This window comes from Nitrospirota bacterium, from assembly GCA_030684575.1.
GTDB lineage: Bacteria > Nitrospirota > Nitrospiria > Nitrospirales > Nitrospiraceae > Palsa-1315.
This window is the reverse complement of sequence record JAUXVD010000016.1, coordinates 1-57,671: the sequence shown is the minus strand read 5'-3', so window position 1 is coordinate 57,671 and position 57,671 is coordinate 1. Positions and strand designations below refer to the sequence as shown.

The window sequence follows — 57,671 nt, the reverse complement described above, 5'->3', positions numbered from 1 at the left end:
ATCGTGATCCCGCAGCAAGTCTCATGTCCTGCTCGCTCAACCGTCGCACAGGCCGAAGGGCCTCAGGCAATGCGGCGACTCTCTTCCGCAGCTTGTCTGCCTGCGCAGCATAGAAGCCGTACCATATGCGTCTTTGGCCTTTCGTGCCGGACCATTCACAATACCAAACCTCTACTCTTGGCTCTCCCAGCCCCAACGATCCCAGTTCGACACGCCATCCGTTGGTGTGAGACTCTTTGAGCGGAAGCACGGTACGCAGACGGATCATTCTGCCGAGCCGTCTGGAGAGTTCCTTGTGCAGTGCTTCAGCAACCCCCTTGAGCTGTTTCTGGTCTTCCACATCGCGCATGACAATTCTCCCTTACATGCCCTGTCACCCAAGGACGACATGAACATTTCTGAAATAGGTCTTGCGATCAGACAGATATCCGACGATCGCAGACGTCCTTGCTCGTTAAGTCCGAGACAAACCCTGGCAGGCCAGACTTCATTGAATAACCGTTATCGAAGAATAGTCCTTTCCCAGAGGGAATGCACCGTGGGAGTGGCCAAAGAGGAGAACCGACAGCAGGAAAAGCAACGAGCCACTAACAGCTCTTCTGACGAATGTGGATTCGATAGAACGTAAAGTCCCCGGGCGTGACGAGCGCGACGCCGACGAGACAGATGAGATGACCATTGCGAATGTCTTCCGGGGTCATCGTGGATTGGTCGCAGATGACGGAAAATGCCTCGCTGGCCTTCTCCCCTCGTAGCGCCTCCGACACCCATAAACACCCCAGGTATCCTCGCAGATGTCCGACGACTTGCGCCCAAACGGATGGGGTATTGCGTTCATACACGACCCACAAAAGTTCATGGGCGCACCATGTTTCAAGCAGGATGCTCGTGACATCCACCCCGATAGCCTGACCAGAGGGGGTCTCCGTTTCGACATTCTCGAGCGACACATAGGGAGAGCAATAGGCCAGCATCTAGTCCTCAACCTTGGATAGGAGATATTCGTCGCAGAGCCGGTGCAGCCGAAGCTCGTTCTTAAGCGACATCGAGAGGAAGATCAGGCCTGCCCGCCCCTCTTTCACCCACTGCACCTGTACCAGGTCGCAAATCACTGCAGACGAACCATCGCCGGGGTACAGTTTGAGGGTAAGGCACTGCCCGCATACGAGAGGCAGGTTAAGCCGAATCCCGCACCCCCTCGTCGTCAGATCGATCACCTGCCCTCTCGTAAGTTCGCCCTCACCCGCGAGGAGGATGCCGAGATTCACCGCCTTGCGCAGATACCGCCGGAGATCAATCCGTGGCACGAAACAATCCTCTTCGTGTAAAACTGGCAACATGAGCTCCATGGCGGATTCCTCCTTCACACTGTGCAACCGATGATGCAGAGGCAGATCGCAACTCTCGTGCCGAGCGACCGCCGCTCAAATTGATTAGTGTTTTCACGTTTTTTGACAGGGAGGAGGCTTCGTCAGCTGTAGGTCTGTATCGTGCCCGATACGAATGTGAAAGAATCGATACAGCCGGAACGCGTAACGCGCGTTGGAGGTGGAGCGGGAGGATAGGAACGTCTAACTGATAACAGATGGCTGAGGAGAAGCGAACAAGAAACTTAGGGTCTATACCTTATGGCAGGGGCGAGAAGCTGATGGCGAGAGCACCAAGGACAGGCCAAGAATCTCCAGCCCTCTATCCCTGTTTTTTTTGCCCTATTTTAGATTCCGTCCCATTCCACAGACGCGCGATATTGTCTTTGTGTTTGACCCAGATCAGCCCACTGACGATCAAGGAAAACACAAAAAACTCCTGTCGCTGCTCATTCACAATCGCCACGACCGGAAGGCATCCGAAAGCCGCCAGCGCGCCGCCAGAGGAGTAGCGCCAGATCGCGACCGCTCCAAGCCAGATCAGCAGTAAGAGGAATCCGATTGAGGGAGACAGACCCAACACCGCACCTAAGGCCGTCGCCACCCCCTTCCCCCCTTTGAATTTCAGGAATGGTGAAAAGAGATGGCCCAAGATTGTCGAGAGGGCAACGAGCATGATGAACCGTTCATCAGTGAGCCACTGCATGGCAGCCCACCCCATCACCCACCCCTTGCCCATGTCGCCAAGGAGCGTGAGGACTCCCGCCTTCTTGCCCGACACACGCAGCACATTAGTGAAGCCGACGTTCTTGCTCCCGACCGTACGCGGATCGGGCAACCCCATCGCTTTAGACACGACGACGCCAAAGGGAATAGCCCCCAGCAAGTAGCCGACCATTGCCATGAGAACCCAAAGAAAGTCTTCGTTCATGGATTAGGAAATGAGAAAGGGAGGTGCACAGGCCACAAGAACTCGTAAACCCCACGCAGGATGCTCAAAACGGCCAGACTTCTCACCCGCCCAACCCAGGCGCGCCGAGACGCGCTTTGTCCCAAGCAAGGCCGCAGAAACCGGATGCGTCCCCTCGTGGGGACGTTGAGGATTTCGATGAGCCGAGAGCGAGGCTGGCGAACGTTTTCAGCATCCTGCTACAGTCCCTTAGCGACGACCTGCTTCCAGAAGCTCCATACATATTGCGCTCCGGAAACATAGCCGAACACGAGCGACAGATACAGGGTCACGGTACCGGCCAGGTGCAGGTTACCCAGGCCAGACAAGAACGTGCCCTCGAGAATCAACATCGCGATCGCCACGACTTGCAGCGCCATCTTGTACTTGCCCGTCGTCTCAGCGGCGATGACCATGCCTTCTCCTGCGGCGATGGCTCGAATACCGGTGACCGCGACCTCGCGTGCGATGATGAGTATCGCAACCAGCGCGCTGACACGATCGATGTTGAGCAGGAGAATCAATGCGGACAGGACCAACAGCTTGTCGGCAATGGGATCGAGCAGCTTTCCGACGGTGGTCACCTGGCCATTCCGGCGGGCCAGATAGCCATCCAACATATCGGTGACCGCTGCGACGATAAAGACAATGGCCGCGATCAGTGATCGATCCGGGGTCGGCGTGGCAAAGAGCACCACGAAGACTGGAATCAAGAGGATGCGAGTGAGCGTAATGAAGTTCGGCAGGTTGAGCGATTCCTGCCCGACCGATTTCCATACTTCCAATACGCGATTCATCGGGCACCCACTCCATTGGCCTGCTGCAAAAATACTAGGCTGGCACCACAGAAAAACAACCCCACAGGATGCTCAAACAGGCCGTCCAGCAAGGCCATAGGCAAGTCGAAACCGGAGGTGTACCCTCGGCGCACGTTGAGGGTTTCGAGGAGCCGAGAAGGAAGCTGGAAAACATTTTCAGCAGCCTGCCTAAACGATGCCGTGCTTGAGCAGATCGTGCAAATGTACGACCCCGACAATGCGCTTGGCCGATTCCGCGACGACGAGCGTGGTGATGGAATACCGCTCCATCATTTGGACTGCCTTGGCTGCTAACTCATCCGGTCCGATCAACTTGGGATGGCGCGAGGCCAGGGCCCCGGCCGTGATCTTGGAGAAGTCCCCGCCCTGTTGGAGAAACCGCCGCAAATCTCCGTCAGTAATAATTCCCGCCAAAGCACCGGCTCGATCGACGACCGTGGTCATACCGAGTTTTTTCGCAGACATTTCCAGCATGGCTGCCGAGGCTGAGACGCTGTCCTTCACTTGCGGGAGCTCCGCGCCGACATGCATAACGTCCCGCACTTTCACCAAGAGACGGCGCCCGAGCGTTCCACCCGGATGAAACTGCGCAAAATCCTGCTCCTTGAATCCGCGCTTCTCCAGCAAGGCCACGGCCAAGGCGTCGCCCATCGCAAGCGTCGCGGTCGTGCTTGCTGTCGGCGCCAATCCCATGGGACAGGCCTCTTCTGTCACGGACACATCTAGCGCCACGTCGCTGTTCTTCGCCAGAGTCGAAGCCATGCGGCCGACGATCGCCACGACCGGAATGCTCATTCGCTTCATAAATGGCAGGAGCTGCAGGATCTCCTGCGTCTCGCCGCTATTTGAAATCGCGATGAGCACATCGCCACGCGCCAACATACCCAGATCGCCGTGAAGCCCTTCAGCCGGGTGGAGAAAGAACGAGGGCGTCCCGGTGCTGGCCATCGTCGCGGCGATCTTCTGACCGATCAAACCGGACTTCCCCATGCCAGAGACGACTACCTTACCCTTACAGGCATAGAGCAGGTCCACCGCATCCGAGAAACCACGATCGAGACGCTGCACCATCGCCTGGACGGCACGGGCTTCGATGCCCAACACACGCCGGCCTACTTCAAGGCTGGTTGCAGCATTCGGCGTCGTGGCTCTGGCGCCTTTCGGCTTGGTTACGTTCGAAGTTGTGACGCGTCGCATATCCGTAGAACCCGTTCTAGCAAAGCTTTGAGCTGATGAAGCGGCACCATGTTGGGCCCGTCTGACAGGGCCTCGTCAGGATTGGGATGGACTTCCATGAAGAAGCCGTCGACTCCGGCTCCGGCAGCCGCGCAGGCCAACGGTTCAACAAATTCGCGCTGGCCGCTGGACTTCGTTCCCCCACCGCCCGGCAACTGCACACTATGGGTGGCGTCGAATACCACCGGATAGCCGAAGCTTCGAAGGACCGGAAAGGACCGCATATCGACGACGAGATTATTATAGCCGAACGACGAGCCCCGTTCGGTCAGGACGATCCGCTTGTTTCCTGACTCCTCGACTTTTTTGACCGCATTGCCCATTTCTTGCGGCGAGAGGAACTGCCCCTTTTTGACGTTCACCACTTTTCCAGTTTTCGCGGCCGCGATGAGCAAGTCCGTCTGCCGACAGAGAAAGGCAGGAATCTGGAGCACGTCAACAATCTTCCCTGCCTCGGTCGCCTGTTCCTCTGTATGCACGTCCGTCAAGATGGGCAGGCCCAGCTGATCCTTCACCTTCTTCAGAATCGCCAGGCCCTGTTCGAGACCAGGCCCACGATAGGACGTGATCGAGGTCCGGTTGGCCTTGTCGAAGGACGACTTGAAAACATAGGGGATGCCCAGAGACTGAGTGATCTCGGCAATACGCGCTGCCGTCTCCAGCACGAGCTGTTCGCTCTCGATGACACAGGGCCCGGCAATCAAAAACGGCCGATGCCCAGCCCCGACTGTGAATGAACCGATGTGAACTTCGTGTGCCATAAATTTCCTGATCTTGTCTCCCGTGAGATGCTCAAACCTGATGTTCAGCGAGGCCGCATGCGAAACAAAATCTGAAGCGTACCCTCAGGGGTACGTTGAGGATTTTGTCGACCCGAGAACGAAGCTGAAAGCCGGTTTCAGCATATCACCTCAGTGGCCGCACTTTCGACGTAACGCGGCGCCGACAAAACCGCTAAAGAGCGGATGGGGCCGGTGGGGCCTCGAATTGTATTCCGGATGGAATTGCGTTGCCAGGAACCAGGGATGATTAAGGAGTTCGACGATCTCGACGAGCCGACCGTCCGGCGACAACCCGCTCAGCACGAGTCCTTTGGCGAGCAATTGTTCACGGTAGGCGTTGTTGAATTCGTACCGGTGCCGATGGCGCTCACGCACTTCGCTCACTCCGTACATCTTTTGGGCGAGGGTTCCCTCCCCAAGCTTACAGATATAGGACCCGAGCCGCATCGTCCCGCCCTTGTCGCTGACGGACTGCTGGTCCGACATCAAGTGAATGACGGGATAGGGGGAGGCCGCATCGAATTCCGCGCTGTTGGCGCCGGCCAAGCCGGCGACGTTCCGTGCGAACTCGATCGTCGCGCATTGCATACCAAGACACAAGCCGAAAAACGGAATCTGATGCTCCCTGGCGTAGCGAATAGCAGCGATTTTCCCTTCGATCCCACGCGCGCCGAACCCGCCTGGCACCAGGATGCCATCGACCTCACGCAGAATCCGCTCGGTCCCCTGCCGTTCAATCTCCTCCGACTCGATCCACTCGATGTTCACCTTCGTTTCATGGTCGACGCCGCCATGGACCAGCGATTCCGAGAGACTCTTATAACAATCCTTCAACCCCGCATACTTGCCGACCAGTGCGACGGAGACTTCATGCTTGGGATGCTTGATCTTCTGGACCATAGCATCCCATTCGCGCAGGTTCGGAGGACCGGTCTCAAGATGGAGTAAGCGCACGATCAGCTCGTCCAATCCTTCCTTCCGGAACACGATCGGCACTTCGTAGATCGTATCGACGTCCTTGGCCGTGATGACCGCGTCTTTTTCGACGTTGCAGAACATGGCGATCTTGCCCTTGAGTTCCGGCGGCAGATACCGGTCGGTCCGGCAGAGGAGAATATGCGGCTGGATACCGATTTCCCTCAGCTTGTTGACGGAATGTTGCGTCGGCTTGGTCTTCAACTCACCGGCCGCTCCGATGTAGGGCACCAGTGTGAGATGGACATAGAGCACATTCTCACGCCCGACGTCGTAGGGCATCTGCCGAATCGCTTCGAGAAATGGCAAACTCTCGATGTCGCCGACCGTGCCGCCGATCTCCACAATCGTGACGTCGACCCCCTGCGAGATACGCATGATGCATTGCTTGATCTCATCGGTCACGTGGGGCACCACCTGCACGGTCCCGCCGAGGTAATCGCCGCGCCGCTCTTTGCTGATGACCGAATGGTAGATCCGGCCGGTCGTGTAGTTGTTTTCTTTAGTCAGAGTCAGGGACGTGTACCGTTCATAATGGCCGAGATCCAGGTCTGTCTCTGCGCCGTCGTCCGTGACATAGACTTCCCCATGTTGATAGGGATTCATCGTGCCGGGATCGACGTTGATGTAGGGGTCGAGCTTGAGGAACGTGATCTTCAACCCCCGGCTTTCGAGCAGGTTACCGATCGAGGCTGAGGCGAGCCCCTTCCCCAGGGAGGAGACGACTCCGCCTGTGACAAAAATGAACTTGCTCATCGTGGCCCCCATCTTGTCGGATCGTAAAATTCTGACATGTTTGCCACCATTAAGACTGGGCTGGAGCCGACTTCAATAAACCCAATTCCTTCTTGATAGCCTCAAACTGTTGAAGCTTTTCCGTCACCAGGTCGACATCCTCCGGCGTATCCACCCGCAGGGAGGCATGTTTGGTCTCCCACACTCTGATCGGAATACCGTGCTCCAAAGCGCGCAACTGCTCGAGCTTTTCCGCATCTTCCAACCGTCCCGTAGGAAGGGCCGCCAACTTCAGCAACGTATCGCGCCGGTAGATGTACAGACCGAGATGGATGTAATGCAACCCTCCGACGACCCGGCGGCTGGGATCGTCCCGCACCAAGGGAATCGGTGCGCGCGAAAAATACAGGGCATGGCCGGCCTGATCGGTCACCACCTTCACCACTGAGGAATTGTGCAGGTCGTCCGTGGAATCGATGGTCCGCTTCAGCGTACCCATCCCCGCGCCGCTTGAGATAAAGGGTTCGATGAGATCAGAGAGCAAGTCCGGCTGAAGCGGAATCTCATCTCCCTGCAGATTCAAAAAGTAGTCGCCGCCAAATTTGCGAGCTGCGCCTGCGACTCGATCGGTACCGGTCCGAAAGTCTCCGCCGATCAACGCGGCTCGCCCGCCGAATCCGATCACCGCCTGCCTGATCCGTTCATCGTCGGTGGCGACCAGCACATCCTTCACCCCGGAACAGGCTGCGGCCTGCTCGTACACATGCTGGATCATCGGCTTCTGTCCCAGCATGACGAGGGGTTTTCCCGGGAAGCGCGACGATCCGAACCGAGCCGGAATCACCACCATGACGGACGCAGCCGTATCAGTCATTGCCGAGGGCCTCCGACAGTTGCTGTGCGGACAGGGTTGCGGTGCCCACCATACCGACGACGACACCCGCCGCATAGTTGGCCAGCGCCGCCGCGTCCCTCATCGAGGCACCGGTCGACAGCGCGAGCGCCAACGTCCCGATCACCGTATCGCCCGCTCCGGTGACATCGTAGACCTGGCGGGCCTGTGTCGGGATATGCCAGGAGACTCCGTCTCCCTCGTACAGACTCATGCCTTTTTCGCCGCGCGTAATGAGGACCGCTTGGCATCCTAACCGCTGCCGGATGATCGCACCGGCCTCGTCGCTCGCCTGATCGTCATCGCCATGCACCCCGGCGGCTTGGGTCGCCTCAAGGTGGTTCGGCGTGATGACCGTCGCGCCCTTGTAGTAGCTGAAGTGCTCGACTTTCGGGTCGACGATCACGGGGATCCCACGCAGCGCCGCAAGCCGCGTGAGATCCGTCATCAAGGGCGCGCTGACCACACCCTTGGCATAGTCCGACACCACGAGGCAGGATAACTCCCGTACCCGAGATTCGACATAGCGGAGAATCCGCCGCTGCGTCGCCGGTTTCAGTTCAGCCCGGCGCTCGACGTCGTACCGCACGATCTGCTGGTTGTGGGCGATGACGCGGGACTTCCTGGTAGTTGGGCGATCCTGGTCGATCACGACCCCGCCGCGCCCTGAACGGGTCCCCCCCAACTCTTTGAGAAGCATCCGTCCGGTTTCGTCGGAGCCGATGACACCGCACAAATCGGCTTTGCCCCCCAAGGCCAGAATGTTATTGAAGACATTCGCCGCGCCGCCGAGCCTCAAGGACTCGGAGTCGACCTGGACGACCGGGACCGGGGCTTCCGGTGAGATACGGCTCACACGGCCCCAAATATAATGATCGAGGATGAGGTCGCCGATGACGAGCACGCTGGCTTGCGGGAATCGCTGAATATACTGCCGAAGCGCTTTGGGAGAGGCCTCGCCTCTACGGCCCTGCCCCCCGGAGCCAGCAGGCGCTTGGCGCGTGGACTTGCCTACTGAATGGCTTTTCCGAATCGATCCCATCTGACCCACTCCGTCCATTGCCCCTGTCCGCTCCACGACCAGTAGATGCGGAATGCCTTACCGCGGATTTTCTCCTCGCGCACGAACCCCCAAAACCGGCTATCCAAGCTTTGGTCTCGATTGTCGCCCATCACAAAATAGGCGCCTTCCGGCACGGTCACCGGTCCGAAATTATCGCGCGGATTGATGGTGCCATCGATGATTCCCGGGTCGATCCGTTGCGTGAACGCTGTGTCGTCCAGCACCGCTCCATTCACCAGGATGGCTTTATTCAGAACCTGCACGGTATCGCCAGGCCCCCCGACAATGCGCTTGATAAAATCTTTTTCCTCATCTTCGGGAAACCGGAACACGATCACGTCGCCCCGCTGCGGCTTGCCGAACTCGATGAGCGCCTGTGACGCGTAACAATTGACGGGGGGAAAGGCCTCCTGGAATTTGCACTGGCTAGGCCATTGAATGCCATAGGACAACTTGCTGACCAGGATATGATCCCCGATCAACAATGTCGGAATCATCGAGCCTGAGGGAATCTTGAAGGCCTGGACGACAAACACCCGGATCGCAAAAGCCAGGAGCATCGCAACCACGATGGCTTCCGCATATTCGCGAAAGAGCGACTTTCGGCCAAGCTGCGACACAGACGGCTCGTCGAACACCGCCGGCGCTCCCGCGTCATCCGCCTGCACATCGGTGGACACAGAAGTGAGGTCGTCCGATGAGGGACGATTCGTCTCTCCGCTCATTCGTCACCGACTTTCAAAATGGCGAGGAAGGCCTCTTGCGGCACTTCCACGTTCCCCACGGATTTCATGCGCTTCTTCCCTTCCTTCTGCTTCTCGAGGAGCTTGCGTTTCCGCGTGATATCGCCACCGTAGCATTTCGCCAGCACGTTCTTCTTCATGGCGCCGATCGTCTCGCGCGCAATCACCTTGCTCCCGATCGCCGCCTGAATGGCGATCTCGTACATCTGCCGGGGAATGAGCTCCTTCATCTTCTCCGCGAGCTGACGGCCGCGGTGAATAGACCGCTCTTTATGGGTAATGAAGGACAAGGCATCGACCGCTTCGCCGTTCAAGAGAATATCGAGCCGCACCAGATCGGACTGGCGATAGCCGAGCAGCTCATAATCAAGCGAGGCATAGCCCTGCGTACGCGACTTGAGCTTGTCGTAAAAATCGAGAATGACTTCATTGAGCGGCATTTCGTAACTGATCGTCACCCGTGTCGGATCCAGGAATTGGATGCCCCGCTGAATGCCGCGGCGCTCCTGACAGAGCTGGATGATCGCTCCCATGTACCGTTCCGGCGTAATCACCGATGCCAGAATAAACGGCTCCTCGAACGATTCGATGCTGCTCGGGGGCGGGAGCTGCGAGGGATTATTGACCTCCAGGACATCGCCATTGGTCAGCAACACGCGATAGACGACGGTTGGCGCGGTGGTGAGCAAGGTCAGATTATATTCACGCTCAAGCCGTTCCTGGATGATTTCCATGTGGAGAAGACCCAGGAAGCCGCAACGAAACCCGAAACCCAAAGCGAGCGAGGTCTCAGGCTCATAGACGAATGAGGAGTCGTTCAACCGCAGCTTGACCAGCGCATCCCGCAAATCTTCATACCGGGCCGTGTCGGTGGGATAGAGCCCGCAGAACACCAGCGGCTTCACTTCTTTATAACCGGGGAAGGGCGTACTCGTGGGGGTCACCGCATCCGTGAGGGTATCACCGATCTTCACGTCCGCGACTTCCCTCATGTTGGCGCAGAGGTAACCCGCTTCGCCGGTCAACAGCTCGGTCTTCTTCGTTCGTTTCGGGCTGAATTGACCGACTTCCATCACTTCAAAGACCCGATCGTTCGACATGACTTTGATCTTCATGCCGGGACGCACGGAGCCATCGACGATCCGGGCCAACACGATCACACCCTGATAGTTATCGAACCAGGAATCGAAGATGAGTGCCTTGAGCGGCGCAGCGGGATCTCCCGAAGGCGGTGGAATCCGCTCAATGACGGCCTCCAGCACCTCCGGCACACCCTTGCCCTCTTTCGCGCTGATCAAGAGGGCATCGGTCGCATCCAGCATCAGCACATCGGAAATCGACTGCTTGGTGCCGTCGACATCGGCACTGGCCAGATCGATCTTGTTGATCACTGGAATAATGGTGAGGTTGTTCGCCATGGCCAAATTCACATTGGCAATCGTCTGCGCCTGCACCCCCTGCGTCGCATCGACCAGCAAGAGCGCGCCTTCACAAGCCGCCAAGCTGCGTGAGACCTCATAGGTGAAGTCGACGTGTCCAGGCGTATCGATCAAATGCAAGGCGTAGGTCTTCCCATCCTTGGCCTTGTACCGAATGGCGACCGCATGGGCCTTGATCGTGATACCACGCTCACGTTCCAGGTCCATCGCATCAAGGATCTGCTCCTTGGCCTCCCGGGCAGTCACCGCGCCAGTTGCATCAAGGATCCGGTCAGCGAGGGTGGATTTGCCGTGATCGATATGGGCGATAATCGAAAAATTGCGTATAAGGCTTTGCAAATGCTAACTCTTTTCCCAATAAAATCGGTTCATTATAGTTACCGCCCCCCAGGTTGTCAAAGCAACGGCCCCCTCGTATAATCCGCGCCTCACACTGATTTCCCATTGGTTTCTGCAATCTGTCTCCTCACCGGTTCCTTGCGCACGCCTATGGCCACAACCAAGAAAAATCGCACGGCCACACTCGCCGATTGGGACCGGACCTATCTCTGGCATCCCTTCACCCAAATGCAGGAATGGGAACAGGAGGAGCCGCTCATCATCGAGCGTGGGAAAGGCTCCTACCTGATCGATACGGAAGGGAAGAAGTATCTCGACGGGACCTCCTCCATCTGGGTCAATCTGCATGGGCACCGCCATCCGGCGCTCGACCGTGCCATCAAGACACAACTCGACAAAATCGCGCACTCGACCTTCCTCGGCCTCTCCAATCCCCCGGCGATTCAGCTCGCGAGAGAACTGATTCGAATCGCACCGAAGAGTCTGAAGCGCGTGTTTTATTCCGACAACGGATCAACAGCGGTTGAAGTGGCGCTCAAAATGGCAGTCCAGTATTGGCAGCAACGGCGTCCCCAGGCAGGCCCCAAGAATACGTTTCTGCATTTGAAGCTCGCCTACCATGGTGACACGCTCGGAGCGGTCAGCGTGGGCAACATCGAGCTGTTTCATGGGCGATTCAAATCGCTCCTCTTCCCCACCCTCGAAGCCGACCCGCCCTATTGCTATCGCTGCCCGCTCAAGCTGACCTACCCGTCATGCCACATGGCCTGCCTTGATCCGATTGAGCAGATCCTCAAGAAGCGCCACCGTGAACTGGCCGGCTTCATCATTGAGCCATTAGTCCAAGCTGCTGCCGGCATGATCACAGCCCCACCGGGCTATCTCGCACGAGTGCGCGAACTCTGTACGAAATATCAGGTGCTCTTGATTGCCGATGAAGTGGCCACCGGCTTCGGCCGCACCGGGAAAATGTTCGCCTGCCAACATGAGGGGGTGACGCCGGACTTGATGGCGATCAGCAAAGGCCTCACCGGCGGCTACATGCCGTTGGCCGCCACGCTGACCACCGAAGAAATCTACAAGGGGTTTCTCGGCAAGTACGAAGACTTCAAAACCTTCTTCCATGGCCATAGCTACACAGGAAACCCGCTCGGCTGTTCCGTGGCGTTGGCGAATCTTGATGTGTTCAAAAAAGAAAAGACGCTCGCGAAGTTACAACCCAAGATCAAAACAATGGCGCGGCTCCTGGAGACGTTGCAGCAACTGCCCCATGTCGGAGATATCAGACAGCGTGGATTGATGGCCGCCATCGAGTTGGTGGAGGATAAGAGCACAAAGAAACCCTATCCGCTCACAGTCAGAATGGGCCATCGAGTCACGATGGACGCGCGCCGTCGAGGGCTCTTACTGCGCCCAATCGGCAACGTCCTCATCCTCCTGCCTCCGCTCAGCACGTCGCTTCCAGAACTCACCCGCATGATCACAATTCTGCAAGCGTCTATCGAAACCTCAACGCTAACCCCGGCATCCGGCTTACGCCCATAAGAGGGAGCGGTCAGCAGCCCTCCTTGCTCGCTGGACGCGCACGATAATGCGGTGCTCGTCCAAGGCGCGCAGTCGAGGGCAGCCTGGCCGCTCCCTCTAAGACCAAGGAAGAAAAACAGAAAAAACAAAGAAGGCCTGGCGATTCCCTGTGCTCGCGCAACGCGCGGTCGCGGACTCCCCTCGTTGGACGCGCGCACGCTGGGAATCCGCAAGCCACCTTCCCCTTATGCCTAAGCGAGCAAGCCCCGAAGAAACAAGTAGGCGTCCAGCCCCCTCATCTCCTTCAATATGCGTGATTTATCGTAACAATCAGCGCAGTATTCGAGACCATTATTTGCTGCACCCCCAATCTGTCCTGGGTTGTCCTAGCCGAAAGAAACAGGAAAGACTCTGCACCCTCATCTCACACAGCGATAGACCAGACAAGCCCAACAAAGTAGAATGTCTAAGATTCCTGATCGGCTGGTTAAATCATGTCTGTGAATTCTCATTTCATACCGCAGTTCTTGCTCAAGGGGTTCGCTTTTCGTCAAAAAGGAGGGCAGGCTTATGTCCACGTATTTAGAAAGGGCTGCGCCCCATTTTCACCGAACACAAAGGGAGTTGCTGCTCCAAGAAATTTCTACGGAGATGAGACCGTAGAGCAAACTCTTGCAGTGATAGAGACTCAGTTCAGCATGTTGGTCCAGCGTCTCCGCGAAGGAGATTGTGCATCAAACACCAAGCCGCTAATTGATAGATTTGTTGCGCATTCCCTTATCAGAACTCAAGCATTCAGGGATGGCGTCCACGATATTGGGACAACCGTTCTGAAGGAGGGCTTTCAAGAGTTTCTTAACCCAGAATATACCCCGCAACTACTAGCCAAACTCGTCGAAGATGCCATGAGCGAACCAGCCGTCAGAGATATGCTGGCAGCAGCTCCTCCTGAGGTTCGCCCGGTGATCGAAACCAAAATGCGCGAAATACTTCTTCACCCTGACATGCACGAGAAGCTTCGCCAAATGATACTCCCGAACCTTAATGCTATAGATACGGCAGCATCCGCACGATCGGCCCAGCGACAAGCCCTAGAAGACGATCGCAATCTCGATAAACGCGTACGCGATTTAGGAGAGATAACTTGGAGCATCGAGACCTATAAGGCCCATGCTCTAATTCTCGGTGATATTGGACCGCTTGTACGGGATGATGAGTCAGGGGAATGGGGGCGAATATTTCATGGCATGCCGCAAATGATCTGGTTCCCATTATCGAATCATTCTCTTTTGATTGGCAAAGCATCCGGGAGCGCAACAAGACCTGATTTTGAAGAGGTTAATTTAGCCTCTGCAGAAAACAGCATTGAGTTTTTTGTCGCGAGCCAACGAACCCAGAGGGAAGACGAGTATCAAAGACGAATTGGTTCGCGGATAGATCGTACTACCTCAGAGCAGCTCTCAGAATTGAAACGAACTGTCCGGGAATATCTGACAACTCCTGGAGGAGCACTGACAACCGAATCCTAGAAAAAATGGTGCCAGAAGAAGAGAATAGCTCCAGGAACCATTCCGCGGCACGGGGCTGGGGCTCAGAGCGGACGTCGCCGGAAGAGCGGGGACCCGACGAGGGTCCGCTGAGAAGGAAAGCGGAAACTGACCGAGTCTGCGAGGGAATTTCCGAAGGCTTCCACTCAGCGGAGCCCGAACGGGTCGACCCAGGAGGCGCGGGAGTGGCTAAGCCACAGCCCCGCACAATTATGCCGTTCCTCAAATAAACACATGTGAAAACACGCGTCCCGGTACCGCCTTACGAAACTTCCACAAGATTGATGATCAAAATTGAGGTCAGGTCTTGCGTTCAAACATTTTGTAGCGCATGGCGGGCGCACCCTTGTCCATGGCATCTACCACAATGAACGTTACAGGGCAGGCATGACTATTGCCTTCGTCGGGTGGCAAGAGATCCTATATAGGCTCGCGCAGGCACAAAGGCGGGCGCGATCAGGAAGAACGTCTACTCGCAGGAGCGGAGAAGACGAGGTTGCTGCGAAGAACAAATACCCAGTGACGGAATATTTGAATAAACCTTCATGGGCCTAGGTTGGGGAGGTAACGGAGTGATCTGGACGACGAAGAAGCCGACAAAGACAGGGTGGTATTGGTATCGCGGTCAATCCGATGGAACTACCGAGAAAGTTCTCCACTTCATCGATGATGATGGCGATGGGCCCTACCTCGCAACGTCAGACGATCTAGCACTGAAGGACTTAGCCGGCGAATGGGCCGGACCGGTTGAACCGCCACTGTCGGGTCAGAGTCGTTAGTGGAACAGAAACGGTGTTGGGAGTATTTTTCTGACAGAGTCGTGGCGATTTCAGATTGAGGGTACGGGGCTAGCCCTCTGACATCCCACGGTGCGTGGAGGGGATCTGGCGCATCTAGTCTCTCTGGTTCATCTCGTCTATCTGCTCAATTTGGTTTGGTTGGTTCGACGTACGAGAGAGACAAGACAGACCCTCGCACCAGATAGACTGCCTTTGAGGGGAAAGACGACTCGCATTCGGCATCGTCCATTCTATAGCTGTACAGGCTCACGAGAATTCAATTCGCGCCCCTCTCCCCGCTTTGAGAAGATCTGCGGCGGAGGCTTCCTTCACGAAAATTTCCAGATTCCCATCGCTATTCATGAGCGCGAACGGCTGCTCCGCTGTCCCTTCGCTATAGCTAGCCATCAGACCTTCGATGGCCTGCGTCCCGATCCGAATGGACAGCTGTCGGCCCTTCGTGACTGCTCGCACTTCTTCGAGATGCTGCCGGGTCAGGTTAGAAATAAGATTGCCGAATCGATCCACGTGGATGATCTCCCCCACCAAGGCCTTGCCTTCCCAGGTCGGTGTCGGGATCGTAAAAATCTTGCAGTCGGTGACGAGTCGCCCGAATGATTCGAACGGCTGTTGCTTGGTCAGCCAGGCTGCAGCAGGGGCGAAGAGGTCGCGGCCATCGAAGGTGTGGCCTGCCGATGGCAGCCGATAGTCCTTGTTCTCGATCTCACGCACTTCCATCTCGCTGTTGTCGGCAAGAATATGCGTCAAGAGTCCGTTGTCGGGAGCCAAAAAGAAGTACTGCTCACTCTTGGCGATGAGGGCACGCCGCGCGCTGCCGACGCCTGGATCGACGACGGCCACATGCACTGTGCCCTTGGGGAAATAGCGATAGCAGGAATTCAGGAGGTAGGCGGCGTCTTCGACAGAATGGCGTGGCACATGATGCGAGAGATCGACGCAGGAGACGTGGGGATTGATGGTGAGGATTACCCCCTTCATGCTCGCCACGAACGAGTCCCGATCGCCGAAATCGGTCAACAGCGTGATGAGCCCAGGAGGATGCGGCACTAGAGCTCCTCGAAACGGATCTCCACCACCTCGTATTCAACCATCTTCACCGGTGTCTTGACCTCGACGAAATCGCCGACACGCTTGCCGATCAACGCCTTGCCGACCGGAGACTGAATGGAGATCCGGTTCACTTTCATATCGGCTTCATCCTGTCCTACCAGCGTGTACTGCCGCTTCGACTGCGACTCCTGCTCGATGAGGAGCACGGTCGCGCCGAACACGATCGTCTCGGAAACCCGCCCGGCCGTTTCGATGATGCGAGCGTCGGCTAACTTCGACCCAAGCTCAATGATACGCGATTCGATAAATCCCTGGCGTTCTTTAGCAGCATCGTATTCTGCATTCTCGCTCAGGTCGCCATGGGCGCGCGCTTCAGCGATGGCTTCGATATTTTTGGCACGCTCGACTTTGCGAAGACGATCAAGTTCTGCCTGAAGTGCCTCATGTCCCTTTCTCGTGATCGGTGTCGGCATAGTCTGTATCGTCCCCTATGAGTGGTGGTGATATTCCTGCAACGACCGAATGGTCAGCTCTGTCTTGAGAATCGCTTCAATGCCCATGACTGCCGCTCGTGCGCCCCGTATGGTCGTATAGTATGCCAGCCCTTTATTCAAGGCTTCCCGACGGATCGATAAGGAATCGGCATGGGCCGACGCGGTGCGTACCGTGTTCACAACTAACGCCACCTGCCCGTTTTTGATATGGTCCACGATATGTGGGCGGCCTTCCTTGACCTTATTCACAGTTTCCGCCTGGACTCCATGCTCGCGTAAATAGGCTGCCGTTCCACGCGTGGCTTCAATGGCAAACCCCAACCGCTGCAGTTGCTGCACGACGTCCAACGCCGCAGGACGATCGCTCTCCTTCACGCTGATGAAGGCCGTACCTCCCTTCGGCAGAGGCGCACCGGCGCCTGCCTGAGACTTCGCAAAGGCCCATCCAAAATCCTGATCGATGCCCATCACTTCTCCGGTCGACTTCATCTCCGGCCCCAAGAGGACATCCACCCCCGGAAACTTATTGAAGGGGAAGACGGATTCTTTCACCGACAGATGTGCGGGCGCAGGTGCCTCGACCAGCCCCAGCTCAGGAAGGGTCTTCCCCACCATAGTCTTCATCGCCAGCTTGGCCAACGGCACCCCGATGGCTTTGCTGACGAACGGCACGGTGCGCGAGCCGCGAGGATTCACCTCCAACACATAGATCGTCTTGTCTTTAATCGCAAATTGCGCATTCATCAGGCCGATCACGCCAAGCTCCAGCGCCAACGCCTTCATTTGTCGACGAATTTCTTCGACCACGCTCTGGTCGAGCGAGTAAGGCGGCAATGAACAGGCCGAATCTCCCGAATGGACGCCGGCTTCTTCGATATGCTCCATGATTCCAGCCACCACGACATTCGTGCCGTCAGAAATGGCATCGGCATCGACTTCAATCGCATCCGACAGATACTTGTCGATCAGCACGGGATGTTTCGGAGAGGCTTTCACGGCCGACTTCATGTATTCCAACAAGCCGGATTCGTCGTAGACGATCTGCATGGATCGCCCGCCCAGCACATATGATGGCCGCACCATGACCGGATAGCTGATCTGTGCGGCGATCCGAATGGACTCGTCAACGGATCGGGCCATGCCGCTCTCCGCTTGACGGAGCCCGAGCTTATTCAAGAGGTCGCGGAATCGTTCTCGGTCTTCTGCTCGATCGATCGCATCAGGACTCGTGCCCAGAATTCGCACTCCGGCCTTGGACAGGGGCAGCGCGAGCTTGAGTGGCGTCTGCCCGCCGAACTGTAAAACGACGCCTAGCGGCTGCTCACGCTCCACGATATTGAGAACGTCCTCCTCAGTCAACGGCTCAAAATAGAGACGATCCGAGGTGTCGTAGTCGGTACTCACCGTTTCGGGATTACAATTCACCATGATCGATTCGATGCCTTCTTCGCGAAGCGCCATCACCGCATGGACACAGCAGTAGTCGAATTCGATCCCCTGCCCGATACGATTCGGCCCTCCCCCGAGGATGATGACTTTCTTCCGGTCTGTCGGACGCGCTTCACATTCGCTTCCGTACGTCGAATAGAGATAGGGGGTATGGGCTTCAAACTCTGCCGCGCACGTATCGACGCGTTTATAGGTCACCCCTCTTTTGCCCTGGCCTGCACGGGTCCGCTGCTTCCTAATCGAGGCTGACGTGGAACCGATGAGCTGTGCGATACGATCGTCAGAAAATCCTTGTTCTTTGGCTTCCCACAGAAGCGACTCCTCCAGCGCAGCCGGTTTCTTTCCCGCCTGAGCGACCAGCACCGCTTCAAATTGGATCAGCTCACGAACCTGCTCCAGAAACCAAGGGTCAATCATCGTGAGGGCAAAGAGGTCGTCGTTGGACAGACCGAGTCGCATGCCGTCGGCAACATGCCACAGCCGCTCCGCAATCGGAGTCCGCAGATGTTGGCGTACCCGCTCTAGCGCTTGAGGCCGATCGAACCCTTCAGGAATGCCTCGGTCCAACCCCTCCCGCGAGGAGAACCCGTTCATGTTCAATTCCAGCGAACGAATCGCTTTCTGTAAGGCTTCTTTAAAGGTTCGCCCGATCGCCATCACTTCGCCCACGGACTTCATCTGCGTCGTGAGGGTCGGATCGGCTCCACGGAACTTCTGGAACGCAAAGCGAGGGATCTTTACCACCACATAGTCGATCGTCGGTTCGAAGGAGGCTTTGGTCACACCGGTGATGTCATTGGTGATTTCATCCAACGTGTAGCCCACGGCGAGCTTCGCGGCGATCTTGGCGATGGGAAAGCCCGTGGCTTTCGACGCGAGCGCGGAACTCCTCGATACACGAGGATTCATTTCAATGACCACCATGTCGCCATTTTTAGGATCCAGACCGAATTGGACGTTCGATCCGCCGGTATCGACGCCGATTTCACGCATAATCCGAATCGCAGCATCCCGCATGCGTTGATACTCTTTGTCCGAGAGTGTCATCGCCGGAGCGACGGTGATGCTGTCGCCTGTATGCACGCCCATCGGGTCCAGATTTTCGATCGGACAGATAATGACGACATTGTCCTTCAGGTCCCGCATCACCTCAAGTTCATATTCTTTCCACCCGATGAGCGACTGCTCAATCAGCACTTGGCTGACCGGGCTCATGGCCAAGGCCCAGTCGATCAGCTTTTCAAACTCTTCCCGATTATAGGCGATGTTTCCACCGGTTCCGCCCATGGTAAACGACGGCCGAATGATCGCCGGGAATCCAACCTGCTCGAGGATCTTGATGGCTTCTTCACGGGTATGCGCCGTTCCGCTGGTTGGCACGCGCAACCCGATTCGCTGCATCGCATGTTTGAACGCTTCGCGATCCTCGGCCTTATGAATCGCTTCGGCGGACGCACCGATCAACTTGACCCCATACTTTTCGAGCGTCCCTCGCTTGACCAAGGCCATCGTCGCATTCAACGCGGTCTGTCCTCCCATGGTCGGGAGCAAGGCGTCAGGACGCTCACGCTCGATCACTTTCTCGACCACCTCAGCAGTAATCGGCTCCACATAGGTCCGATCGGCCAACTCGGGATCGGTCATGATCGTCGCCGGGTTGCTGTTGATGAGAATGACCCGGTAGCCTTCTTCCCTCAGTGCTTTGCAGGCCTGCGTACCGGAATAGTCGAACTCACAGGCCTGACCGATCACGATCGGCCCAGACCCGATCAACAAAATGGATTTAATATCTGTTCGCCTTGGCACGGAAACCTCGTGTTATGGTCAGCTAGCTAGTTTGTGGCATAGGCCCGATCGTCGGCCTGTATGGCGCTGGTGGCGGTGGAGCCGTCCCACCTCCAGGCCCATGATAATACTGGAGCGCCTCAGGTAACCAGGCTTCAATCTGGTTGATACGTGTCAAATCGGACGGATGGGTGGACAGAAACTCAGGGACCGCCTGCTGCGAGCGAAAACAGACCTTCCCGATCATCTGCCTCGGACAACCGCTCATGCGCTCCCAAAATGGGACCGCCTCGCGCGGATCGTACCCGGCCTGTGCCATCAATCGAAGTCCGATGTAGTCGGCCTCTGATTCTTGTTTTCGATTAAACGGCAACGACACATTGACCCCGTACGCCCCCAACAGACCCTGGATCGCACCGGGATTCGCATGGCCTGAGGCCGCCGCACCCAATGCGCCCAATTGCGCAATTTGATCCAGGATACTCCGGCTCATTCGCTCGACCCCGTGACGCTGTAGTGCATGTGCGACCTCATGCCCTATCACGGTCGCTAAGCCAGCATCGTCTTTCGTCGTCTTGAGAATTCCGGTGAAGATGGCGACCTTCCCGCCTGGAAGAGCGAATGCATTGACCATCTTATCGTCTTGAATGACCGCGAACTCCCACTGATACTCCGGCTTGTTGGCAGCGTCAGCGATTTTTCGTCCCACCCGGTGCACCAACTCATTCACTTCCGCATTGTCACTCAGAGGCGCCGAGCGCAATACCTCGCGGAACGCGCTCAATCCGAATTCCAGCTCCTTCTCTTCGGAGAAAAAAATCACCTGATCGCGAGCCGTACCAGGTGCTCGATAACAACCGGCCAGACTGCCGAACAGACTCATGGCTGCGCCAACCCCCAAGACCGTACAGAGGTTCATGGCTCCATGGGCGCCCAACGCCAGCATCGCTCGCCGCCCGATCGGCGTCGCGAAGTGTCTGTTGATCTGTTGATCTGTTAACTGTGTCATTGCAAGCAACTTCAGAGATCCCCATCGATCGCCAGATCAATAGATGGTCAGATCGACGAATTCTACGTTACGGCATCCAGAGATACATGAACTGTGGCGTACCACCCCGTACCATCGACAGCAAATCCAAATTGGCGAACCCGGCCATACTCACAGAACTCGTCCCGAACAAACGCGAGTAAATATTATTCTGATATTCCCCCCGACGCCCATAGGTCACAACCCGCGCCTCTGTCAGACCCGCCTTCTTCTTGGCCAGCTCGAGTGCGTCATCAAGATAGCCGATCTCGTCGATCAAACCTGCCGCCTTCGCCTGGTCTCCTGAATAGATCCGTCCATCGGCCAATTTCTTGATTTGATCGGGCGTCAGATGGGGGCGCCCCTCCTGTACCACGGCCAGAAACCGATGATAGAAGGAGTCGATCACACTCTGAAAAATCCCCCGCTCTTCCGGTGTCATAACTCGAAAGGGTGAGCCCATGTCCTTACGGGGACCTGAGGTGATGGCGTTCGCCTCGACGCCCACTTTTTCGAGTAAGCCTCGGGCATTGACGGTCAGCATGATGACACCGATGCTGCCAGTCACCGTCGAGGGATGGACCAAAATGCTGTCCGCCGCCATGGCCAGGTAGTAGCCCCCTGACGCCGCGACATCCATCATCGAAGCAATCACGGGAACCTTCTTCTTGAGCTTGAACTCCCGCAACTCGTGATAGAGGATGTCCGAAGCCGTCACGGTTCCACCAGGACTGTTGATCCGAACGACCACGGCTTTGACCTTCTCATCCTTGGCGGCTCTCGTCAGCTCTTCCCTGAACGTGGCCAACATATTGGGCTGCGACACGAGGCCCTCTTTATCTTGCGAGCTGATCACACCCGACAGATCGAGCAACAACACTTTTCCATCTCCCGTGCCGCTCAGCTGTACTTCCTGCACCGGCCCCGATGGCTCGATGAGGTTGACCGTGATGCAACCGGATTGCAGACTGATGACCGCAAGGAGGCACAGCCGACCAAGGGCGACACACATTCTACGCATGCTGTTTCTCCATCAGCTGAATAAACTCGGTGAATAAATAGGCCGAATCATGGGGCCCGGGAGAGGCCTCCGGGTGATACTGCACCGAAAACACCGGACGATCCACACAGGCCAATCCTTCGATGGAGTGATCGTTCAGACTCAGATGTGTCACTGCGACTTTCCCAAACGATGTCTCGATGACGGGCGGCCGATCTGGAATAGCACTGATCGGCTGCGTGACTTGCACGGCGAAGTTGTGGTTCTGGGACGTGATCTCAACTTGTCTCGTGCGGAGATCCATGACGGGATGATTTGCCCCATGATGGCCGAACTTTAATTTATAGGTCTTGAGCCCCAGCGCGAGGCCAAGAATCTGATGTCCTAAGCAAATACCAAAGAGCGGATACTGACCGATCAACTCCCGCACCGCCTCGATGGCATACGGTACCCCCTCAGGATCCCCTGGCCCGTTTGACAGAAAAACCCCATCCGGCTTGAGCGCGTGAACCTGCTTTGCGGTGGTCGAAGCCGGCACAACGGTGACGTCGCAGCCCACATCCACCAGTTGGCGAAGAATATTCTGTTTCACCCCAAAATCATAGGCCACGACATGCCAACGTCTGGTCGCAGCGACGCGAGGTTTGTCGCCGAGTGCAGGAATCCATTCCCCCGATCCCTCCGTCCATCGATAGAATTGCTCGCAGGTGACAGTGGTCGCCAGATCGCGGCCAATGATGCTGGGGGCCGCTTTCGCCTTCTCCACCGCTCGGCGGGCATCCATCTCAATATGGGTAATGAGGCCCTGCTGCGAGCCATGTTCGCGCAAGTGGCGCGTGAGGGCCCTCGTATCCAGCCCTTCGATGCCGACGACCTTCGCATCGTGCAAATAGCTTTGGAGCTGCTGCTTGCTGCGCCAGTTACTGGCGAGCGTACTGGCCTCTTTGACGATGAACCCTTCGGCCCAGATCCGCCTCGACTCGACATCCTCCGGCGTGACCCCGTAGTTTCCAATGTGGGGGCAGGTCATCGTAATAATCTGACCTTTATAGGAGGGGTCGGTCAAAACTTCCTGGTAGCCAGTCATGGCCGTGTTAAACACGACTTCACCGACCGTCTCCCCTTCATACCCCAATGCGCGCCCCTCGAAGAGCGTGCCATCCGCCAATGCTAATAACGCTTTTTTCACGTGCACGCTCCGTCCCGATGCAGCAACCGTTTTGCCTTGATTCCGGTCAGTAGGATACCCAGCACAAGATTCACCATATAGAGCGATCGAACCGGCATATGAATACGGAAAAATGCTTCGAACGCCGCCTTTCTTGCGGCCTCATCTTTTACGGCGAAGGCCTGAGCTTGAAGCGAGGCGGCCTCTGGATGTAGCCAGAGAATAATGATCCCGGCAACCACCGACATCCCCAGCAGCAACGCCATCTCGCTCCGACTAACCGCCACCGCCTGATTGCCACTCCACCAGCGATACCATGTTCCGGCACACAAGACTGCCAGCGCCCCGATCACGAAGTGATTATACCCCTCAAAGGCTCGCGTCAGAAAGAACCCGCCTGAGTCTTGCCCACCGAACGTATTAAAGACCGCGGGAATGACCGCTCCGATCAGCACCAGCAACCCGCCGACCCATATGCCCAAGGCCAGCCATTCACATGTCAGGCAACAGACCATGCCCCAGCGGAAGTGGCGTGGCACTAGCCCTCCGCCTGACTGGCCTCGAACACGACCCGACCGCCGACGATGGTCGTTCGTACTCGCCCCTTCACCTTCCATCCGGCAAAGGGGGTATTTCGACTTTTCGAGAAAAACTTGGCTGGATCGACTTCCCAGGATTCCTGTTGGTCGACAATCGTGACATCGGCATCGGCCCCGATCGCCAACGTGCCTTTGGCCAATCCAAACACCTTCGCCGGAGCGGTACTCAGTTTATCGACCGCCGCCTCCAACGACAAGACCCCTTCATCGACCAAGGCGAAGGTCAACGGCAGCGCGGTCTCCAGCCCGACAATGCCGAACGGCGCTTCGGCAAAACCCAGCTGCTTTTCCTGCGTGGCATGCGGCGCATGATCCGTGGCAATGACATCAATGGTTCCGTCGCGAAGACCCTCCTTAATAGCTTGTACATCTTTCCAGGTCCGAAGCGGGGGATTCATTTTGGCATAGGTGTTGTACCCTCGGACTGTTTCCTCCGTGATGGTAAAGTGATGGGGACAGGCCTCGGCCGTCACTCTCAGCCCACGGGACTTAGCCTCTCGCACCATCCGGGCCGAGCCTTCAGTGCTGATATGAGCTAGATGCAGCCGAGCCCCGGTCAATTCAGCCAAGGCCACATTACGCGCTACCATCACATCTTCTGCCGCAGAGGGAATCCCCGGGAGCCCCAACTCGGTTGAGATCGCCCCTTCGTTCATACAGCCCCCCTCGGCGAGGTGCAGATCTTCGCAATGATCGACCACCGCCACATCGAAGGCCAAGGCGTACTCCATGGCTCGCCGCATCACCAAACTGTTCATCACCGGTTTCCCGTCATCCGAAATGGCGACACAACCGGCACGCCGCAAGTCGCCGATCTCCGCCAGTTCTTTCCCTTCGGAGCCTTTCGTGATCGCGCCGATCGGAAACACATTTGCCAGCCCGGCCGCCCTCGCCCGCTCGAGCATGAACTCTGTAATCGCTTGATTGTCGTTGACGGGATTCGTGTTCGGCATACAACAGACTGACGTGAACCCGCCGGCTACCGCCGCCGCCGCGCCACTCTGAATCGACTCTTTGTATTCGAACCCAGGCTCCCTGAAATGGACATGAAGGTCGACAAAGCCTGGAAGCACCAATCGTCCCCTGGCATCAATCTTCGTGGCCCCCGCGGGAGCCGTCAGATTCGGCCCCACCGCGACGATTCGCCCTTCATCGATCAGCACATCGGCCACGCCATTGAACCGTCCCGGATCGATCACGTGCCCGCCCGCAATGTGAATAGCCACGATTCAGTTCGCTCCTGACATAAGATAGAGAATACCCATGCGAACGGCCACGCCGTTCGCCACCTGATCCAGAATGACCGAGGACAGACTATCGGCCACCTCCGGAGCAATTTCGACCCCTCGATTGATCGGGCCTGGATGCATCACGATGGCCCCTGGGTCGGCTAACTTGACCCGCTCAGCCGTCAACCCGTAGAGCCGCGCATATTCACGGATGGTTGGAAACATCGCCTTGCCCTGCCGTTCGAGCTGCAATCGCAACATCATGATGACCTGCACGCCGCGTAACGCCTCGTCGAGATGATAATAGACTCGTGCGCCCAGCTTATCGACACCACTCGGTATCATCGTCGGCGGCCCGACGACCCGAACTTCCGCACCTAACTTGACCAGCGCATGAATGTTCGAACGAGCCACCCGGCTATGCGCGACATCCCCGACGATCGCCACCTTGAGCCCCTCGAACGACAGGCCCCGCTCCCGAATGGTATAGAGATCCAAGAGACCTTGGGTCGGATGCTCATGCCACCCGTCTCCGGCATTGATCACGGAAGATTTCACGCCGCGGGCCAGGGCCTCGGCTGCACCGGCCGAGGGGTGGCGCAAAACGATAATATCCGCCTGCATCGCCTCGATATTGCGCGCGGTATCGAGCAATGTTTCCCCTTTGACCACACTGCTCGACGACGGCGAAAAATTGATCACATCGGCGCTCAGCCGTTTCGCCGCTAACTCGAATGAGGTGCGAGTCCTCGTACTGGGCTCAAAAAACAGATTGACCACGGTACGCCCACGGAGGGCCGGGACTTTTTTAATTTCACGACCGCTCACTTCCTTGAACGAGTCGGCCGTCTCCAAGATTAACCGGATCTCGTCGACCGACAAAGGCGCCAGGCTCAAGAGGTCTTTACGTTTGAGGCTCATCGTTTCCTCCACCTCAGGCCTTGAGAATCACCACCCGATCATCTTCGCCTTGTTCTTCCAGCAACACTTGAATCTTCTCTTCACGAGACGTCGGAATATTTTTCCCGATATACGTAGCCTTGATCGGCAACTGACGATGGCCTCGGTCGACCAGCACTGCCAGCTGAATCTCCGCCGGTCGGCCAAAATCGATCAACCCATCCATCGCCGCGCGGATGGTTCGCCCCGTGAACAGGACGTCATCGACTAACACAATAATCTTGTCAGAAATATCAAACGGAACCGATGTCTTGCGGAGAATCGGCTGCTCTTTCCGCATCGAGAGGTCGTCCCGATAGAGCGTAATGTCCAACTCACCGATCGGCACCGACGCCGCTTCAATTTCCTGAATACGTTTCACCAGCCGATGGGCCAGATGCACTCCCCCGGTTCGAATCCCGACCAGCGCCAAATCCTGCACGCCCTTATTCCGCTCGAGAATTTCATGGGCAATGCGGGTGACCGCCCGCGCAATATCTCCCGTATCCATCACGAGCCGCTCTTGAGGTCGATCCTGAGGTGTAGGGCTCATCGTATTGATTCCACACATAAAAAAACCCTCTCATCGAAATCCGACGAGAAGGCTGGCGTATATCGACGGACACGAACGTGCTTGAAGCCCACGGACACTCCTTGCTCACCTCGCAGGATGAGCATTAAAGGTTGGGGTATCTTACTGAGGCCGAAGGAACGCTGTCAAGCTGTGAGACGATACTCGCGCTACGGGCCCGCACAGAGAGATTCCACCTCTCCAGGTGATGGGACCAAGACTCCTCTCGAAATGGCCGTACCTGCTATCGAAAAATCTGAGCTATTCCCACTTCAGTGACAAGACCTACCGTCAAATACATCCACAATAAGCCCCCCATGGGCCACCGCCACGATGCACCAACCCACAACATATAGTGGTCCGCTGCACCCACGGCAAGGAGCCGTCCTGTCTCTCCAGGGGAAAAACTGGACAGTGAGATGCATAGTTGGGCCACATCGGCATCGAACGCTCAATATTTCTCGTTCACCAACCGATACAGGTCATAACAGAAACTGAGACCAACGTTACCTGATCCAACACACAGAGGAGGACCGATTATGTGGCAGCCGGAAAAGCAGGACAGCAGACGTTCGACGCAATCCCTCTCAGACCTGGAGGGCAATATCCCTTCATCGCCAAACTCTCGACCGGAATCGACTGAAGCCATCGTGGCCTTCGTCGGCAAAGGCGTCGAATTCAAAGGCACGATCTCATACAGCGGCACGGTGCGAATCGATGGCTTCCTTGATGGAGAGATCCACACCGACGGGACCCTGTTGGTCGGAGAAGAAGCCGTCCTCACAGCCAAAGTGAGCGCAGGGACCATCGTGTGTATGGGGAAAATCACCGGCGATGTCGTGGCAAAAGAAAAAATCAAGCTGCTTGCGCCTGCCGTGCTCAATGGCGGCCTGAAGACCCCGATGCTCTCGATCGAGGACGGCGTGCTCTTCAATGGCACATTGGAGATGACACAAGCAGTTCGAGAAGTGAGCCGGGAAACGACGCTCCGCTCCGTCGACGACGCCAGCGTCTCACCCCTCAAGCGAGCTGCGGTCTAGGGCCCATGAAACGTAACCTGACTGCCTCTCGTATGAACGCACAGCAATGTGGAAGCCCAACTCGCATGCACAGGGCCCCCGAGCGCCCAATCTGGACAGCCGTGCGGGCTCGTCATAGGGAGCGTAGGTATTAGGAGGATGTCATGTGGGCGTTCGGAAACACTCAAGCGGGGACAGTAACGGGGCAGGAAGATTTTACATTTCTGGGAAAAGACGTCGTCTTTAAAGGCACCCTGACCTTGGAGGGAAACGTTCGGGTCGATGGTCAGCTGGAAGGTGAACTCCACTCAACCGGGACGCTGACGGTTGGGGAACATGCGATCATCAAAGGCAACATCACAGCCGGGGTCTTAATCACGAGCGGAAAAATCAAGGGAGATGTCACAGCCTCTAAACAGGTCACGATCCTGAACCCGGGGATTGTGATCGGCGATATCCGCACTCCGACAATTTCTATTGAGGCGGGAGCGCACTTTCACGGCCTATCCGATATGGGGACTGAGAAATGGGTTGAGGACCGCAGTGCATCGAACGAGAAGGTTCATGACCTCGCCGTCCACCGTGGCAGGCTGCGGGCACCGGGCTACTAGGTTTCGCTAAGGATGTTTGAGCTCTTCGAGAGAAAACTGCTTGGGCAGCATCACCGGAACCACGATGCCGATGGGATCGCCCCGCTTAATCGTCGTTGGCTTCGTGAGTTGCAAGAGAAAATTCGCCGTGAACGCATCATAGTCCTGAAGCCAGTCGTACATATTCGGCGTACGTTTATACTCTTGCGTCTTAATCCCCTCCCATACAAAAAACGTCCGGTCTGGATAATGATAGAAATGGTTCGGCACGTCCTTCATCATCAAGCCCACCTGCTTGGGATAGTAGAACCGGATACCGCAACAAAGCTTGGGATACCCGCTATTTAAGATGAGATCGACATAGGTCCCTGAAAACGACTTATAGCCAAGGACTCGCTCTTCCGGCAAAATCGGTGGGGCCTGCCACTTGACCCCATCGGTCGTTCGGCGAATTTTACAGTCAGCGGGGGAACGAATGAGCCACCCGTACTGCCCCACCGTTCGCACCGGTCCACAATCGTCAGGAATCACCTTGTAGCCCTCAACCGCCACCGTCCGCTGTTCGTTCAACGACATCCCGGACAATAACGGGCGATGCGGCATGAAATCGAGCTTCAATCGCTCCGGCGCGAAGGCCGTCGAATACTCCCGCTCCCAATAGATGACGACTTTGTCGCTCGGTTCTTCGCCGTCGATCTGCTCTGGCGTCGGTTCGCTCATAGGGATAACCGTAATCGATCCATGACATGCAGTGCAAGCACCTTACACCTTCTTCAGGTGAAACAACGTGAGCCCTGTCTTGAGTGTGGCTCGCGGCAAAATCGTGCGATGCATCCGAAATGTGGGGAGCTGTTCGACCAGCTCCTCCCAGCAGACCTGGAGCCCAACGGTCGAGCCCTGTCGGCCCAACTGTGCCGGACCAATGACGAAGGCATGCCCTCCTCCCCGAAGAGCCAGGCTGATCCCCTTCAGACAGCCTGTCAACCTGGCTGGTTGGTCGCCTCCCTCATAGGGTACCCAGTGATACAGCACATCATAAGAGTGAGGAGCCTCTGGCTCTTGCGGTCCTTCGGTGGAAACGAATCGGATGTGTGTGAGCCAATCCCACCGCTGCGACTCCGCACAGACGTTCCAGAGTTGTTGCGCCTGCTTTTGCGCAAGCGCGGCATCGTAGATCCGCACGGTATAGTCTCTGGGCCGATCAAACATCATGCAGGTCGCGATCACGGCGTCGCCGTTGTCGATGAGGACGCGCCCGGCATGTGAAAGCGCCGCGCCAATTTCCCGGTCCTGCTCACCAAGATCTTGTAGATAGTCCGCCACAAATGGCTGTGCCGCACGTTCACCGATTTGGGATTCGTCTTCCGGATAGAGCAACACGGCGCCGTAGGCTGTGGATGGGGGGATGAACGGAATTCCCTGGACAAAGACCGACCGCCAATCGACCGGGCTCGTGGCCACAGGCGCGCCAGTCTGCTCATGGATCCCCGTCGGCAGGGTCATGGCCAACGCGGTCTCACGATCGCGATCCTTCAGGATGATATGCGTTCCGACAATTGCGGCACTCCGGTCACAGTGGGCAAACCGACGGCCTTTCGAACTCAGATAGGATAGCCCGGAGGAATCTGACGCCACGGTCACCTTACGCAACACGCTACCCTGGACTGTCAGACAGGCATCCGCTCGTTGATCAAAATATCGCGTCGGCGGTGTCCCCGATGGCAGCCAACTGACTTGATTGGACCGCTCAGGATTCATAAAGAGCGTGAACGGATGCCCCCCCCCTGGCGCCTGGGGAGTAAAGAAACTACTAAACAACCCAAAGGCCGCTTCCGACGGATAGGTTGGAATCCCCCGATATCGCAAAGGGCGTGGAGTCGCATGCTTCTCGTTCTGATCGTCATACAGTCCACGTATCAATTCAAACACGGCAGACCCTGTTCCCGGTAGCAGTGACTTGAAGAGTTCGACGACCGGCAAAAAATCAATAGAGGCCCAATTCATCGCTCCCATGCAGGACATAAAACGAGCTCGTTCGAAGTCCCCATCCTGCAGGACATAGAAGGCATCTTTTCGTTGGCGAATCGTCGCTCGACCGGTCGACCCGATCGCGAGATCCCCATCCCGGTAAAAAAATCGAATTTCTTCGATCGGGACCCGGAGAGCCTGCGCGGCCATCGCTCGCAGATCGTCAGCCGTCAACCGCTGCCAACCGGGCTTACTGGCAAGATTGAGGCTGGTTTCATTCACCAACCCAGCCGGCTTCAACCCCACCCATTGTCCCCAATCTAACCGGATTCGAGCACGGAGTAGAACCACAGCGCCTGAGGAGTCGGTCCCCCACTCGCATTCATGTAACGGATGTCCATGCGGATCGGTTGCCAGAAACCGGCGACCGTCCTGGCGAGAAAACACAAGATGCCCGGTGGGCTGGCGGACGACTCGTCCACCCGCCTCCTCGAGATCCCGTGCGAAAGGAAGATTGACTGGGAAGTGAAGGTGACCTGACGTTCTCAGTGCGACAGAGAGTGGATCGGAGGACATCTACTCGCGGACTTGCCCGCTCCCCAAGACGATAAACTTGAAGCAGGTCAATTCTTCAAGCCCCATCGGGCCTCGGGCATGGATACGGGACGTGCTGATCCCGATTTCCGCTCCCAGCCCGAACTGAAAGCCATCGTTTAACCTGGTCGAGGCATTCACCAACACCGCGCTGGCATCGACCTCGCGCAAAAATCGCATCGCCTTGGGGTAATCGGAGGTCACGATCGCCTCCGTATGGCGTGAGCCGTATTTGGCGATATGTTCCATCGCTTCATCGACGTTCTTGACCACTTTGACCGCCACGGTGAGATCGAGGAATTCTTTTCCGAAATCCTCGTCGCTTGCGGGTTTGGCCGACGATGACAACTGACAGGTCTTCTGACAGCCGCGAACCTCGACCTTGGCCTCTACCAACTTTTCAATAAATGGGGCGAGCCAGTTTCGCGCAATGCCCTGATGGACTAAGAGGGTCTCCACGGCATTGCAGGTCGACGGTCGTTGCACCTTCGCATTGAAACAGACCCGTTCCGCCATGGCCGGATCAGCGTCGGCATCGACATAGATGTGACAGACCCCGGCATCGTGCTTGATGACAGGGATCGTGGCATGCTCGGTCACGACGCGCATGAGTGATTCGCCGCCGCGCGGGATGATCAGGTCGACATAGCGATCTTGCTTCAGTAACAGAGGGACCAACTCACGTTCGGACCGCGCCACAAAGGTAATCGCTCCGGCCGGAACACCGGCTTTCTCTGCCGCTTCTGATAAGACGGTTGCAATCGCCGTATTCGAGTGGATGGCCTCGCTCCCGCCCCGCAACACGCAGGCGTTCCCGGATTTCAAACAGAGCGCGGCGGAATCGGCCGTGACGTTTGGGCGGGACTCATAAATAATGCCGATGACGCCGATGGGAACCCGTACGCGCCCCACTTGCATCCCGTTCGGCCTGGTCCACATCTTCGGCATGTCCCCGAGAGGATCGGGAAGCGCAGCCACTTCACGCAGACCCGCAGCCATCTCGGTGATCCTCTCGGCGGTCAAACGGAGCCGATCCGCCATCGCCTGCTTCTCCGGCTCAGCTCCGAACGCCTCCAGATCCAGTTCGTTGGCGGCAAGCAACGCATCCTGCTGTGTTTCAAGCGCCTCTGCCATCGCGAGAAGCGCACGGTTCTTCACGACCGTCGACAACGTCGCCAGCCGGCCAGCGGCCTGTTTGGCGCGCGTGACCAATTCATTGACATACTCAGGAATCGGTACGGGAGGCGCAACGACCTCCACGGCCGTTGATTCTTCGATGGGTTCGAGCGACGTGTCCGCCTGATTCGTTTGGTCAGATAACATAAAAAGACTGATCCCTTGTGACGTGTAAGCTATGACAGGATACAGCGGGAGTTTCGACGCGGTCAAGGCGGCCATTGTAGCCTGTTTTCCCTTCGGAACAGACCAAGGAAGGCGACCTATCGCGCCAGAATCAACACCTAGATCACTTTCTTGAAATATTCGATCGTCCGGAGGAGGGCCTCGTCGAGCTCTACGTGAGGCTCCCATTTCAGGAGACTGCGCGCCCGTGAAATATCAGGCCGTCTGACTTTTGGATCATCGGCTGGCAATGGATTGTATGTGATTTGGCTTGATGAATGCGTCAGCTTCAAGACCAATTTCGCGATCTCCAACACGGTCAATTCACGCGGATTTCCAATATTTACCGGGTCGTGCATGCTGGAATCATCCACGCCTGCTTTCTGCCTGAGCAGAAACTTTCGGTCTGTCCGTTGCTCGACCGTCTTGTCTGAATTCAGCATGAGCAATGAGGTAATGCCGCGGACCAGGTCCTCGACATAGCAGAAGCTCCTGGTCTGGGACCCATCGCCGAATACACTGAGCGGCTTTCCCTGGAGTGCCTGAACGATAAAATTAGACACAACCCGGCCATCGTGCGGACGCATGCGTGGACCGAACGTATTAAAAATACGCACAATCCTCGTATCGACGCCATGATAGCGATGAAACGCCATGGTCATCGCCTCGGCAAACCGTTTCGCTTCATCGTAGACCCCACGGGGGCTAATCGGGTTCACATTCCCCCAGTACGTTTCCGGTTGAGGGTTCACGAGAGGATCACCATAGACCTCCGATGTGCTGGCAAGGATAAATCGCGCGCCTTTTGCTCGTGCCAACCCCAGTACTTTATGCGTCCCCATCGCCCCGACCTTCATCGTGGCAATCGGAAACTCCATGTAGTCTTGCGGACTGGCAGGCGAGGCAAAATGCATGACGGCATCCAACGCCCCCTCAACATGAAGATAGTCGCAGACGTCGTATTTAATGAAGGAGAACCGGTCGTGCCCGAGCAAATGGGCAATGTTCTCCATCCGTCCCGTCAGGAGGTTGTCCATGCAGATGATGGAATGTCCACCTTGCAGTAGCAAATCGGAGAGATGACTCCCGAGGAACCCAGCTCCACCTGTAATAAGGATACGCATACGATGACGCCTCTTTTACGCTTCTCTCGTTGTGAATACCATAATATTTTCAGGAATCGATATAGGGGCGCTAGGGGGGGATTAAGGATTCATGCTCGGCGGCCTCTGAGTTGACGGAGAAACTGACGTGCCGCCGCCAGTTGTGCTCGAGGATCCCGTCGCTAATGGCGCCATCGCACCCGGCGCAGCCCCTTGTGGCACGCTCTGCGCTGATGAGGGATTCGGATGTTGGAAGACCCAATCATGATAGGTGGCGCGCCCCTCAAAATGCCGGACAGCAAGGGGAAAATCGCGCTGCCGGAATGGCTTCGCGCGACTCCTACTCCGCACACCCATGATACCGCCTGTCGGAGCCCTGAGATATTCCCACTCTCCATGACCCATGGGGTCAAGATAGACCTTGCGTAAAAATGGTTTGGGCAATCTCGTGAGGTCCGCCAGGGTCTGGGGATAGATCTCTCCTGGCATCACACGGCCCGCCTTGACCGTCGCGGAATAGAATGCGAGCGCATTCTGAATCTCAATTCCTTTGGCCAACAGATCCGCCTCAAGTTCCCGCTGGACGATGACCTTCCATTGTTTTGCTGCAGCAGTCGTAGCGATACCGATCAAGACGATCGCAAACATGAGCATGAGGTAGGTTACACCTTGCTCGCTGAAAACTCGTCGCTGTCGGCAGATGCGCATAGAACCGTTAGGGCTGTGTCGGAGCTTCCTCGGAGAGCATGACCGTATGCTCCACTCGTGACGGACGATCTAGCAACGTCACACTCTCTTGCGTGATGGCCTTTACCAGAACTTGATCTTCTACGGTTTCACCGGTCCTGACGACATGAAGGTCGTCATTCTTCCTGAGCACAGCCATCTGACCGGTTTTTCGCCACGTTTCCTCCATTCTCACAAACCCGAGATAGTGAAACTGTCCCAATTCGTCGAGAACGGCCTGTTGGCGCAACGCCTGCTCCGACCTAGGAGCAGGCTCAGACTCCTGTGCACTAGCAGCCGCTGAATCATTGCGACGAGGCGGGGCAAAGATATTTCGTGGCGTCGTGAATGTCATCTCTCGTTGCGTCCTTGTCGCGGCGAGAAGGTCAAGCTGCACATGCAACCTATCGACTCCTCCACGAGGTGCCATGGGCCTGGACGTAGGGCCCGTCACATTTGCCAGTGGCACACGTACGGGTTCTTCGACAGCCAGCCATTGCCAGACAACAATGCCACCCCACAAGAGGCCGAGCACGGCCAACACCATCACTTTTTTTCGATTCGTCATCATCATGTCTCGACGCTACTGAACCGTGGCCTTACCAGGCTCACCACGAAGGTACGTGGCAATTTTAATGTTGAACGTCAACGTCTGGTCCTGCTGGGCGCCTGAGCGTACAAGCTCCAAATCCTCAATGTATACGAGCTCCTCAGCCGTCTCTACGTCATAGAGAAACCGGCGAAGATCCTCGTAGCGACCGGTCATCGTGCCTTGAAGCACACCCTTACTCGTATGGGCCACCGTCGTGGATTCCGTCTTATAGGAGAGAGCGGGCAGGATCACTCGATCACGCTTGGCCTCCTCAGTAATGCCGAGCGCCAAGGGAGCAAAGTCTCGTTCACCCGGCAAGACAGACCACACTTGCGCAAGATCCTTCCGCGCTTTCTGTGCGTCCTTATGGAGAATATACTCTTGATGGGCTGTGCTCCATTCACGTTCCAATTTGGCCCGGCTCTGTTCCGCTCCATCAATCCCCACCGTGCACGTCGCCCACAATACTCCGATCAGCAGGAACACCAGCACGAGCCATGGAATCAAAATCCCATAGGGTTTTCGTAGCTGTTGGAGGATAAAATCCATCATGTAGCTCTATGCGCCAGGTTGCCGATAATGCAGCGTCAAGTCAAACTCAACCAAACCATCCTGTCCTACCCGATGTTGGCCCAGCACAGGGTCGCGAAACACGGCGTGATCCTGCAAGGTAACTGTCAGCGCGGTGACATCTTCGACTGTCACCGCCAACCCAGTCATGTGGACGACCGCGCTCCCGGGATCTAGGCGTATACTCTGAATCGACACATGCAGGGGGATGGCGGTTTCAAGAGCGGACAGAAACTGCGTCCAGGAAAAATGCCGTTTGGTGAGTAGCTGGTTCGCCAAACTGACCTCCCCCGGCAGCTGTTGTAATGAAGACACGGAGAGATCAAGACCTTCCCGCTGGGCCTCGGCAAGGAGCTGATGATCTTGCACACGAACATGATCCAGTCGTGCTTGCAAATCCTGCCGATCATGCATCGCCATCACGGTCAGGCTCACACTCCAAAGAATTGCCCCCCCCAGGATCCAGCTGAGCGCAACCAGCACGACTCGTGTCGGCGCAAGATACCAGCGGTATCGGCTGCTCAGTTCGATGTGAAGATATCGTGTGCCTCCTGGCTTCACCAGGACATGGTTCACCCTACCGGCGAACATCCGAAAGAATTTTCGTCCTGAAGCCATCGCCTATACCACCCCCGCCACGGCAGAGAGCGTCGCCCATGGTCTGCTCCCCCCATCGTGAGTCCAACCCAACCGTTCGACCGCTTTCCAATCCAGACTCTCAGTCGACAAACCAAGCTCGCGAGTCAACGCCTCTTCAAGCGTCGGGAATGGACTATCGCTGGCAAGCACAACCTCCGCCACGTTCAGGCCTGGGTGGTGTTCGCCACAGGCACGAAGTGACGCGGCACATTCCTCAACGATGTTGTTAGCCACGTCGGAACCAGGATCTTCTTCACCTGCGAGGCATTCAACGCTCAACCGCTTGGTTCGAACAAATATCAGTCGGCCCTCCTGCATCACAAAGCAGGTCACCCCGCCATCCGATACACTGACCCAGAGCAAATCACGGCCCGCCCGTTTCCGCCCTCCTGCGGCTTTCAGCCAGAGATTGAACAGACGAAAGCTGGCCACGCCGACCTCCTGAGGAAGCAAGCCAACCGACTCACAGAGAGACTCATATTGTCTCAAGATGGTTTCTTGTATCGCCACGACAAGCACCACATGGGAACGTCTGTCTCCTGCGCCGTATGAAGGGAAGCCCTGCCAAACAATCTTGGCTCCGGCCAAAGGCACCAACTGCTCCTGCCCTACACGCCAACGAATCAGCGACTCTTGCTCTTCCGCCTGAGCCGGGAATTGGTCCAATTGCAACACCGTCGTGCGCACCGCCAGATCTGGCAATAGCAACACAATCGGACGCGGAACGTCTGGCAACCACACCCGCCCTGCAAACCGAACGTCGTGACTTGGTCCTGCCAATGACCGAAGGCGGGTTTCCACCGCAGACAGGTCTGCCAGATTCAGATCCATGGGGGAAAGCTTGATGGCCCCTATTGGTATCGACGAGAGAACACTGCGGTAGCGATATCGCCCTCGCCAGGTGCGGACCGCCTCTCCCCAGGCGAGCGTCTGCGCGCCGATTTTCAAACAATGCCGGGGACGATTAGCCGTAAGCCCCCACATCACTTACCCTTCCTCACTGAACGTCACTCGATTAATCTCACGCAAGGTCGTAGAACCTTCCAATACCTTTCTGAGAGCGGACTGCCGCAACGTGATCATCCCGCCGGTCACCGCACGATAGCGAATCTCGGAGAGGGGACGTTCAGCAAGAATCATTTCTTTGATTTCGTCATTCAGATCCAGAAACTCCGTGATGCATTTTCGTCCGCGATACCCAGTACCATGGCACTCCTGGCACCCCTTGCCTTCATAAAACGGCACGTCTTTGTATTCTTCGAAATCGAGACCGGATTCTTCCGCCAGCGTTTGATCGAGTTTGACCTCCACGCGGCAGGCGAGACACACCATGCGAACCAGCCGCTGCGCCAGCACACAGTTCAGCGCAGCCAAAAAGTTGTAGGCGTCGATTCCCATTGACGCAAATCGCCCAATGACATCGAACACGTTGTTGGCGTGCACCGTCGTCAAAACCAAATGGCCGGTGAGCGACGATTGAATGGCGATTTGCGCGGTCTCCCCATCGCGTATCTCGCCGACCATGATTTTGTCAGGATCATGACGCAAGATGGACCGAAGCCCACGTGCGAAGGTCAGGCCTTTCTTCTCATTCACGGGAATTTGCACGACCCCCGACAGTTGGTACTCGACCGGATCTTCGATCGTGATCAACTTGTCGTCCTTAATATTCATCTCCGTAATCGCGGCGTACAGCGTCGTCGTCTTCCCGCTTCCAGTCGGACCGGTGACTAACACCATGCCGTAGGGCCGCGTGATCGCGCGCCGAAAACGCTTCAGATCTTCCGCGTTAAATCCCAGTCGTTCCAATCGCAACGTCGACACGCCCGTCGTAATGGCTTCGCGATCGAGAATACGAATGACGACCGATTCACCGAACACACTCGGGAGGATTGAGACACGGAAATCGACGGTCTTTCGTTCCAGCCGCATCCGGAAGCTTCCATCTTGCGGTACCCGCCGCTCGGCGATGTCCAGATCAGACATCACTTTGAGTCGCGAGACCAACGGCGCATGGAGCCGGACATCGAGCGGTTCCATTGCCGGAACGAGAATTCCATCAACCCGTAGCTTCACCTTAGTGGCATGATCGGCCGCTTCAATGTGAATATCGCTGGCCCGACGCTGTAACGCGCTCAGAAGAATCGAGTCCAGTAATTTGACGGCAGGACTTTGATCCTCTCCTGCGTGGTCCATCGTGAGGACTTCCTCTCCACGCTCGTCCTCCTTCACCAGCACAGATCGATACTCGGCTTCGAGTTCCCGAAGGGCTTGGCTAGAGCCTTCACTACGTTCCAGAGACGCCAGGATCGAACTTCTCGGACTCACGACCAAGTCCAACGGACGGCCCAAGAGCAACTCCAACTCATCCAGGGCCAGGAGGTCCTGAGGGTCGGGAATGGCGACAGCCAAGCGGCCTTGATGTTCTGCAATCGGAATGAACGGATGCCGTTGCATGAGTTTTACCGACATGGAGTCGTAAAACGACTGGTCAACCCGAAACTCTGTGAGCAGATTACACGGCAAGTCAAACTGGGCCGCCAATGCGCGCGCCAACTGTTCCTCAGAGAGAAGCCCCTCACTGACCAAGGTCTGCCCGAGAGCTGCCGTCACGCCACCCAAGCGGCTGAGCACCTGGTCAATCGTCTGCTTCGGCAGAATCCCCTGCCGGACAAGCACATCCATCAGCGTGGGGCGAGTCACAGTCCGCAACATAGGCTCCTACTCACTCCTCAATAAGAACAACAAGCCGATCCCTGTACTGCCAGTCTGCAGCACTACACCGCCCCAGCCATTTGAAAGACCGGCAGATACATGACGATGACGATCGTGCCCACTAAAACCCCCATAATCAAGAGTAGCACCGGTTCAATCCAGGTCGTCAGTTGCGTGAGCTGGAGGTCCAGATCACCTTCATAAAATTCAGCCACATCGTGCAACATCGTCGGCAAGGATCCGGTCTCCTCACCGACCGATAACATCTCCACCGCGAGCTTTGGAAATACTTTTGGACGATCCAACGCGGCGGCCAACGTCGTCCCTTCGCGAATTTCCGCCACCGTGCCCGCCACTCCGACGGACACATACCGATTAGAGATAGCCCCTCGTGCAATCGACAATGCCTCTACAAGCGGAGTGCCTCCGGCAAGAATCGTCGCAAGCGTGCGCGTGAGCTGCACCGTATAATGTTTCACGAAAATCGGCCCCACGATGGGCACGCGCAATACCAGTCGATCCACGACGAGTCGCCCTGCCGACGTCGCATAGTACGCGCGGCCTATGAGCCCAAGAATAACGAGCCCTGCAAACCCAGGCACCAGGTATGCTTTGCCGCCTGTCACCACATCGAGCAACAGCTGTGTGGCAGGCGGCAACGATTTCGATGTCTCGGCATAGACTGACACGAATGTCGGCACGACGTACGTCAACAGAAACCCAATAACGGCAATCCCGACAAGCACGAGAAAGGCAGGATAGGCCAGTGCTTTCGAAACTTTCTGGCGCAGCCCGATCATCAATTTCAAATACGCAATAAATCGCTGCAGCACCTCGGCGAGATTCCCTGATTGTTCGCCCGCTTTGATCGTCGCAATATACAGTTCAGAGAAATGGGCCGGGTGTCTTGCCAACGCTTCGGACGCCGACGCTCCTCCACGAATATCCTGTCGAACCGTCCGCAAGGATTGCTGAAATCCTGCATGGTTGGATCGCTCGATCAAGAGATCCCACACTCGCAATACGGGGAGACCGGCTTTCACAAGCGCGAGCAGCTCTTGATTGAATACTAAAAATTCGCCGAGTGGAAGTTTCCCAAACGCCCGCCCCCCAAGACCCAAACCGGCTGTAGTTCCCCCCTGCCGTTGCAGACGAAAAATAAGAAAGCCTTGGCCTTCCAGCTTGGATCGAACGAGGTGTTCTTCCTCTCCCTCCATCTTTCCATCGAGGGTTGATCCATCAGAACGGGCCACTCTGTAAGCAAAGACAGGCATGGTACGGCGTGCACAAATATCAGGCGGATAACAAGAATGAATGTTAAGGCGTCGACTCAACGTTATCGGCACCAGCCACGGACATGGGCCGATCATCCGGCAACCATAAGGCCTGTCCAATGACAATCCTATTGTCGGTCAATTGATTGAACGTCCGCAGACGTTCCGTATTGACTCGATACTTCTGCGCGATACTCCAAAGCGTATCACCAGGCTTTACGGAGATATGCTTAGCTGGCGCCGGCTGAGACTCAACCGCTGACAAGGACTCACGGTCGACCGGCACCTGCGACACCGTCGCGGCGATCGCACCTGCCCGAGGCATCTCTGGAAATTCCGAGAGCTGACTTCGTTGTGCAGGAACCTGCGTCGCCTTCGAACCTTTGCGCATTGCACCGCGAGACGGTGGTGGAGCGGCCCCTTGCCCATCATGAGCCGATTCCGATTTCCCGGGTTGCGCAAACTGCTTCTGCAGCTGCTTCAACTGACCCTGTAACTGATGACTGCCTCGTGACACACGATCTCGATCCGTCCGAGCAACGGCCAGCTCTTCCCGTTGCAACTCAATAACCTGCCTCGCTTCGATGACCCGTCGCTCGGCTTCTCTGACTCGACCTTCCAGCTGGGCTCGAGCCACCTGAGCCTCGGCCAATTCACTCCGCCGCGATTCAAGATCGGCCCGTAACTCCGCCACCATCCGCTGCGCATCGCGCACCGACGCTTTTAATGTGTCTGTGGTCAGCTGAAGTTCAACCACCTCCGGCTCGCGCATCGGCTCAAGCTCGCCACATCCCACAAACAGGACTGAGGCTAACCCGACAACTGTTAACACTCCGACTCGCACCCTTGAAGAACTGGCGCGTCTTGCGTCGGCTGAAGCCTGGACCAGACTACGATCGCGATTGCACATACACATCCTTACCAACGATTGTACGGGGTACCGCTCGTCCCCACAAATTCAGCCCCGGAAAAGACATCGACCACGCCCCCTTCGATCGGATCAGAAATCTCTTGCCAGGTGGTTGTCGAACCAGTGAAGGGGTCCTTTGGCATGCCACGTAAATACCCGGCACTCACCAATGCCGCCAGAGACAGAGGGTACTTCCCCTGGTCCGCCTTGTGTTGATCCAACACATCCCGAAGTGTCGAAAGATCCTGACGCAAGGCAGCCTCCTTAGCTTTGACGACCGACGATTGGTACGAAGGCACCGCCAGCGTAGCCAGAATACCGATGATCGATACCACGATCATCAGTTCGATCAGTGTGAAGCCATCTGAGCCCCGTGTGCCACGCCTACCAATCTCGATACTTCGTTCCATCTAATGCCATGTCCTGACTTTGAGTCATCACATCGTAGACATCGTCACCGCACCAACTCGATGCCGTCGGCGCATCTCGATAACATCGGAATACCCAATCGGCCTTGCCGGTGAAGGGGTCGAGAGGAAGACTCCTCAGATACCGCTTCGTCGTCGTGCCCCTCACCGTCGCCTCTTCACTGGTGAGCTTGATTCCCAAGAGCATATCCAGAGACTTCGGATATCCGTAGGCGCTCGTGACGTCTTTGCAGGTGAGCTTATTCTTCAAGCAAGCCGGCCCCAATAGTACGTCGCCATCGCGGTTCCACTCCAACTTGAAGGTATCGATGGCCGCCCGCATGATCCTCAAATGCTGGCGCAATTCTATTTCGTGAGTCCGTTTCGCCGACAGTCGACTGAGCGGCATCGCGACAGAAGCAAGGACCATCACAATCGTCAGCGTGATCAGAAGCTCCAAAAGGGTCACGCCTGACTCTTTCACCGCACCCTCACAATACCTTTTCCTTCTTGAGCTGGTGCCGTGGATGATTCTGCAGCGGAATCCACCAACACCACACGCACAGGCGATACGCCAGGCGCCTTGGCATAGAAGGTGACCGTGACGGTCCGCCCGCCAACCTGCCTTGCTACTGGCGAAAACTTAAACGTCACCATCCCTGCTTGCGTTACCGAACTATTGGACGCCTCCTCACCCGTGCTATCGAGCGAGATGACGTTGCCATTCAGAATCGTTCTGAACTCCAGCACCTTTGGATCATACTGTAGCTGAAACACGCCTTCTCCCGCAGGCCGAAGACGCTCGTCATCGATGGCAAGCGTAAATTCTTTTCCCATTTGAATGACCGACTCATCCGGTCTGATCGAAGCGACCGCCCCCACCGACACCAATGGGGTAAGTGATGCTGTAGAGGCTTTCCCTCCCCCCCCTCCCTTTGACGCCACTCCCAATGATGAGAGCCCCGCACCGGCGGCCCCATTCCCCATCATGGACATTTTCTTCCCCTGCGGGGTAAACAGCGGACTCGTCGCATAGGTTGAATCCGTTCCGGACCAGAACACCTGTTTACTCAGCCCGGGAGGAGTCATGCCTTGAATGATGTGTGGTGTGATCGTCAAAATCACCTCGGTGGTAACCCGTTTGGTGATAAACGAGCTCAGGAGATTACCGATAAACGGAAGATCGCCGATCCATGGAATAGTCGTGCGGGTTTTTCGGTCTTCTTCTTGGATCAGCCCTCCCAACACAATGGTTTCGCCATCCCTCACATTGAGCATGGTTTCCGCGGACCGATTGCCGAACTTAAACTGAGTAATGGGGGGATTGGCTTGGAGGGTCACCTGCTCGCCAAGGCGAATGACCTCAATCTTCATCTTCAAAGACAATTCGTTTCCTAAATGGATGGATGGTTCAACCGTCAACTTGACTCCCGTATCACGGAACTCAATCGAGGTCACCGTCGAGGTTGTTGGGACGGCGCCTGTGGCAGCTTGCCCTGGCAAGACATTCGTTGTGGATAACAGGATCGGCTGCTTATCCCCAATATTGATTTCCGCTTTCTTATTATTGACCACCCGAACCTTCGGCGACGCGAGAGTCTTGGCTTCGGTAATCTGTTTAAAGAAGTCCAACTGGATGTTGGTCGGAAGCTTAAAGAGATAGTTGCTCCCCCCAAGATCGGTGAGTTGTCCGCGGGTGAACTGCTGCGCAATATCCCCCGCGATCGCACCAGAAAACCCTGGAGGCACGATGGCGCCGGCAATTTGCTTGGGATAGGTCAACCCATAGGTTTGATCAACCGTACGATCGACTTCCAACACTTCGACATCAAATAAGACTTCAGAGTCCAGGCGATCGTTGGCCAAAATGATCTTTTCCGCCATCTCCAGTTTTTCCGGTTGGTCCCGAATCACAATCGTATTCAATTGTTCGTTGGCATGCATTCGTTTGGAATCGAGCATGCTCTTCAACAACACCAACATGTCTTTCGCTTTGGCGTTGGACAAGTAGAACGTCCGAATCATCAGATCTTGATACTGCTCCTGCTTCTGCCTGGTATTGGGGCTGACAATCATCACGCCCGGGGATATGGTATGGGAGAAGAGGCTATTGCTGTTGAGAATAAGGTTGAACGCATCATCGAACGGTGTGTCCTGGATGCTAATGGTCACGGGGTCGTTTCGGACATCCTTATCAAAAATGAGATTGATCCCCCCGGCCTTTCCAATCCCTTCCAAAACTTCTTTGAGCCCGGCATTGCGAAACCGAAGTGTCACCGGCTGCTTCCGCCGATCGTCACGGTTCAGTGCCTGCTGCTCTTCGGTGAGTCTGGCAATACTCTCAAGAGGCTCCTTAAACGAAGGATCCAGCTCAGCCGCTCTGGCGTACGCTTCCATGGCCTCATCGGTCCGACCGAGTTGGGCAAGGCGATCTGCTTCCCGATTCTGGCCACGCGCATCTTTTAAGCGAAGCGCTTCAAGCAACCCTGATTGATGCTCCTGGCTGGAAGGTTCAATGGTCAGTGCACGTTTAAACTGCTCCGATGCCAGGTCGGGCTGATGTTCTTTGAGATAAGCCCGTCCTCGCTCCTCATACAAGGCCGCGGCTCGTTCTCGAGCCATGATGTATTTGCTCTGTAAGGTGGGATTGAAGGGATCGTCTTTCAGCGCTTGCTTATAGGCGAGACTCGCTTCCTCCCATTTCCCTGCAGCGAGTTGTTGGTCGCCTCGCTTGATATCAGGGGAAATGAAGTAGGCGCAGCCAGAAAGAGCTACCATTGTTCCAATGGCACAGCACATCCCCACTGCCGTATGTTTCAGTATCGTATTGTCCTCGCTATTCATCGGTTACCCAATGCTGCCAACGCGAAAAACTGATCCAGGTGAAACTACGTGAAGGCCTACTGCCACAAGCCATCTATAACAGCCTCTATAGAGTGGGGCAATGAGAATCACAAACTCTGCTGACAGTGAGATATGGGGGCCGTGCCTGGCACGTACTAGATTGAAAATTTTCTGCGTGGCCGAGCCAACTTCCTCGACTCTGAAGAACCATGGCCCCGGTGAAAGGCCCTGGTTCCTAGGTCGGCAGGCAGAACCGACCACCCTCGAGTATGTTACAGGCGCCAGTACTTCAACGAGGGTGAGATCTTCGCCTGATCAAGTAGGCTCTTCACATCAATAACCACCCCATCACGCTGATCTCGAAGAGGCTTGAGCAATTCTTCCAAGTTCATTTCGGCATACGCACGGTGAGCCACGGCAACAATCACTCCATCGACGTTCTTCAAATCATCCCACTGCTGGAGATGAATGCCGTATTCTGCGACCGCTTCCTCTGGTTCGGCAATCGGATCATGCACAAGTACTTGAACGCCATACTCGCGCAACTCCTGAATAATATCGGGGACTTTACTATTGCGCAGATCGGGAACATTTTCCTTAAATGTAAGTCCTAATACTGCCACCTTGAGATCATTGACCGGACGAGGAAGCTGACTAAGCAGTTTCATCGTTTGTTCCGCAATGAATTTCCCCATCCCGTTGTTGATACGCCGGCCGGCGAGGATTACTTGAGGATGATATCCAACTGATTCAGCCTTGGAGGTCAGATAATACGGGTCAACGCCAATACAGTGACCGCCAACGAGGCCTGGAGTAAACCTCAGAAAATTCCACTTTGTTCCTGCCGCATCCAGCACAGACTTAGTATCAATTCCAAGACGGTGAAAGATGAGTGCTAACTCGTTCATCAGCGCGATATTCAAATCTCGCTGGGTGTTTTCAATTACCTTCGCCGCTTCAGCAACCTTAATACTGGAAGCCCGATGGATCCCCGCCTTGACTACAAGTTCGTACGTGTTGGCAACAATCTCAAGCGATGCGTCATCTTGGGCCGATACAACCTTGATAATTCTCTCCAGCGTATGTTCCTTATCTCCTGGATTAATCCGCTCTGGGGAATACCCAATCTTAAAATCAACCCCTGCTTTCATCCCTGATATTTTCTCTAAAATAGGAAGACACACCTCCTCGGTGGCGCCGGGATAGACCGTCGACTCGTAGACCACAATCGAACCGGGTGAGAGATTCGCACCTATGAGCTCAGATGATTTGCGAAGAGCCGTCAGGTCAGGCTGAAGAGCTTCATTAATCGGCGTAGGAACGGCCACAATGATGAAATCTGCGGCCTTGAGATCGCTAGGTTCAAATGTATAGTGAACGTCCGTCGCTTTCAGCTCAGCCGCAGACACCTCACCCGTACGGTCAAGGCCCTTCTGTAACTCTGCAATCTTTGCCTTGTTGATATCAAAGCCAATCACATGCTGCCGATTCCCGAATGCGACCGCAATAGGAAGACCAACATAGCCGAGTCCTACAACAGCAATTTTTCGCGCGGTGTCTTTCTGTTGAGCCATAAATCTCTCCGTAGTTTTTCATGAGAATGGCAGAACCTCGAACGTCAGTCAACGAAATCGAGTGAATCTATGCGAGGAGCCGTTCATGCAGTTAGAACATCATGTTAATCAATTTTTCACGTTTACTCCCGCCGATAATCGTAGCAATCATAAAAGACATCCAAGATGGTCGTGCGCTAACATCTATGGACTGCATCCCACCAACACTAGATCTAGCCGGCAACCACGTATCGACTATTGAGACATTGCGAGAGCTGGCCACTCTCCTTTGCTAGCTACGTAGGTACACAAATCACTTCTATCAGGAGAGGAGACTAACCAAACTCCACCTCATTCCTCAGGGCAAAAACAGGATAGGAGCACAGTCTTGTACCTTTTAAAAAGCTACATACTCTCGCCTAGTTCCAATGATAAGGCTTGCAGTAAAAACAATATATCTATTTAATTTCAACTTTTTACGATTAGTAGTGAATCTAAATAATAACATGTTCGAATCTTTGGGGCTGGCTACTCTCCGTACCTACACCTGCCCTGCCAGCCCTCCCCAAAAGTCCTATAGACCAGACACCTCAAGTCGTTGTTTTGCTGAATTGATTTGAAACTGAGATATCACCAGGCATCACAGATGCGAACCGGGGCATTGCTCTTGCTCAACCTCCCCCACTGGCAGTGCATACCCGAATCAGACCTACCATGGTCGGGGCATTTGCCTCTCATTGAGCCAAGCATGAAATCCGCTTCGATCGATACATAATAACGTGGCGGATAGTGAAATACGGAGGATCCAGACCATGCGCCAAGCGATACACCAACCATTACATTTGACTCTCATGATGCTATTTGGCGTTGTAGCCACATCGCTACTCCTTCAGCCGATATCTTCCGCCTCCGCCCAGCAGCTGACAAGTCCAGCTAGCCAGGAAACCAGCAGGACAGGCATTCAAAGTCGGCGCCTCGATAACATGACCTCCGTCCCTCCGTCTCCGATGAAATCACTGGAAAAGAAGGACGCGCAGTCTGCAGTTCGCAAACCGCACCGACTGATTCGAAAGCCTGACAGCAGTCCCCTTGCGACCGTCGAACTTTCCCCATCCGCCTCCTTGCCCGCAATTTCGTCGACACCACAAAGCGACAACCCAACTTCTCAGCCCAAAGAGCCCTCATCTCTCAGCAGGAGCGTCGGATCGACCCTTCCTCTTGCCGCCATGAGTACCGCTCCGTCACCAACCACGGGATCCTTGGCAGCTAGCACAGCGTCGACCGGGTCCGTCCCACTGGCCGCTGCAAGCACGGCTAACTCAGGCAACTCAGGCCCTGGAGGTTCCGGCGGACGAACGATGCGCAGATTGGCCGCAGAGATGCCGAGGCTGGCCCAATTAATCGCGCCGCCTTCGGCTCCGGCAGTTTCAGTCGTACCCGCGATCGGAACAAGTCCAACCAGTCTGTCTTTTACAGCCCAGCAAGGAGGCAGCAATCCCGCCACACAGACCTTGACCATCAGCAATATCGGTGGCGGAACCTTGAGCTGGACTGCGAGCGATAGCGCAGCCTGGATGTCGCTCAGCTCCTCCGCAGGAACTGGAGCTGGCTCCGTGTCTGTGAGCGTAGCGACCGGAGCCCTAACAGCAGGAAGTTATACTGGCACAGTGATGCTCAGTGCGACTGGAGCCTCCCCGGTTATTGTTCCTGTTTCATTTACCGTCACCACTGCTCCCGTGGCTCCCGCGATTGGCGCAAGTCCGGCAAGCTTCTCCTTCACAGCACAGGCAGGGTCCAATCCGGCAACCCAAACTCTGACGATCAGCAATACCGGTGGTGGAACCCTGAACTGGACAGCTAGCGACAATGCCGCTTGGCTGATGTTGTCGACAGCCTCCGGTACCGGAAACGGCCCTACGACATTGACCGTGAATACCGCCACTCTGACAGCAGGGAGCCATAATGCTCTCGTTACACTCTCTGCCCCAGGAGCAGCATCTGTCACTGTCCCAGTAGCGCTCATCGTCACGGCAGCGCCGGTTGCACCCGCGATCGGGGCAAGCCCGATCAGTCTGTCGTTTACGGCACAACAAGGAGGCGCCAACCCAGCAACTCAGGCGCTAGCCATCAGCAACACCGGCGGTGGCACATTGACGTGGACGGCCAGCGATGATGCAGCATGGCTGTCAGTCGCACCAGCCTCAGGAACCGGCAACGGCGCGGTCACCGTTACTGCCATACTGGGAACGTTGGCCACCGGAACCCATACCGGAACGATTACACTCTCCGCCACTGGAGCCTCTTCTGTTTCCATTCCTGTCAGCCTGACAGTTACAGCGGCCCCCGTACCACCGGCGATTGGCGCAAGCCCAACCAGCCTGACCTTTGCCGCGACACAGGGCGGAGTCAATCCAGCAAACCAGACTCTGACCATTAGCAATACCGGCGGTGGCACATTGACGTGGTCAGTCAGCGACAACGCCGCTTGGTTGACAGCGTCACCCACCTCAGGCACAGGCAATGGCGCCGTTACCCTGACCGCAGCGACCGGCAGCCTGACTGCAGGCAGCCATAGTGGCACGGTAACGATCGCGGCCACTGGGGCCGCTTCGGTTACCATTCCCGTGACCTTTGCAGTTGCAGCTCCACCGGCAATTGGCATGAGCCCATCCAGCCTGTCCTTTACGGCTCAGCAGGGAGGTGGAAACCCCGTTGCACAAACTATGAGTATCAGTAACACCGGTGGTGGAACCTTGAGCTGGAGCGCAACTCCCGACACCACCTGGCTGGCGGCCTCACCTTCTTCCGCCACTGGGAATGGCACGGTATCCGTAAGCGTAACCACGGGAATCCTAACAGCCGGCAGCTATACCGGAAATATCACCCTGAGCGCGACCGGAGCCTCGAGTAGAACCGTTCCCGTGACATTCACCATTACTGCAGCCCCCAGTATCAGCTTGAGCCCAACAAGTCTGACCTATACAGCAGCACAGGGCGGATCTAATCCGGTGAATCAAACCGTTACGCTAACAAACACCGGGGGAGTCGCAAATTGGACCGTGAGCGATAATGCTTCCTGGCTAAGCGTCTCTCCGGCATCTGGCAGCAGCAGTAGTACATTGACAGCCACGGTAAATACGACAGGGCTTACCGCCGGATCCTACACCGGCACCATCACCGTCAGTGCGACTGGGATAACATCAAGAACAGTGGCCGTCACGTTGACGGTCAGTGCTCCCACGACCTCAGCTGTTACATTGACATGGGCCGCAAATACAGAGATCGACTTGGCTGGATATAAGATCTATCGAAGAACAGCATCCAGCGCATATGGCACTGCCCTAGCCACAGTCTCTGCTGGAACGCTCTCCTACCAGGCGACAGGGCTCTCGGCGAGCACCACATACTTTTTTGCCGTCACGGCCTACAACACAGCAGGCAATGAAAGTGGATATTCAAATGAAGCAAGAATCGACATTCCGTAGAATGCCCTGACGTCTCCCCATAAAACGACGGCAGTTAAGAAATAGTGGACTGGAAGGATTGATTCGGGAACAATTCGACGTGACGCATCGAAGTACGTCCACTTCACGGGTTTTGGCTGCGTATTGTAGTGCTGGATATAGCGCATGAACTTTCGCTTGAGATCAGGCCCCGAGGCAAAGACGCCACGGGCAATCATGTCGCGCTCGATCTTGGCAAACCACAGTTCGACCTGCTTGAGTCAGGAGGAGTCTGTCGAGGTGAGACACGGCTGCACCATCGGATACTGGGAGAAAAACGCCTCGACCCGCGCGGTCTTGTGCGCCAAGATGTTATCCTCGATCACGTGAATCTCTTTGCCTCAAGGCTGATAGGTCACGATGTCGGTCAGAAATGCGACGACCTCGGACGAGGTGTATCGCGGTGCAATCTTGACCAACACCTCGTCCGTCTTGGCGTAGAACGCGGCGTTGGCCTTCCCCACGGAAACTAGACCATTGGCTAGGAAGTCCGACTGCGCTGAGATGAGGCCCACAAGAGGGGCCCACGACTCGGAAATGGCACAAGGAAGAACAGATCATCGTAGTGCTCAAGAATGCCCAGGCGGGCATTGGAGGCCAAGAGCTCTGCCGCAAGCACGGCATCTCGAATGCCTCATTTTATAAGTGGCGAGCGAAGTATGGCTTGAAGTCAGTGACATGAAGAAGCTTCACAACTCGAAGACGAAAACAGACGGCTGAAACCGATGGTCGCGGAGCAACCGCTGGACAGTCAGCTGCTGAAGGTCTTCGCCGCAAAAATGGTAATGCCCAAGGCGAAGCGCTCGGTGGCCCAGTGGGCAACCGAGCGCTTTAGGCTGAGTCAGCGACGGGTGTGCCCTTAATGGCCCTCGATCAGAACACGCTGCGATATCGCAGTCGATGCCAGAAGGCTGCGGCCCTACAGACGCGGATCCGAGAGATTGCGGGAACCAAGAAGCGAGATGGGTGTCCACGGATCTATGTCCGGTTACGGCGGAAGGGCTGGCCTGTGAATCAAACGAAGGTGGATCGGCTCTATTATCGCGATGAAGGGCTGACGCTTCGGTGGCGCAGACGGAAGAAGTCCGCGACGCTTCCCTGAGTTGCCTTGCCAAAGCCAACGCACCCAGGACGTTGTTATGCGATGAACTTCGTCCATGACCGGTTCGTGACTGACCGACGGTTCAAGTGCTTGACGATGTCCGATCTCTACTCAAAAGAAGTCTCTGAGATTGAGGTGGATCTGTCGATTGATGGGACACCAGTGTGCCGGACGCTGGATCGGCTGTTCCTGACACACCCGCTGCCAAAGACCATGATTCCTGACAACGGTCACGAATTCGCCGGAACGGCCTTGGATGCCTGGGCCTCGCAACGCGGGATGCGCCTGCACTTTATTCAACCGGGGAAGCCGGTACAGAACGCGTGTATTGAGGGCTTCAACGGCAAGTTTCTGGATGAGTGTTTAAACGAGCGCCGGATTCTGACGTTGCAGGAATCGCAACTTGTGATAGTCGCCTAGCGACGAGAGTACAATGAAGAGCGGACGCACAGTGCCATCGGGGCTGTGACACCCATGGAGTCCATCAACCACACCATCACAACCAGCCCCAGCCAGCGCAGGAGTCAACTTCGTTGCTCGTGGTGTAACAAATGGGGGGCATCCGTGCCTATGAGTTTGAGTCGTTGGCGGACTTACCGCCCGACCTCTACCGAGCCAAATTTTAAACCGGAATTTCTTCTTGCCTACGGCTTCCTTGACAGGGAAGATCCTGCCACTCCTTGATCCACGAAGAAGAACCATGTCGTAGAGGTGGCTTCAGTTTCAAGGACCAGGCGCGTTCTGCTCAAATCATCTCAGGGTGAAGGCGAGCTTATACTAGATTTCCCTGGAAGCAACAGTACCGACAACAACCGCTGCCTTCGCGTAACCTCCAATAGAATCAGAGGGGCAACGACAGCCAACAGAAAACCGAACGTGCCGATAACATATGGGTCCATTGAAGTATTAGCATCAAAAAACAGTCTGGCGTTATCCATGAAAAACCAATGAAAGATCAGTATGAAAATACTACCAGAGCCAATATGTCCAAATAACGTTGCAAGACTTGAGGAAAAAGAAAGCACCGAAGACACCGACAAAACAATGTAAATCCCTGAGAATGCTTGCATCGAAGAAATCAGTATATCTCCGTAGATCCTGCGATTCAGATCAATTGTTTCGTCAAAGAAATAGTGTAGGCCAAAGAATATAGAACCAGCACATAACAAGAGAAGCGGGCTGAAGGTAATGCTCTGGATGTATCTCGACATCATATATCCCGCCAGAAAATACGCCGAAGAAATAAGAATGAGGTCGACACTGAATGGAAGTCCTGGAAGTAATGCTTTTTTCCCGAATAGGAAACTCGGACCCCCAAATTCAGACATTGGCTTCAACCAAAACATTTGAATAGCGAAGGCCCCTAATATTAGAAATACAGCAGGCACCAGAGCAAATATCTTCTTGTTTAGGTGCTTGCCCGAGAATGCTTTTACTGTTAGCCATGAAAAAACAACTACAACAAAGAGATGTGGCAAGAACCAAAGTTGCACCCACTCAATCGTCGACCCCGTAGAGTAGATTAACCCAATAAAATACAGCAGCGATCCGTCCCCTCCCAGGATGTGAGCGATACCAAGACCACCCAAAACAACAAAATATGGCTTGAGTAACGAGTTCGCCTTAGACTTCAGTAACGAGGGCAACGCTTCTGTTTCTTTCAAGAAAATACCTGATAAAAGGAAAAATAGTGGCATATGGAATGAGAAAATAACTCTAAATAACTCTCCTTTCTCATGAAGCACAATCCAACTGTGCCCAAAGACAACGAGCAATATTCCAATGCCCCTCGCAATGTCGACCGTCTTATTTCGCATAAGACTAAAAGCACCCGTGACGAAAATAAGTTCGAACAGGTGAGTTGATAACCTCACCCTGGTGTACTTGAAATTCTCGATGCTCCGCCATCGGCTTACACCAATCCATTGCGATGGCTGCTAGCTGAGATACTTGCAATCTAGAATAGCGTGTAAATAAATGGTGCCACGGCTGAGCCCTGAGTTAATACAATCAGCCCTCCAAGGAGTACGAGCACGAAAATGATTGGAAGGAGCCAAAACTTCTTTCGCTCTTTCATGAAGGCCCACAATTCCATGACAATACCGCCCATACTCACCTCCTATTGACGAGCAATCGCTTAAAATTGATACTTCATATGGGAGTGAGGTCGTGGAGACCGGACAACCCTGTAGGTTGTGCTCGACTTGGAAAATGCCTGCCTCATCGTATCTTTCCCCATGAGACGGAACACGAACCCGATTGGCGTCACCAACCCATAAAACACGATACCGAGCAAAATCCTGGTATTGATCCACCCCAAAACATGCCCAACCCACATCCATCCTTTGTGGATTGGAGCTAAAACCATAGGGAGAACGGCGCCCAATACTATCAGTGCCCCGCCAGGGCCTACAGCCCACAGCCGTAACGGCTCACCGCGAAATACGAGTGGCCAAAAACCAATCACGGCAAAGACCGCCCCAACTATCAATCCAAACTGACGTAGGTCCTTACGTGTTGCAGCATGATCCATGGTCCAGGTCCCCCATTTAGGCTAATTAATCCAGCTCAAACTCTTTTTTCCAATCAGAATCCCCTTCAAGAGGCTTCTGATCTTCTTTCCTCAACACATAATTCTCGACAACCAGGAGATCCATCTCCGTCCGCATAAAGCAGCGATAGGAGTCTTCAGGCGTGCAGACGATTGGTTCGCCTCGCACATTGAACGACGTATTCACACAAGTGGCATACCCCGTCTTTTGTTCAAACGCCTTGAGTAACTTGTAATACCGGGGATTCGTTTCTTCGTGAACCGTCTGAATTCTGGCGGAGTAATCGATGTGCGTAACGGATGGGATATCTGAGCGCGGCACATTGAGCAACTCAATGCCCCAGAGTTCTTTCTGCCCAGAATCGAACGGAAGTCGTCGTTTTTCCAGGACAGGCGCGACGAGCAACATGTAGGGACTATCGCAGTTCATCTGAAAATAATCCGATACTCGTTCTCTCAGCACAGAAGGCGCGAAGGGTCTAAACGACTCCCTGTATTTGATCTTGAGGTTCAATACCGACTGCATTTTCGTATTCCGTGCATCGCCAAGGATGCTGCGCCCGCCAAGGGATCGTGGACCAAACTCCATACGTCCCTGATGCCAGCCCACGACCTTCCCGGCAGCCAACTCATCGGCCACCCGATTATACAAATCCTTTTCATCAAACCTGCTATATACCGCCCCGATAGCCGTCAGCCTCTTTCCGACATCTTCACTCCTGAATGCCGGGCCGAGGTAACTCCCCTTCATTTTATCGTGAATATTGTCTGCAGTCCGAGGCTTGTCCTCGTACTGATGCCACACACTCAGTGCAGCACCCAACGCACCACCGGCATCACCGGCTGCAGGCTGAATCCAGATACCCTTAAACGGTCCTTCGCGGAGCACTCTCCCGTTTCCCACACAATTGAGTGCGACACCGCCGGCCAAACAGAGATACTCCACTCCTGCTTCTCGATGCATCGTTCTCGACAAACGAAGCATAACCTCCTCCGTCACCTCCTGAATCGAACGGGCCAAATCCATTTCCCGTTGTCCGAACTTCGACTCCGCCTTGCGGGGGGGGCCTCCAAATACGTCATCAAATTTTCGACTCGTCATGGTTAAACCGGTGCAGTAATTGAAATACTCCATATTCATTCTGAATGTGCCGTCCGGCTTGAGATCAATCAGATGTTCGTAAATAGCCTTGACGTACTTAGGTTCTCCATACGGAGCCAAACCCATAACTTTGTATTCGCCGGAGTTAACTTTAAAACCCGTGTAGTAGGTGAAGGCTGAGTACAGCAGCCCGATGGAGTGAGGAAATGGAATATCCCAGAGCGGGGTAAGCTTATTCCCTTCCCCCAACCAAGCCGATGTGGTCGCCCACTCCCCTACGCCATCCATACACAACACACCGGCCCGCTCATAGGGCGACGCATAAAAGGCTGATGCTGCGTGAGATTCGTGATGCTCACCGAAGAGGAACTCAGGCAGTTCAGACTTGTCGAGGCCGTTAGAGCACGCGATGACCTCCTTTTGAAGCAAGTTCCGCAGGAAAAGCTTCTCTTTCATCCACACAGGCATCGCAGCCAGGAATGACTGGATTCCCTTCGGAGAAAATCCTACGTAGGTCTCCAGTAATCGCTCAAACTTGATGAGCGGCTTGTCGTAGAACACGATATACTTTAGGTCTTTAATGCCTATGCCTGCCTCGGATAGACAATACTCAACTGCCCGATGCGGGAACCCTGGGTCGTGCTTCTTCCGAGTAAACCGTTCCTCTTGCGCTGCCGCGACGATCTCACCGTCCTGCACCAAACACGCGGCACTGTCGTGATAATACGCAGAAATGCCGAGGATGTTAACCATTGGCTTCACTCCACCGTAAGAGTTTAAGGATTAATGGCTTGCCCTGCCAATCAGAACTTACGCCACAACCAGAATGATCTGTTCTGCAAAAAAACAATGTGTGCACCTCAATAGCGACGCTGTCTGGCCTATTCCGTCAACAGATTCTTCTCTGGGAAATGATTCCCCAACATACCATCTCCCCAATCGCCCCACCCTCCAAGATCGCGCTCAGCTCTTGCGTCCTGACAATGACAATCTAAAGCTTGAGGCCATTGGGTCGGTACGAGAAAACGTTTCACCAGGAAGTTCCTACGGCAAATGTTTTCATTCAGGACAATCCATTTACCTTATAACCTAATAACCTAGGGTGACTTACTCATTTCCACAGCCATCTTTCGTTGTGCCCCCTTAAAATGACTGCAATGCCTTGCAGTCATACCGCCAGAGGCCACTGCGATCCTCTTGTGAGTTGAACGAGGTGGGGGGCAGGCAAGACACTCCGAAGCATTGCATTCCAGAGAAACAGTATTTCGAGTCTAACCGTCTCTCTAAAACTCAGATCTGCTCTCCAGCCTGGCTGCGCCTTCAGATAGTCAAGTATTTCTGATGCTGGAACGAACCAGCCATTGCGCGAGGCTAGATCTTTCAACCGAGCCTCGAACCGAGGATCAGCCACACCGTCCCGATTGAAGCTTCCTGCCCCCATATGGGCATAGACCAAACATACTCCGCCTTCTTGCTCAAGCCGATCAAGATTCTCAGTCCGAAGGAGATGGTCAAACCGGTCGAGGTTATCTCCGTCTGCAGTCGGAAACCAGTAGTTAACGTACGGCTTGTCTACCAAACGGTATGGCATCGAAGGATTGACTGCAAGAAGATTGACGTCACCGTATGTAAACTGATTGACGTACTGTACGTGTTCCTTAACCAAGTCGCCCCAAAAATAGACCGACTCACTATCCTGCCCGGAGAACTCATGTTTACCTATCGAGGCGTAGGCCCACCGAAAGAGAGCGAAAGACCACCTATGTTCCCCCCAATAAACGTTGTCTCGATTAAGTGAGTGATTGACATGTATCCCAGGATACTGCCCCAGCGTTTGCCGAAACTCCTCAAGCCCGTTGATAATGTCAGGTCGCACACTACTACCGCCGCGAATTCCGTGTAGCGCGATCTCAAATCCCTTACGTTTCAGGTCAAGAATAAACGCACGATAGGCAGGATCACGCAATGAATCACCTTGGTTTGGCGAATGAGTGGGCTCGTTCGACTCCAATACCCAGATCGTTTTCGTCGTGAGAATCCCATACCGAGACAACAACTCATAGAGGGGCTTGACTCGATCAAGGGTTGCTAAATCTGTATCGTCGACGATCGAGAACGCGAATTGCTTGCCGCCCGGGAACGTGATTGCTCGTGGCTCAGGAGGATATAGAAAATATGCTATCGCACAGACTACAGTCACGAGGATAAGAACGAGTGCCTTCGCTATTCTTCGCACCAAGCTAATCCTCTTCATCCCCAATAATCGTCCTCGGCGTTCATCGCGTCAGTGATCTTTCAATATCAAGAACTCCGCGATGCGTTTACTGCCCTTCACGTTAAGGTGCCCATCGAACGCGTAGTAATAATCTTTAGGTGAGTCGAGAAACAACTGTGCCGTAGCGACAACAGGTTTGGGCGCAACACTATTGAGCGTCGCCAACGTTTCCCCGTACGTACCTCGAATAACATCCTGTACTGGGACCAAAAGATAAATGCTATAATCAAAACCAATTCGGCGGCTCAATTCGTCTAGCTTGGCGAGACTTTCCCTGGTCGCAACTAAAGCCACCGCCATACGTTCGTTACCGGGATCTACGACAAAAAGGCTCTTGAGCATCGGACCCCAGTGATACTTGACCAAGCGCATTATGGTTGAGTGCTCCAGAATAGCACCTTGCAAGTTAATCAGGCGTTCAGTGAATCCAAGCGGCGCCCCCCCTCTTGGAGTTCTATCTTGCACACTCTGCTCGACATTGGCCTGGCTCGAATGTTCCCGTACATACCGATCGTAGTTGTCAACAAAGTCGTTACCAGCGGAAAAGCTACCGCTCATGCCGAAAAAAAACAGTTTCACCTCTTTTGGTTTCCAGTGCCACTTTTCGATAAACGTCTCAAGCTTTTCAACCTGCCTCAATGTGCCACTGCCTGGGATACCGAGATTCACGCACTCACGGCGTTGTTGCCTGCAGTAAACTAACGCAAATGTCTCCTCGTCATTGAGACCGAACCCATAAGTAAAGGAGTCACCAATGAATACGATGTCTGGATTCCCCTCAACTCCTGGGACTCGATGGCCTTTATCCGTAATGGTCGTAAGTGCGTCATACTCATTAGCAATCTGTCTGTACACACTGCCAGGCTCGAAGAAACTCTTAATCGGCTTCCCATCAAGCGTGACATTCTCCAATCCATCAGAGATCGGAAAAAAGACCCGCACCACCATCTCGGCCAGACCCAACGCAACCATGCAAGATACCGTGATCAAGAGGAATCCGATTGCCCACTCGCTGAGAATGCGAGGCTTATGCACAGGGGGCTCCATTGTTGTCCTCCGAGCTAATCATACGCAGAACAGGGGATTGAGAATCGGCATCAGAGTCGCGACTGCCGCATCCAGCAATACTCAAGAAAATGAACACACTTACAGACCACCACTCTAAGTTAGACAGCCACCTATAGTCGATGAAAAACGAAAAGTATGTTCGTACGCTTCCCCGTCAAGAAAACATTTCCAGAGAAGAAATTCAGGCCTCAAGGTTGACCCGATACGTAGCGAGTGGCAACCACGCCAACGCCTTATGGGGCCGCTCTTCGTTATAACTCTGCAACTATTCTGTGGTAATCTCTCGCACCTGATCCAATGACTCAAATACATAAGCATTGAGCACTCGGGTGCGATTGGCTCGATTGTACCGCTCAATGAAGGCGCTTTGATCCGGCTTCCCCGGCTGAATATGGCGCACCTTAATCGTGCGCTCGGCATACCACGCCATAAATCGGTTGGCGATGAACTCTGGACCATTGTCGAGCCGAATGGCCTTTAGCTGGCCACCCCAGGCCACCACTTGCTCCTGCACACGAATCACGCGCTCCGCCTAGAGCGACATATCCACTTCGATCGCCAAACGGGTTCTGCCCCACTTTTACGGACACCTGATTACGGCTCATAATGAGCCAGGAGGGGTGTCATGGGAGCACGACGGAAGTTTTCAGCTGAGTACAAACGTGAAGCAGTGGCGATGTTGGAGTCCCCGGGGGTGACGGTACG

At 55.3% G+C, this 57,671-nt stretch carries 54 protein-coding genes (1 of these 54 running past the window's edge); 8 read left to right on the top strand and 46 right to left on the bottom strand.

Annotated features, from left to right (window positions below; translation table 11 throughout):
• The 12 genes from Q8N00_12065 to lepA all read right to left on the bottom strand — a co-directional run.
• Positions 1-349 carry the 5' end (the start) of an HNH endonuclease gene (locus Q8N00_12065; GenBank protein ID MDP2383529.1) on the bottom strand. 560 nt of this gene lie to the left of the window's left edge, so only the first 349 of its 909 coding nucleotides appear in the window; it begins with the start codon at positions 347-349; its stop codon lies beyond the left edge, outside the window.
• Between the two features lie 238 nt (positions 350-587).
• On the bottom strand, positions 588-974 hold the full coding sequence (locus Q8N00_12060; protein ID MDP2383528.1) for a hypothetical protein: 387 nt from the start codon (positions 972-974) through the stop codon (positions 588-590).
• Positions 975-1,349, bottom strand: a complete 375-nt coding sequence (locus Q8N00_12055) for a PilZ domain-containing protein (protein ID MDP2383527.1) — start codon at positions 1,347-1,349, stop codon at positions 975-977.
• Between the two features lie 340 nt (positions 1,350-1,689).
• Complete coding sequence (gene plsY / locus Q8N00_12050) at positions 1,690-2,271, bottom strand: glycerol-3-phosphate 1-O-acyltransferase PlsY (GenBank protein MDP2383526.1); 582 nt, start codon at positions 2,269-2,271, stop codon at positions 1,690-1,692.
• A gap of 245 nt (positions 2,272-2,516) precedes the next feature.
• Positions 2,517-3,113: a CDP-diacylglycerol--glycerol-3-phosphate 3-phosphatidyltransferase gene (pgsA, locus tag Q8N00_12045; protein ID MDP2383525.1), complete on the bottom strand. Its 597-nt coding sequence runs from the start codon at positions 3,111-3,113 to the stop codon at positions 2,517-2,519.
• 189 nt (positions 3,114-3,302) lie between these two features.
• On the bottom strand, positions 3,303-4,205 hold the full coding sequence (locus Q8N00_12040) for a KpsF/GutQ family sugar-phosphate isomerase (protein MDP2383524.1): 903 nt from the start codon (positions 4,203-4,205) through the stop codon (positions 3,303-3,305).
• Positions 4,206-4,303: 98 nt separating this feature from the next.
• Positions 4,304-5,131, bottom strand: a complete 828-nt coding sequence (gene kdsA, locus Q8N00_12035) for a 3-deoxy-8-phosphooctulonate synthase (GenBank protein ID MDP2383523.1) — start codon at positions 5,129-5,131, stop codon at positions 4,304-4,306.
• A gap of 150 nt (positions 5,132-5,281) precedes the next feature.
• Entirely contained in the window at positions 5,282-6,883 is a 1,602-nt protein-coding gene (locus Q8N00_12030) for a CTP synthase (GenBank protein MDP2383522.1), read from the bottom strand.
• A 49-nt stretch (positions 6,884-6,932) separates the two neighbouring features.
• Positions 6,933-7,736 (bottom strand): 3-deoxy-manno-octulosonate cytidylyltransferase, encoded by an 804-nt coding sequence (gene kdsB / locus Q8N00_12025; protein MDP2383521.1) that lies wholly within the window; start codon positions 7,734-7,736, stop codon positions 6,933-6,935.
• Positions 7,729-8,796: a D-glycero-beta-D-manno-heptose-7-phosphate kinase gene (rfaE1, locus tag Q8N00_12020; protein MDP2383520.1), complete on the bottom strand. Its 1,068-nt coding sequence runs from the start codon at positions 8,794-8,796 to the stop codon at positions 7,729-7,731. The genes kdsB and rfaE1 overlap by 8 nt, the downstream gene beginning before the upstream one ends.
• Entirely contained in the window at positions 8,766-9,542 is a 777-nt protein-coding gene (gene lepB / locus Q8N00_12015) for a signal peptidase I (protein MDP2383519.1), read from the bottom strand. Before lepB ends, rfaE1 begins: the two co-directional genes overlap by 31 nt.
• Positions 9,539-11,338: a translation elongation factor 4 gene (lepA, locus tag Q8N00_12010; protein MDP2383518.1), complete on the bottom strand. Its 1,800-nt coding sequence runs from the start codon at positions 11,336-11,338 to the stop codon at positions 9,539-9,541. Before lepA ends, lepB begins: the two co-directional genes overlap by 4 nt.
• Positions 11,339-11,488: 150 nt before the next feature.
• Here lepA and bioA point away from each other — a divergent pair, with 150 nt between their 5' ends.
• The 3 genes from bioA (at position 11,489) to Q8N00_11995 (ending at position 15,188) form a co-directional block, all read left to right on the top strand.
• Positions 11,489-12,883 (top strand): adenosylmethionine--8-amino-7-oxononanoate transaminase, encoded by a 1,395-nt coding sequence (bioA, locus tag Q8N00_12005; GenBank protein MDP2383517.1) that lies wholly within the window; start codon positions 11,489-11,491, stop codon positions 12,881-12,883.
• 473 nt (positions 12,884-13,356) lie between these two features.
• Complete coding sequence (locus Q8N00_12000; GenBank protein ID MDP2383516.1) at positions 13,357-14,391, top strand: DUF4238 domain-containing protein; 1,035 nt, start codon at positions 13,357-13,359, stop codon at positions 14,389-14,391.
• Between the two features lie 590 nt (positions 14,392-14,981).
• Entirely contained in the window at positions 14,982-15,188 is a 207-nt protein-coding gene (locus tag Q8N00_11995) for a hypothetical protein (GenBank protein ID MDP2383515.1), read from the top strand.
• 267 nt (positions 15,189-15,455) lie between these two features.
• Here Q8N00_11995 and Q8N00_11990 read toward each other — a convergent pair whose 3' ends face one another.
• The 10 genes from Q8N00_11990 to pyrR form a co-directional block, all read right to left on the bottom strand.
• A complete protein-coding gene (locus tag Q8N00_11990) occupies positions 15,456-16,256 on the bottom strand; it encodes an SAM-dependent chlorinase/fluorinase (GenBank protein ID MDP2383514.1) in 801 nt (266 codons plus the stop codon).
• Complete coding sequence (gene greA / locus Q8N00_11985) at positions 16,256-16,732, bottom strand: transcription elongation factor GreA (GenBank protein MDP2383513.1); 477 nt, start codon at positions 16,730-16,732, stop codon at positions 16,256-16,258. Before greA ends, Q8N00_11990 begins: the two co-directional genes overlap by 1 nt.
• Before the next feature lie 15 nt (positions 16,733-16,747).
• Complete coding sequence (carB, locus tag Q8N00_11980; protein MDP2383512.1) at positions 16,748-20,008, bottom strand: carbamoyl-phosphate synthase large subunit; 3,261 nt, start codon at positions 20,006-20,008, stop codon at positions 16,748-16,750.
• A 22-nt stretch (positions 20,009-20,030) separates the two neighbouring features.
• On the bottom strand, positions 20,031-20,996 hold the full coding sequence (locus Q8N00_11975) for a M48 family metallopeptidase (GenBank protein MDP2383511.1): 966 nt from the start codon (positions 20,994-20,996) through the stop codon (positions 20,031-20,033).
• 67 nt (positions 20,997-21,063) lie between these two features.
• Positions 21,064-22,035 carry a signal peptide peptidase SppA gene (sppA, locus tag Q8N00_11970; protein ID MDP2383510.1) on the bottom strand — a complete coding sequence of 324 codons (972 nt, stop codon included), beginning with the start codon at positions 22,033-22,035 and terminating at the stop codon, positions 21,064-21,066.
• The gene (carA, locus tag Q8N00_11965) at positions 22,028-23,203 is read right to left on the bottom strand and encodes a glutamine-hydrolyzing carbamoyl-phosphate synthase small subunit (GenBank protein MDP2383509.1); all 1,176 of its coding nucleotides are present in this window, start codon (positions 23,201-23,203) and stop codon (positions 22,028-22,030) included. The genes sppA and carA overlap by 8 nt, the downstream gene beginning before the upstream one ends.
• Complete coding sequence (locus tag Q8N00_11960) at positions 23,200-23,721, bottom strand: DUF4149 domain-containing protein (protein ID MDP2383508.1); 522 nt, start codon at positions 23,719-23,721, stop codon at positions 23,200-23,202. The genes carA and Q8N00_11960 overlap by 4 nt, the downstream gene beginning before the upstream one ends.
• Positions 23,721-25,007 (bottom strand): dihydroorotase, encoded by a 1,287-nt coding sequence (locus Q8N00_11955; protein ID MDP2383507.1) that lies wholly within the window; start codon positions 25,005-25,007, stop codon positions 23,721-23,723. The genes Q8N00_11960 and Q8N00_11955 overlap by 1 nt, the downstream gene beginning before the upstream one ends.
• Before the next feature lie 3 nt (positions 25,008-25,010).
• A complete protein-coding gene (locus tag Q8N00_11950) occupies positions 25,011-25,931 on the bottom strand; it encodes an aspartate carbamoyltransferase catalytic subunit (GenBank protein ID MDP2383506.1) in 921 nt (306 codons plus the stop codon).
• A 13-nt stretch (positions 25,932-25,944) separates the two neighbouring features.
• Complete coding sequence (pyrR, locus tag Q8N00_11945) at positions 25,945-26,502, bottom strand: bifunctional pyr operon transcriptional regulator/uracil phosphoribosyltransferase PyrR (GenBank protein ID MDP2383505.1); 558 nt, start codon at positions 26,500-26,502, stop codon at positions 25,945-25,947.
• A gap of 557 nt (positions 26,503-27,059) precedes the next feature.
• Here pyrR and Q8N00_11940 point away from each other — a divergent pair.
• Together Q8N00_11940 and Q8N00_11935 are read left to right on the top strand one after the other, a co-directional pair.
• Positions 27,060-27,560: a polymer-forming cytoskeletal protein gene (locus Q8N00_11940; protein MDP2383504.1), complete on the top strand. Its 501-nt coding sequence runs from the start codon at positions 27,060-27,062 to the stop codon at positions 27,558-27,560.
• 143 nt (positions 27,561-27,703) lie between these two features.
• The gene (locus Q8N00_11935; protein ID MDP2383503.1) at positions 27,704-28,150 is read left to right on the top strand and encodes a polymer-forming cytoskeletal protein; all 447 of its coding nucleotides are present in this window, start codon (positions 27,704-27,706) and stop codon (positions 28,148-28,150) included.
• Between the two features lie 6 nt (positions 28,151-28,156).
• On the opposite strand, the gene Q8N00_11930 is transcribed toward Q8N00_11935, so the two are convergent.
• From Q8N00_11930 to Q8N00_11845, 18 genes are all read right to left on the bottom strand, one after another.
• Positions 28,157-28,849: a hypothetical protein gene (locus tag Q8N00_11930; protein MDP2383502.1), complete on the bottom strand. Its 693-nt coding sequence runs from the start codon at positions 28,847-28,849 to the stop codon at positions 28,157-28,159.
• Positions 28,850-28,891: 42 nt separating this feature from the next.
• Positions 28,892-30,448, bottom strand: coding sequence for a hypothetical protein (locus Q8N00_11925; protein ID MDP2383501.1), 1,557 nt, complete (start codon positions 30,446-30,448; stop codon positions 28,892-28,894).
• On the bottom strand, positions 30,418-30,579 hold the full coding sequence (locus Q8N00_11920; GenBank protein ID MDP2383500.1) for a hypothetical protein: 162 nt from the start codon (positions 30,577-30,579) through the stop codon (positions 30,418-30,420). Before Q8N00_11920 ends, Q8N00_11925 begins: the two co-directional genes overlap by 31 nt.
• A 94-nt stretch (positions 30,580-30,673) precedes the next feature.
• Positions 30,674-32,014, bottom strand: coding sequence for a glutamate-5-semialdehyde dehydrogenase (locus tag Q8N00_11915; GenBank protein ID MDP2383499.1), 1,341 nt, complete (start codon positions 32,012-32,014; stop codon positions 30,674-30,676).
• Between the two features lie 137 nt (positions 32,015-32,151).
• Complete coding sequence (locus tag Q8N00_11910; protein MDP2383498.1) at positions 32,152-33,156, bottom strand: SDR family oxidoreductase; 1,005 nt, start codon at positions 33,154-33,156, stop codon at positions 32,152-32,154.
• Between the two features lie 81 nt (positions 33,157-33,237).
• The gene (locus tag Q8N00_11905; protein ID MDP2383497.1) at positions 33,238-33,789 is read right to left on the bottom strand and encodes a hypothetical protein; all 552 of its coding nucleotides are present in this window, start codon (positions 33,787-33,789) and stop codon (positions 33,238-33,240) included.
• Between the two features lie 61 nt (positions 33,790-33,850).
• A complete protein-coding gene (locus Q8N00_11900; GenBank protein ID MDP2383496.1) occupies positions 33,851-34,435 on the bottom strand; it encodes a hypothetical protein in 585 nt (194 codons plus the stop codon).
• Between the two features lie 9 nt (positions 34,436-34,444).
• Positions 34,445-35,005, bottom strand: coding sequence for a type 4a pilus biogenesis protein PilO (gene pilO / locus Q8N00_11895; protein MDP2383495.1), 561 nt, complete (start codon positions 35,003-35,005; stop codon positions 34,445-34,447).
• A 6-nt stretch (positions 35,006-35,011) separates the two neighbouring features.
• Entirely contained in the window at positions 35,012-35,641 is a 630-nt protein-coding gene (locus Q8N00_11890; GenBank protein ID MDP2383494.1) for a PilN domain-containing protein, read from the bottom strand.
• Positions 35,642-35,644: 3 nt separating this feature from the next.
• Positions 35,645-36,646 carry a hypothetical protein gene (locus Q8N00_11885; GenBank protein ID MDP2383493.1) on the bottom strand — a complete coding sequence of 334 codons (1,002 nt, stop codon included), beginning with the start codon at positions 36,644-36,646 and terminating at the stop codon, positions 35,645-35,647.
• A gap of 3 nt (positions 36,647-36,649) precedes the next feature.
• Positions 36,650-38,377, bottom strand: coding sequence for an ATPase, T2SS/T4P/T4SS family (locus Q8N00_11880; GenBank protein ID MDP2383492.1), 1,728 nt, complete (start codon positions 38,375-38,377; stop codon positions 36,650-36,652).
• A 62-nt stretch (positions 38,378-38,439) separates the two neighbouring features.
• Positions 38,440-39,594, bottom strand: coding sequence for a type II secretion system F family protein (locus Q8N00_11875; protein ID MDP2383491.1), 1,155 nt, complete (start codon positions 39,592-39,594; stop codon positions 38,440-38,442).
• Between the two features lie 100 nt (positions 39,595-39,694).
• On the bottom strand, positions 39,695-40,483 hold the full coding sequence (locus Q8N00_11870) for a LysM peptidoglycan-binding domain-containing protein (GenBank protein ID MDP2383490.1): 789 nt from the start codon (positions 40,481-40,483) through the stop codon (positions 39,695-39,697).
• A gap of 86 nt (positions 40,484-40,569) precedes the next feature.
• A complete protein-coding gene (locus tag Q8N00_11865) occupies positions 40,570-40,971 on the bottom strand; it encodes a prepilin-type N-terminal cleavage/methylation domain-containing protein (GenBank protein MDP2383489.1) in 402 nt (133 codons plus the stop codon).
• Entirely contained in the window at positions 40,946-41,452 is a 507-nt protein-coding gene (locus Q8N00_11860; protein MDP2383488.1) for a prepilin-type N-terminal cleavage/methylation domain-containing protein, read from the bottom strand. Before Q8N00_11860 ends, Q8N00_11865 begins: the two co-directional genes overlap by 26 nt.
• A complete protein-coding gene (locus Q8N00_11855) occupies positions 41,449-43,812 on the bottom strand; it encodes a secretin N-terminal domain-containing protein (protein ID MDP2383487.1) in 2,364 nt (787 codons plus the stop codon). Before Q8N00_11855 ends, Q8N00_11860 begins: the two co-directional genes overlap by 4 nt.
• A gap of 272 nt (positions 43,813-44,084) precedes the next feature.
• Positions 44,085-45,386 carry a nucleotide sugar dehydrogenase gene (locus tag Q8N00_11850; GenBank protein ID MDP2383486.1) on the bottom strand — a complete coding sequence of 434 codons (1,302 nt, stop codon included), beginning with the start codon at positions 45,384-45,386 and terminating at the stop codon, positions 44,085-44,087.
• Between the two features lie 1,144 nt (positions 45,387-46,530).
• Positions 46,531-46,884 (bottom strand): hypothetical protein, encoded by a 354-nt coding sequence (locus Q8N00_11845; GenBank protein ID MDP2383485.1) that lies wholly within the window; start codon positions 46,882-46,884, stop codon positions 46,531-46,533.
• Between Q8N00_11845 and Q8N00_11840 the strand changes: the two genes are divergently transcribed.
• The gene (locus Q8N00_11840) at positions 46,766-48,850 is read left to right on the top strand and encodes a choice-of-anchor D domain-containing protein (protein ID MDP2383484.1); all 2,085 of its coding nucleotides are present in this window, start codon (positions 46,766-46,768) and stop codon (positions 48,848-48,850) included. The two genes, Q8N00_11845 and Q8N00_11840, sit on opposite strands and share 119 nt — an antisense overlap.
• A gap of 359 nt (positions 48,851-49,209) precedes the next feature.
• On the opposite strand, the gene Q8N00_11835 is transcribed toward Q8N00_11840, so the two are convergent.
• On the bottom strand, positions 49,210-49,332 hold the full coding sequence (locus tag Q8N00_11835; protein ID MDP2383483.1) for a hypothetical protein: 123 nt from the start codon (positions 49,330-49,332) through the stop codon (positions 49,210-49,212).
• A gap of 398 nt (positions 49,333-49,730) precedes the next feature.
• Here Q8N00_11835 and Q8N00_11830 point away from each other — a divergent pair, with 398 nt between their 5' ends.
• Positions 49,731-49,970 (top strand): IS3 family transposase, encoded by a 240-nt coding sequence (locus tag Q8N00_11830; protein ID MDP2383482.1) that lies wholly within the window; start codon positions 49,731-49,733, stop codon positions 49,968-49,970.
• Between the two features lie 6 nt (positions 49,971-49,976).
• Positions 49,977-50,390 carry an integrase core domain-containing protein gene (locus Q8N00_11825; GenBank protein ID MDP2383481.1) on the top strand — a complete coding sequence of 138 codons (414 nt, stop codon included), beginning with the start codon at positions 49,977-49,979 and terminating at the stop codon, positions 50,388-50,390.
• A 335-nt stretch (positions 50,391-50,725) separates the two neighbouring features.
• Here the strand turns inward: Q8N00_11825 and Q8N00_11820 are convergent, their stop codons facing one another.
• The 5 genes from Q8N00_11820 to Q8N00_11800 form a co-directional block, all read right to left on the bottom strand.
• Positions 50,726-51,787, bottom strand: coding sequence for an acyltransferase family protein (locus Q8N00_11820; protein MDP2383480.1), 1,062 nt, complete (start codon positions 51,785-51,787; stop codon positions 50,726-50,728).
• A gap of 140 nt (positions 51,788-51,927) precedes the next feature.
• The gene (locus Q8N00_11815; GenBank protein MDP2383479.1) at positions 51,928-52,080 is read right to left on the bottom strand and encodes a DUF5989 family protein; all 153 of its coding nucleotides are present in this window, start codon (positions 52,078-52,080) and stop codon (positions 51,928-51,930) included.
• A gap of 448 nt (positions 52,081-52,528) precedes the next feature.
• The gene (locus Q8N00_11810; protein MDP2383478.1) at positions 52,529-54,376 is read right to left on the bottom strand and encodes a carbamoyltransferase; all 1,848 of its coding nucleotides are present in this window, start codon (positions 54,374-54,376) and stop codon (positions 52,529-52,531) included.
• 1,531 nt (positions 54,377-55,907) lie between these two features.
• Positions 55,908-56,933 (bottom strand): SGNH/GDSL hydrolase family protein, encoded by a 1,026-nt coding sequence (locus Q8N00_11805; GenBank protein MDP2383477.1) that lies wholly within the window; start codon positions 56,931-56,933, stop codon positions 55,908-55,910.
• A 298-nt stretch (positions 56,934-57,231) separates the two neighbouring features.
• Entirely contained in the window at positions 57,232-57,489 is a 258-nt protein-coding gene (locus Q8N00_11800) for an integrase core domain-containing protein (protein MDP2383476.1), read from the bottom strand.
• Between the last annotated feature and the right edge of the window lie 182 nt (positions 57,490-57,671).

Bases quoted from the DNA above. Each gene is read 5' to 3' on its own strand.
- Q8N00_11865 (MDP2383489.1), bottom strand. From the start codon at position 40,971: ATGGAACGAAGTATCGAGATTGGTAGGCGTGGCACACGGGGCTCAGAT.
- plsY (MDP2383526.1), bottom strand. From the start codon at position 2,271: ATGGCAATGGTCGGCTACTTGCTGGGGGCTATTCCCTTTGGCGTCGTC.
- Q8N00_11875 (MDP2383491.1), bottom strand. From the start codon at position 39,594: ATGGAGGGAGAGGAAGAACACCTCGTTCGATCCAAGCTGGAAGGCCAA.
- Q8N00_12060 (MDP2383528.1), bottom strand. From the start codon at position 974: ATGCTGGCCTATTGCTCTCCCTATGTGTCGCTCGAGAATGTCGAAACG.
- Q8N00_11850 (MDP2383486.1), bottom strand. From the start codon at position 45,386: ATGGCTCAACAGAAAGACACCGCGCGAAAAATTGCTGTTGTAGGACTC.
- Q8N00_11900 (MDP2383496.1), bottom strand. From the start codon at position 34,435: ATGATGATGACGAATCGAAAAAAAGTGATGGTGTTGGCCGTGCTCGGC.
- Q8N00_11880 (MDP2383492.1), bottom strand. From the start codon at position 38,377: ATGTTGCGGACTGTGACTCGCCCCACGCTGATGGATGTGCTTGTCCGG.
- sppA (MDP2383510.1), bottom strand. From the start codon at position 22,035: ATGCGTAGAATGTGTGTCGCCCTTGGTCGGCTGTGCCTCCTTGCGGTC.
- Q8N00_11905 (MDP2383497.1), bottom strand. From the start codon at position 33,789: ATGCTCATGTTTGCGATCGTCTTGATCGGTATCGCTACGACTGCTGCA.
- Q8N00_11975 (MDP2383511.1), bottom strand. From the start codon at position 20,996: ATGACACAGTTAACAGATCAACAGATCAACAGACACTTCGCGACGCCG.
- pyrR (MDP2383505.1), bottom strand. From the start codon at position 26,502: ATGAGCCCTACACCTCAGGATCGACCTCAAGAGCGGCTCGTGATGGAT.
- Q8N00_11845 (MDP2383485.1), bottom strand. From the start codon at position 46,884: ATGGTCAAGGTCTGTGTGGCGGGATTGCTGCCTCCTTGCTGGGCTGTA.
- Q8N00_11890 (MDP2383494.1), bottom strand. From the start codon at position 35,641: ATGGCTTCAGGACGAAAATTCTTTCGGATGTTCGCCGGTAGGGTGAAC.
- Q8N00_11930 (MDP2383502.1), bottom strand. From the start codon at position 28,849: ATGAGCGAACCGACGCCAGAGCAGATCGACGGCGAAGAACCGAGCGAC.
- Q8N00_11940 (MDP2383504.1), top strand. From the start codon at position 27,060: ATGTGGCAGCCGGAAAAGCAGGACAGCAGACGTTCGACGCAATCCCTC.
- kdsA (MDP2383523.1), bottom strand. From the start codon at position 5,131: ATGGCACACGAAGTTCACATCGGTTCATTCACAGTCGGGGCTGGGCAT.
- Q8N00_12055 (MDP2383527.1), bottom strand. From the start codon at position 1,349: ATGGAGCTCATGTTGCCAGTTTTACACGAAGAGGATTGTTTCGTGCCA.
- Q8N00_11820 (MDP2383480.1), bottom strand. From the start codon at position 51,787: ATGCGAAATAAGACGGTCGACATTGCGAGGGGCATTGGAATATTGCTC.
- Q8N00_11910 (MDP2383498.1), bottom strand. From the start codon at position 33,156: ATGCGTATCCTTATTACAGGTGGAGCTGGGTTCCTCGGGAGTCATCTC.
- kdsB (MDP2383521.1), bottom strand. From the start codon at position 7,736: ATGACTGATACGGCTGCGTCCGTCATGGTGGTGATTCCGGCTCGGTTC.
- Q8N00_11855 (MDP2383487.1), bottom strand. From the start codon at position 43,812: ATGAATAGCGAGGACAATACGATACTGAAACATACGGCAGTGGGGATG.
- Q8N00_11815 (MDP2383479.1), bottom strand. From the start codon at position 52,080: ATGGGCGGTATTGTCATGGAATTGTGGGCCTTCATGAAAGAGCGAAAG.
- pilO (MDP2383495.1), bottom strand. From the start codon at position 35,005: ATGATGGATTTTATCCTCCAACAGCTACGAAAACCCTATGGGATTTTG.
- Q8N00_12040 (MDP2383524.1), bottom strand. From the start codon at position 4,205: ATGGTGCAGCGTCTCGATCGTGGTTTCTCGGATGCGGTGGACCTGCTC.
- Q8N00_11915 (MDP2383499.1), bottom strand. From the start codon at position 32,014: ATGTTATCTGACCAAACGAATCAGGCGGACACGTCGCTCGAACCCATC.
- Q8N00_11935 (MDP2383503.1), top strand. From the start codon at position 27,704: ATGTGGGCGTTCGGAAACACTCAAGCGGGGACAGTAACGGGGCAGGAA.
- greA (MDP2383513.1), bottom strand. From the start codon at position 16,732: ATGCCGACACCGATCACGAGAAAGGGACATGAGGCACTTCAGGCAGAA.
- lepB (MDP2383519.1), bottom strand. From the start codon at position 9,542: ATGAGCGGAGAGACGAATCGTCCCTCATCGGACGACCTCACTTCTGTG.
- Q8N00_11885 (MDP2383493.1), bottom strand. From the start codon at position 36,646: ATGTGGGGGCTTACGGCTAATCGTCCCCGGCATTGTTTGAAAATCGGC.
- Q8N00_11950 (MDP2383506.1), bottom strand. From the start codon at position 25,931: ATGAGCCTCAAACGTAAAGACCTCTTGAGCCTGGCGCCTTTGTCGGTC.
- Q8N00_12030 (MDP2383522.1), bottom strand. From the start codon at position 6,883: ATGAGCAAGTTCATTTTTGTCACAGGCGGAGTCGTCTCCTCCCTGGGG.
- Q8N00_12000 (MDP2383516.1), top strand. From the start codon at position 13,357: ATGTCTGTGAATTCTCATTTCATACCGCAGTTCTTGCTCAAGGGGTTC.
- bioA (MDP2383517.1), top strand. From the start codon at position 11,489: ATGGCCACAACCAAGAAAAATCGCACGGCCACACTCGCCGATTGGGAC.
- rfaE1 (MDP2383520.1), bottom strand. From the start codon at position 8,796: ATGGGATCGATTCGGAAAAGCCATTCAGTAGGCAAGTCCACGCGCCAA.
- Q8N00_11830 (MDP2383482.1), top strand. From the start codon at position 49,731: ATGGCCCTCGATCAGAACACGCTGCGATATCGCAGTCGATGCCAGAAG.
- pgsA (MDP2383525.1), bottom strand. From the start codon at position 3,113: ATGAATCGCGTATTGGAAGTATGGAAATCGGTCGGGCAGGAATCGCTC.
- Q8N00_11810 (MDP2383478.1), bottom strand. From the start codon at position 54,376: ATGGTTAACATCCTCGGCATTTCTGCGTATTATCACGACAGTGCCGCG.